At 62.0% G+C, this 56632-nt stretch carries 55 protein-coding genes (2 of these 55 running past the window's edge); 34 read left to right on the forward strand and 21 right to left on the reverse strand.

Features of this window, described 5'->3' with window-relative positions; all coding sequences use genetic code 11:
- The 3 genes from QRN48_RS05350 to QRN48_RS05360 all read left to right on the forward strand — a co-directional run.
- Nucleotides 1–260 carry the 3' portion of an alkene reductase gene (locus QRN48_RS05350; protein ID WP_285349279.1) on the forward strand. It extends 844 nt beyond the left edge of the window, so the window shows 260 of its 1104 coding nt (coding positions 845–1104); its start codon lies beyond the left edge, outside the window; it ends in the stop codon at nt 258–260.
- Between the two features lie 112 nt (nt 261–372).
- Nucleotides 373–1116, forward strand: coding sequence for an SDR family oxidoreductase (locus QRN48_RS05355; protein ID WP_285349281.1), 744 nt, complete (start codon nt 373–375; stop codon nt 1114–1116).
- Between the two features lie 61 nt (nt 1117–1177).
- Nucleotides 1178–1564: a nuclear transport factor 2 family protein gene (locus tag QRN48_RS05360; protein WP_285349283.1), complete on the forward strand. Its 387-nt coding sequence runs from the start codon at nt 1178–1180 to the stop codon at nt 1562–1564.
- An 878-nt stretch (nt 1565–2442) separates the two neighbouring features.
- Here QRN48_RS05360 and QRN48_RS05365 read toward each other — a convergent pair.
- The 6 genes from QRN48_RS05365 to QRN48_RS05390 all read right to left on the reverse strand — a co-directional run bounded on the left by QRN48_RS05365 (nt 2443) and on the right by QRN48_RS05390 (nt 8614).
- Nucleotides 2443–2823 (reverse strand): VOC family protein, encoded by a 381-nt coding sequence (locus tag QRN48_RS05365; protein WP_285349285.1) that lies wholly within the window; start codon nt 2821–2823, stop codon nt 2443–2445.
- Between the two features lie 350 nt (nt 2824–3173).
- Nucleotides 3174–4511: an MFS transporter gene (locus tag QRN48_RS05370; RefSeq protein ID WP_037009636.1), complete on the reverse strand. Its 1338-nt coding sequence runs from the start codon at nt 4509–4511 to the stop codon at nt 3174–3176.
- A gap of 159 nt (nt 4512–4670) precedes the next feature.
- Complete coding sequence (locus tag QRN48_RS05375; protein ID WP_285349287.1) at nt 4671–5609, reverse strand: hydroxymethylglutaryl-CoA lyase; 939 nt, start codon at nt 5607–5609, stop codon at nt 4671–4673.
- On the reverse strand, nt 5606–6799 hold the full coding sequence (locus QRN48_RS05380; protein WP_285349288.1) for a CaiB/BaiF CoA transferase family protein: 1194 nt from the start codon (nt 6797–6799) through the stop codon (nt 5606–5608). Before QRN48_RS05380 ends, QRN48_RS05375 begins: the two co-directional genes overlap by 4 nt.
- A 104-nt stretch (nt 6800–6903) precedes the next feature.
- Nucleotides 6904–7815: a LysR family transcriptional regulator gene (locus tag QRN48_RS05385; protein WP_285349290.1), complete on the reverse strand. Its 912-nt coding sequence runs from the start codon at nt 7813–7815 to the stop codon at nt 6904–6906.
- Nucleotides 7816–7864: 49 nt separating this feature from the next.
- Nucleotides 7865–8614, reverse strand: a complete 750-nt coding sequence (locus QRN48_RS05390) for an SDR family oxidoreductase (RefSeq protein WP_285349292.1) — start codon at nt 8612–8614, stop codon at nt 7865–7867.
- Between the two features lie 219 nt (nt 8615–8833).
- On the opposite strand from QRN48_RS05390, the gene QRN48_RS05395 reads away from it, so the two are divergent.
- On the forward strand, nt 8834–9853 hold the full coding sequence (locus tag QRN48_RS05395) for an alpha/beta hydrolase (protein WP_285349293.1): 1020 nt from the start codon (nt 8834–8836) through the stop codon (nt 9851–9853).
- A gap of 127 nt (nt 9854–9980) precedes the next feature.
- Here the strand turns inward: QRN48_RS05395 and QRN48_RS05400 are convergent, their stop codons facing one another.
- Nucleotides 9981–10907, reverse strand: coding sequence for a LysR family transcriptional regulator (locus QRN48_RS05400; RefSeq protein WP_285349295.1), 927 nt, complete (start codon nt 10905–10907; stop codon nt 9981–9983).
- A gap of 240 nt (nt 10908–11147) precedes the next feature.
- Here QRN48_RS05400 and QRN48_RS05405 point away from each other — a divergent pair, with 240 nt between their 5' ends.
- Nucleotides 11148–12110, forward strand: coding sequence for a LysR family transcriptional regulator (locus QRN48_RS05405; protein WP_285349297.1), 963 nt, complete (start codon nt 11148–11150; stop codon nt 12108–12110).
- Nucleotides 12111–12118: 8 nt separating this feature from the next.
- Here QRN48_RS05405 and QRN48_RS05410 read toward each other — a convergent pair whose 3' ends face one another.
- Entirely contained in the window at nt 12119–12469 is a 351-nt protein-coding gene (locus QRN48_RS05410) for a hypothetical protein (RefSeq protein WP_285349299.1), read from the reverse strand.
- Between the two features lie 237 nt (nt 12470–12706).
- Here QRN48_RS05410 and QRN48_RS05415 point away from each other — a divergent pair, with 237 nt between their 5' ends.
- Nucleotides 12707–13174 carry a DUF305 domain-containing protein gene (locus QRN48_RS05415; protein ID WP_285349300.1) on the forward strand — a complete coding sequence of 156 codons (468 nt, stop codon included), beginning with the start codon at nt 12707–12709 and terminating at the stop codon, nt 13172–13174.
- A gap of 81 nt (nt 13175–13255) precedes the next feature.
- Nucleotides 13256–14713: a YncE family protein gene (locus QRN48_RS05420; protein WP_285349302.1), complete on the forward strand. Its 1458-nt coding sequence runs from the start codon at nt 13256–13258 to the stop codon at nt 14711–14713.
- A 37-nt stretch (nt 14714–14750) separates the two neighbouring features.
- On the opposite strand, the gene QRN48_RS05425 is transcribed toward QRN48_RS05420, so the two are convergent.
- Nucleotides 14751–15752, reverse strand: a complete 1002-nt coding sequence (locus QRN48_RS05425) for an oxidoreductase (protein ID WP_285349303.1) — start codon at nt 15750–15752, stop codon at nt 14751–14753.
- 86 nt (nt 15753–15838) lie between these two features.
- Between QRN48_RS05425 and QRN48_RS05430 the strand changes: the two genes are divergently transcribed.
- The gene (locus tag QRN48_RS05430; protein ID WP_285349304.1) at nt 15839–16777 is read left to right on the forward strand and encodes an AraC family transcriptional regulator; all 939 of its coding nucleotides are present in this window, start codon (nt 15839–15841) and stop codon (nt 16775–16777) included.
- On the opposite strand, the gene QRN48_RS05435 is transcribed toward QRN48_RS05430, so the two are convergent.
- The gene (locus QRN48_RS05435) at nt 16744–17310 is read right to left on the reverse strand and encodes a TetR/AcrR family transcriptional regulator (RefSeq protein WP_037012800.1); all 567 of its coding nucleotides are present in this window, start codon (nt 17308–17310) and stop codon (nt 16744–16746) included. The genes QRN48_RS05430 and QRN48_RS05435 overlap by 34 nt on opposite strands.
- 141 nt (nt 17311–17451) lie before the next feature.
- Between QRN48_RS05435 and QRN48_RS05440 the strand changes: the two genes are divergently transcribed.
- The 3 genes from QRN48_RS05440 (at nt 17452) to QRN48_RS05450 (ending at nt 20459) form a co-directional block, all read left to right on the forward strand.
- Nucleotides 17452–18153, forward strand: a complete 702-nt coding sequence (locus QRN48_RS05440) for a glutathione S-transferase (protein WP_191943776.1) — start codon at nt 17452–17454, stop codon at nt 18151–18153.
- A 164-nt stretch (nt 18154–18317) separates the two neighbouring features.
- Nucleotides 18318–19949 carry a methyl-accepting chemotaxis protein gene (locus QRN48_RS05445; RefSeq protein ID WP_037009621.1) on the forward strand — a complete coding sequence of 544 codons (1632 nt, stop codon included), beginning with the start codon at nt 18318–18320 and terminating at the stop codon, nt 19947–19949.
- Between the two features lie 60 nt (nt 19950–20009).
- The gene (locus tag QRN48_RS05450) at nt 20010–20459 is read left to right on the forward strand and encodes a thiol-disulfide oxidoreductase DCC family protein (protein WP_037009620.1); all 450 of its coding nucleotides are present in this window, start codon (nt 20010–20012) and stop codon (nt 20457–20459) included.
- 33 nt (nt 20460–20492) lie between these two features.
- Here the strand turns inward: QRN48_RS05450 and QRN48_RS05455 are convergent, their stop codons facing one another.
- Complete coding sequence (locus tag QRN48_RS05455) at nt 20493–21251, reverse strand: methyltransferase domain-containing protein (protein WP_191943774.1); 759 nt, start codon at nt 21249–21251, stop codon at nt 20493–20495.
- A 454-nt stretch (nt 21252–21705) separates the two neighbouring features.
- Between QRN48_RS05455 and QRN48_RS05460 the strand changes: the two genes are divergently transcribed.
- The 8 genes from QRN48_RS05460 to QRN48_RS05495 all read left to right on the forward strand — a co-directional run bounded on the left by QRN48_RS05460 (nt 21706) and on the right by QRN48_RS05495 (nt 29707).
- Nucleotides 21706–22620: an SGNH/GDSL hydrolase family protein gene (locus QRN48_RS05460; protein WP_285349308.1), complete on the forward strand. Its 915-nt coding sequence runs from the start codon at nt 21706–21708 to the stop codon at nt 22618–22620.
- 382 nt (nt 22621–23002) lie between these two features.
- A complete protein-coding gene (locus QRN48_RS05465; protein ID WP_285349310.1) occupies nt 23003–24379 on the forward strand; it encodes an MFS transporter in 1377 nt (458 codons plus the stop codon).
- Nucleotides 24360–25289, forward strand: a complete 930-nt coding sequence (locus QRN48_RS05470) for a 2-hydroxyacid dehydrogenase (protein ID WP_191943771.1) — start codon at nt 24360–24362, stop codon at nt 25287–25289. The genes QRN48_RS05465 and QRN48_RS05470 overlap by 20 nt, the downstream gene beginning before the upstream one ends.
- A 109-nt stretch (nt 25290–25398) precedes the next feature.
- Complete coding sequence (locus tag QRN48_RS05475; RefSeq protein ID WP_285349313.1) at nt 25399–26190, forward strand: NYN domain-containing protein; 792 nt, start codon at nt 25399–25401, stop codon at nt 26188–26190.
- Between the two features lie 30 nt (nt 26191–26220).
- Complete coding sequence (locus tag QRN48_RS05480) at nt 26221–26469, forward strand: hypothetical protein (RefSeq protein WP_285349314.1); 249 nt, start codon at nt 26221–26223, stop codon at nt 26467–26469.
- 73 nt (nt 26470–26542) lie between these two features.
- Entirely contained in the window at nt 26543–27415 is an 873-nt protein-coding gene (locus QRN48_RS05485) for an EthD domain-containing protein (protein WP_285349316.1), read from the forward strand.
- A gap of 205 nt (nt 27416–27620) precedes the next feature.
- Nucleotides 27621–28919 (forward strand): MFS transporter, encoded by a 1299-nt coding sequence (locus QRN48_RS05490; protein WP_285349317.1) that lies wholly within the window; start codon nt 27621–27623, stop codon nt 28917–28919.
- Between the two features lie 11 nt (nt 28920–28930).
- Complete coding sequence (locus QRN48_RS05495; RefSeq protein ID WP_285349319.1) at nt 28931–29707, forward strand: substrate-binding domain-containing protein; 777 nt, start codon at nt 28931–28933, stop codon at nt 29705–29707.
- Here QRN48_RS05495 and QRN48_RS05500 read toward each other — a convergent pair.
- The gene (locus QRN48_RS05500; RefSeq protein WP_037009598.1) at nt 29693–30601 is read right to left on the reverse strand and encodes a LysR family transcriptional regulator; all 909 of its coding nucleotides are present in this window, start codon (nt 30599–30601) and stop codon (nt 29693–29695) included. The two genes, QRN48_RS05495 and QRN48_RS05500, sit on opposite strands and share 15 nt — an antisense overlap.
- Before the next feature lie 245 nt (nt 30602–30846).
- Nucleotides 30847–31473, reverse strand: coding sequence for a pyridoxamine 5'-phosphate oxidase family protein (locus QRN48_RS05505; RefSeq protein WP_285349321.1), 627 nt, complete (start codon nt 31471–31473; stop codon nt 30847–30849).
- Between the two features lie 163 nt (nt 31474–31636).
- Here QRN48_RS05505 and QRN48_RS05510 point away from each other — a divergent pair, with 163 nt between their 5' ends.
- Both QRN48_RS05510 and chrA read left to right on the forward strand, forming a co-directional pair.
- On the forward strand, nt 31637–31852 hold the full coding sequence (locus QRN48_RS05510) for a DUF2986 domain-containing protein (RefSeq protein WP_502944568.1): 216 nt from the start codon (nt 31637–31639) through the stop codon (nt 31850–31852).
- Between the two features lie 38 nt (nt 31853–31890).
- Complete coding sequence (gene chrA / locus QRN48_RS05515) at nt 31891–33249, forward strand: chromate efflux transporter (protein WP_285349323.1); 1359 nt, start codon at nt 31891–31893, stop codon at nt 33247–33249.
- 604 nt (nt 33250–33853) lie between these two features.
- Here chrA and QRN48_RS05520 read toward each other — a convergent pair.
- Nucleotides 33854–34720 (reverse strand): nickel/cobalt efflux transporter, encoded by an 867-nt coding sequence (locus QRN48_RS05520; protein ID WP_285349324.1) that lies wholly within the window; start codon nt 34718–34720, stop codon nt 33854–33856.
- Between the two features lie 7 nt (nt 34721–34727).
- Nucleotides 34728–35069 (reverse strand): metal-sensing transcriptional repressor, encoded by a 342-nt coding sequence (locus tag QRN48_RS05525; RefSeq protein WP_285349325.1) that lies wholly within the window; start codon nt 35067–35069, stop codon nt 34728–34730.
- 208 nt (nt 35070–35277) lie between these two features.
- Here QRN48_RS05525 and QRN48_RS05530 point away from each other — a divergent pair, with 208 nt between their 5' ends.
- A complete protein-coding gene (locus QRN48_RS05530) occupies nt 35278–36945 on the forward strand; it encodes a GGDEF domain-containing protein (protein ID WP_285349326.1) in 1668 nt (555 codons plus the stop codon).
- Nucleotides 36946–36969: 24 nt separating this feature from the next.
- Here QRN48_RS05530 and cydB read toward each other — a convergent pair whose 3' ends face one another.
- From cydB to QRN48_RS05545, 3 genes are all read right to left on the reverse strand, one after another.
- Nucleotides 36970–37968 carry a cytochrome d ubiquinol oxidase subunit II gene (gene cydB / locus QRN48_RS05535; RefSeq protein ID WP_285349328.1) on the reverse strand — a complete coding sequence of 333 codons (999 nt, stop codon included), beginning with the start codon at nt 37966–37968 and terminating at the stop codon, nt 36970–36972.
- Complete coding sequence (locus QRN48_RS05540; protein ID WP_285349329.1) at nt 37955–39340, reverse strand: cytochrome ubiquinol oxidase subunit I; 1386 nt, start codon at nt 39338–39340, stop codon at nt 37955–37957. Before QRN48_RS05540 ends, cydB begins: the two co-directional genes overlap by 14 nt.
- Nucleotides 39341–39424: 84 nt before the next feature.
- Complete coding sequence (locus QRN48_RS05545; protein WP_285349330.1) at nt 39425–41218, reverse strand: thiamine pyrophosphate-requiring protein; 1794 nt, start codon at nt 41216–41218, stop codon at nt 39425–39427.
- A gap of 350 nt (nt 41219–41568) precedes the next feature.
- Between QRN48_RS05545 and QRN48_RS05550 the strand changes: the two genes are divergently transcribed.
- From QRN48_RS05550 to QRN48_RS05570, 5 genes are all read left to right on the forward strand, one after another.
- Nucleotides 41569–42498, forward strand: a complete 930-nt coding sequence (locus tag QRN48_RS05550) for an NADP-dependent oxidoreductase (protein WP_191943759.1) — start codon at nt 41569–41571, stop codon at nt 42496–42498.
- Nucleotides 42499–42536: 38 nt separating this feature from the next.
- Nucleotides 42537–43163 (forward strand): DUF2238 domain-containing protein, encoded by a 627-nt coding sequence (locus QRN48_RS05555; RefSeq protein WP_285349332.1) that lies wholly within the window; start codon nt 42537–42539, stop codon nt 43161–43163.
- 155 nt (nt 43164–43318) lie between these two features.
- The gene (locus QRN48_RS05560; RefSeq protein ID WP_191943757.1) at nt 43319–43822 is read left to right on the forward strand and encodes an HIT family protein; all 504 of its coding nucleotides are present in this window, start codon (nt 43319–43321) and stop codon (nt 43820–43822) included.
- A 47-nt stretch (nt 43823–43869) separates the two neighbouring features.
- Complete coding sequence (locus QRN48_RS05565; RefSeq protein ID WP_285349334.1) at nt 43870–44757, forward strand: serine hydrolase domain-containing protein; 888 nt, start codon at nt 43870–43872, stop codon at nt 44755–44757.
- A 37-nt stretch (nt 44758–44794) separates the two neighbouring features.
- Nucleotides 44795–45331 carry a RipA family octameric membrane protein gene (locus tag QRN48_RS05570; protein WP_420850596.1) on the forward strand — a complete coding sequence of 179 codons (537 nt, stop codon included), beginning with the start codon at nt 44795–44797 and terminating at the stop codon, nt 45329–45331.
- A gap of 13 nt (nt 45332–45344) precedes the next feature.
- Here QRN48_RS05570 and QRN48_RS05575 read toward each other — a convergent pair whose 3' ends face one another.
- Complete coding sequence (locus QRN48_RS05575; RefSeq protein ID WP_285349336.1) at nt 45345–46940, reverse strand: sensor domain-containing diguanylate cyclase; 1596 nt, start codon at nt 46938–46940, stop codon at nt 45345–45347.
- A gap of 106 nt (nt 46941–47046) precedes the next feature.
- On the opposite strand from QRN48_RS05575, the gene QRN48_RS05580 reads away from it, so the two are divergent.
- Nucleotides 47047–47598, forward strand: coding sequence for a GNAT family N-acetyltransferase (locus QRN48_RS05580; RefSeq protein WP_285349337.1), 552 nt, complete (start codon nt 47047–47049; stop codon nt 47596–47598).
- Between the two features lie 101 nt (nt 47599–47699).
- On the forward strand, nt 47700–48143 hold the full coding sequence (locus tag QRN48_RS05585) for a GNAT family N-acetyltransferase (RefSeq protein WP_191943753.1): 444 nt from the start codon (nt 47700–47702) through the stop codon (nt 48141–48143).
- Nucleotides 48144–48166: 23 nt separating this feature from the next.
- On the opposite strand, the gene QRN48_RS05590 is transcribed toward QRN48_RS05585, so the two are convergent.
- Together QRN48_RS05590 and QRN48_RS05595 are read right to left on the reverse strand one after the other, a co-directional pair.
- A complete protein-coding gene (locus tag QRN48_RS05590; protein WP_191943752.1) occupies nt 48167–49381 on the reverse strand; it encodes a sensor histidine kinase in 1215 nt (404 codons plus the stop codon).
- 81 nt (nt 49382–49462) lie between these two features.
- Nucleotides 49463–51043 (reverse strand): histidine kinase famiy protein, encoded by a 1581-nt coding sequence (locus QRN48_RS05595; protein WP_285349339.1) that lies wholly within the window; start codon nt 51041–51043, stop codon nt 49463–49465.
- Nucleotides 51044–51336: 293 nt separating this feature from the next.
- Here QRN48_RS05595 and QRN48_RS05600 point away from each other — a divergent pair, with 293 nt between their 5' ends.
- The 5 genes from QRN48_RS05600 to QRN48_RS05620 all read left to right on the forward strand — a co-directional run.
- The gene (locus tag QRN48_RS05600) at nt 51337–51765 is read left to right on the forward strand and encodes a DUF2231 domain-containing protein (RefSeq protein WP_037009551.1); all 429 of its coding nucleotides are present in this window, start codon (nt 51337–51339) and stop codon (nt 51763–51765) included.
- Entirely contained in the window at nt 51762–53057 is a 1296-nt protein-coding gene (locus QRN48_RS05605; RefSeq protein ID WP_191943750.1) for a PQQ-dependent sugar dehydrogenase, read from the forward strand. Before QRN48_RS05600 ends, QRN48_RS05605 begins: the two co-directional genes overlap by 4 nt.
- Nucleotides 53058–53416: 359 nt before the next feature.
- Nucleotides 53417–54346, forward strand: a complete 930-nt coding sequence (locus QRN48_RS05610) for a LysR family transcriptional regulator (protein ID WP_285349341.1) — start codon at nt 53417–53419, stop codon at nt 54344–54346.
- A 291-nt stretch (nt 54347–54637) separates the two neighbouring features.
- Entirely contained in the window at nt 54638–55966 is a 1329-nt protein-coding gene (locus QRN48_RS05615) for an MFS transporter (RefSeq protein WP_285349342.1), read from the forward strand.
- Between the two features lie 75 nt (nt 55967–56041).
- Nucleotides 56042–56632 carry the 5' portion of a M14 family metallopeptidase gene (locus QRN48_RS05620; RefSeq protein WP_285349343.1) on the forward strand. The gene runs 396 nt beyond the window's last position, so only the first 591 of its 987 coding nucleotides appear in the window; the start codon lies at nt 56042–56044; its stop codon lies beyond the right edge, outside the window.

Here is a 56632-nt window from a genome sequence, read left to right on the forward strand (position 1 = left end):
CGGAAGGCGTCGACATGGATGCGCTGAGTGCGCAGTTCAACGGTCCGTTCATTGGCAACAATAACTACGACCTGGACATGGCCATCGAGCGCCGCGTCCAGGGCAAGATCGACGCCGTCGCGTTCGGTCGCCTGTTCATCTCCAACCCGGACCTGGTCGCACGTCTGCGCCATGGCGCCGAGCTCACCATCGCCCCGCGCGAAAGCTATTACGGCGGCGGCGCCAAGGGCTACACCGACTGGCCGCTGGGCACTTACTAACCCGCTGGCGAACCGCACCGCCTTCAGACGCTGCAGTAACCAACGGCGTAACGGCAAGGCTTTCCCGGGAAAGCCGACGCTGCCCGCACGCCCTGAATTTAGGAACATGAAGATGAATTATCTGGACAAGAAAACCGCCATCGTCACCGGCGCGTCGTCAGGGATCGGCGCTGCAACGGCCAGAGCGTTGGCCGCTCAAGGGGCCAACGTCGTAGCGGCTGCACTGGATGAGAACGGCCTCGCAGCCCTCGTCAGTGAACTCCGCGCGGCGGGCTTAGAGGCGTCCAGCTTTGTCACCGACGTCACCGACGCTGAACAGACCCGCGCTCTGGCGCAGTTCGCCAAGAACACCTACGGCTCGGTCGACATCCTCGTCAACAACGCCGGGTTGATGCTGTTCTCCAACTGGGTCGATCTTGTGACCCGGGACTGGAATGCCATGATCGACGTCAACATCAAGGGCTACCTGAACGCCATCGCTGCCGCCCTGCCCTTCATGCTGGAACAGAAGTCCGGGCAAATCCTCAACATGGATTCGGTGGCCGGCCACCAGGTCGGCCCCGGCGCCGGCGTCTACAGCGCGACCAAGTTCTTCGTGCAGGCCATCACCGAATCGATGCGCAAGGAACTGGGCGTGTACCACGGGATTCGCGTCAACACCGTCAGCCCCGGTGTGATCAACACCGGCTGGGCGGACAAAGTCACCGACCCGGCCGGCCGCAAAGCAGCACAAGCGCTCAACGAAATCGCGATTGCACCGGAAGACATCAGCCGCGCCGTGATCTACGCGCTGAATCAGCCGGCCAACGTCACCGTCAACGACCTGATCATTTCACCCACCCGACAGGACTGGTGATTGCGCGGCTGTTGGCCATTGAAGCTATCGCCTCTCTAATTCAAACCCTGGAGTCATAAACATGAGCAAGAACATCAAAGCCGTTGCCACCCACGACTACAACGCCGTCATCGAAACGGCCAGCCGCTACGTAGAGGGCCTGCGCGAAGGCAGCGTCGAGACCATCAAACAGGCCTTTCATGAAGAGGCGGTGATGTACGGTTTCACCAACGGGCAGCTTCTGGGCGGGCCGATTGGCAACCTGTACAGCTTCGTCGAGAGCAACGGCAAGGCGCCGGACATAACGACGCATCTGGATGTCCTGGCGATTACCCCAACCACGGCGGTGGTACGGGTGGACATGGAGAAGGACGCCATTGGCGCGGATTACAACGACTACCTGACGTTGATCAAGATCAATGGGGACTGGAAGGTGATTGCGAAGGTTTATCACCAGTTTGAGGGGTAGGCCCCGGCGCCGAGTAGGGACGCATACCCGGGGTTTCGACCTTGGGCATCCGCGCCTGGTTGTAGCGGCCGGTGTGGTGCGGTTGAGTCCACGTCGCACATTTTGTAGCAGCCGGCTTGCTGGCGAACGCATTTTCGCCAGTCACTATCTTCATATTTGACAGACCGCGTTCGCCAGCAAGCCGGCTCCTACAGAGAATGCGGTAGCCCGGACGCCCTGTGCATGGCGCCTGACGCATTGTGGGACCGGCTTCAGCCGGGAAAGCGTCAGATGTCACGCCGCAGAATTGATGCCGTGCGCGCATTCGTAATGTCACGCCACTGCATCGATGTCGCGCACACACTTCGTGATGTCACGCCGCCGAACTGATGCGCTACCCAAATTTCGCAATGTCACGTCGCCGAATTGATGTCGTTCGCAAAATTTGTAGGAGCCGGCTTGCTGGCGAATGCATTGTGCCAGTCACCATTCCCTTATTTGACGGACCGCGTTCGCCAGCAAGCCGGCTCCTACAGAGGGTGCCGTGGCCCGGTTTGTCATGTGCCCGGCGCCTTGTGAGACCGGCTTCAGCCGGGAAAGCGTCAGATGTCACGCCGCAGGGCTGATGCCGTGCCCGCATTCCGTAATCTCACGCCGCCGAGTTGATGCCGTTCACAAAATTCGTAGGAGCCGGTTTGCTAGCGAATGCATTGTGCCAGTCACCATCTCCCTATTTGACGGACCGCGTTCGCCAGCAAGCCGGCTCCTACAGAGAATGCGGTAGCCCGAACGCCGTGTGCATGGCGCCTAAGGCATTGTGGGACCGGCTTCAGCCGGGAAGGCGTCAGATGTCACGATGCCAAATTGATGTCGTTCGCAAAATTCAGCCCGTCAGTCCGTCAGCCCATCAGCTCGGAAATCTCGATCAGGTTCAAATCCGGATCGCGCACGTAAACCGAACGGATCGGCCCGGTCGCGCCCGTGCGGTCGACCGGGCCCTCGATGATTGGCCACTGTTCTTGCTGCAGATGCGCGATGACTGCGTCCAGGCCTTGGCTGGCGATGAAGCACAGGTCCAGCGCGCCCGGCACTGGCAGGTGCGCCTTGGGCTCAAACTCATGACCGCGCTGGTGAACGTTGATTTTCTGATGGCCGAAGCGGAACGCCAGACGGCCGCTGCCGAAGGTTTCCAGACGCATGCCCATCACCCGCACGTAAAAGTCCTTACAGGCTTCGACGTCGATGGTGGTCAGGACCAGATGGTCGAGGTGATCAATCATTGCGTGCGCTCCATGGAATCGTCAGCCGGGCGCGGCCATCATCGGCTGCCTGCCGGCGCGTTCCGGACGGGTTGAGGAGTGAGTCCCGATCATCCCCGAAAAACAGCACCCTGCACATCCAGGCAAGCGTTTTGTCGGGGATGGCGCCGACGCGTACAACAGCGCCGGCATCGGTCGGCATCGCTCGGCATCGTCGGCATCGTCGGCAGCGGCAGCCATCGCCATTGGCATTGGCTTTGGCTTTGGCTTTGGCTTTGGCTTTTGGCAATTGGCATTGGCAGCCGTTGGCATTGCCACCGGCATTAACACCGACCGGGCACGGCACCGATGTCAGCGCCCGCCTGCTGCGTTCAGCCCTCGTTCTTGTCCAGCGTCCGCAATTTCTGCGGCAGTGCCCACATCAACAGCGCCGCAGCGATCAGGCTGCTCACCCCGATCACGTACAGCGCCGGGGTCGTGCTGCCGGTGAGGTCTTTGATAGCGCCGACCATCACGGGGCTGACGATGCCGCCAAACTGTCCCAGTGTGTTGATCAGCGCAATGCCACCGGCAGCGCCGGCACCTGCGCCGGCGAGGAGCTTGGGCGGCAGCGTCCAGAACGCGGGGATCGACGCGACGATGCCGCCGCCCAGCATCGCCAGGGAGACGATGAGCAAGCTGGTGTGCTGAGCGAAGATGCCGGCGCTGAAGAAGCCGATGGCCCCCAGCACCACCAGCCCGCAGACAAATTTGCGGCGCTCGCCGCTGGCGTCCGACAAGCGTCCCACGACGATCATGCTGATGGCCCCGAAGATATAGGGAATCGCCGTGAGCAGGCCGATGACCACCGGGCTCTCGACGCCCGCGCTGCGGATCAGCTGCGGAGCCCAGAAATTCAAGCCATAGGACGCCACCTGGATGAGGAAGTAGATGAGCCCGAGCATGAGGAAGCCGGGCATTTTCAGCGCCGTCAGCAGCGAGCCGCCGTGCTTGTTCGGTTCATGCTGGGCAATGCGGCTGGACAGGTGGGCTTTCTCGGCATCGGTGAGCCAATGCGCATCCGCAACCCGATCCTTGAGCAGCTTGAGCACGGCGAAACCCAGCGCGATGCATGGCAGGCCGCCGAGGAGAAACAGCCAGTGCCAGCCGCGCATGTGCATCACGCCATCCATGTGCCCGAGCACCAGGCCTGAGATCGGTGCCCCGAGCAACCCGGCAAACGCCGAGGCCAGGAACAGAATTGACGTGATGCGGCCCCGATAGGTCTGCGGAAACCACAGCGTCAGGTAATAGAGCACGCCCGGCGCGAAACCGGCTTCCATGGCACCGATGATGAAACGCAGCACGTAGAACTGCCATTCGGCGTTGACGAACACCATGAGCGCGGTCGCGATGCCCCAGGAGATCATGATCCGGGCGATCCAGCGCCGTGCCCCGACCCGGTAGAGCATGATGTTGCTCGGCACTTCAAACAGCACATAGCCGATGACGAACAGGCTGGCGCCCAGGCCATACGCCGTGTCGCTCAGGCTCAAGTCGGTCTGCAGCTGAAACTTGGCGAAACTGATGTTGATGCGATCGAAGAACGCAAACAGGTAGCAGACCATGATCAACGGCATGAGGCGCCACGCGACCTTGCGGATCAGTGCTTTTTCGGCGTTTACAACCTCGGCGAGGCTGCTGTCCGGGGTCAGAACAGAAACGGTCATTGCGGTTACTCCAGAGGGACTTCCCGTAGGCGTCCTATTGTTTTTGTTGTCTGGCCGAGCACGCAGGCGGCGTGCTCGCGAGTGCGTGAATCCTTGATGTGGCTAAAGCCGGCCGCGCCTCGTCTGCCATCCAGGGGGCGCGGTCGCGGCGGCACAGGTCTAGCGCGGCAGGTTTTCCGGCGCCGGGTGCAGGTCACAATTGCGCCCGGCCTTGGCCACCTGGCCCGGCATCTCGTGACCCAACAGCGCAGGCAGGCCGCGCGACAGATTGAGCAACAGCGGCAGATCGATGCCGGTCTCGATGCCCATCTCGTCGCACAGGTTCACCAGATCCTCGGTGCAGATATTGCCCGATGCTCCCGGCGCGAACGGGCATCCTCCCAGCCCGCCAAGGGACGCATCGAAGCGTCGCGCGCCGGCCTCATACGCCGCCAGCACGTTGCTCAGCCCCAACCCGCGCGTGTTGTGAAAATGCAGCGTCAGCGCCGACGCCGGTACCCGACTCAGCACGCGCTGCACCAAGGCAAAGACCTGACGCGGGTTGGCCATGCCGGTGGTGTCGGCCAGCGTCACGCCATGCATGCCCAGCGCCAGATAAGCGTCGACGATCTGCAACACGCGGTCTTCATCAATGCGGCCCTCGAAGGGGCAACCGAACGTAGTCGCAATGGAACCGTTCAGGCTTAGCGACGTGCCAGAAGCCAGCGCCGCCACATCGGCGAACGCGGCCAGCGATTGCTCGCAGCGCATGCGCATGTTCGCCAGGTTGTGCGTCTGGCTGGCAGACATCACCAGGTTCAGCTCATCGGCGCCCGCCTCTATCGCCCGCTGCGCGCCCCGCAGATTGGGGATCAGCGCGACGTAAGTCACGCCAGGCTGGCGTGCAATGCCGCGGAACACCTCATCGCCGTCACGCAGTGCCGGGATGGCCTTGGGCGAAACAAAAGAACCGGCTTCGATACGGCTGAAGCCGGCCAGAGAAAGCCGATTGATCAGGGCAATCTTGTCGGCGGTTTCCACCCAGGTCGGCTCGATCTGCAAGCCGTCGCGCGGCGAGACTTCCTGCACGATCAGGCGCTGGGAAAAGTCGGTGATCATTGCACCACCCCGCTGGCTTTGAGCTGGGCAATGTCGGCTGCCGTCATGCCCAGTTCGCCGAGCACGCTGTCCGTGTGTTGGCCCAGTGCCGGGCCCTGCCAGTTGACCGAACCGGGCGTGTCGGAGAGTTTCGGGACGATGCCCGGCATCTTCACCGAGGCCCCGCCCGGCAGCTCCGCGTCGAGAATCATCCCGCGCGCCTGATAGTGCGGATCGGCCACGATGTCCACGACGTTATAGATGCGCCCCGCCGGCACCTCTGCCTGCTCCAGTGCCTTGAGCACCTCATCGATGGGCCGCGCCGAGGACCAGGCGCTGATCGCCGCATCGAGCAGGTCGCTCTGCGCAGCGCGGCCATCGTTGTGGGCGAACGCCGGGTTCTCGCCCAGATCGTCGCGGCCGATGGCCTGCATCAGGCGCTTGAAGATCGGATCGCTGTTGCCGGCAATCACCACGTACGCGCCGTCGGCCGTCGGGTAGGTGTTGGAAGGCGCAATCCCCGGCAACGCGCCGCCGCTGCGCTCGCGCACATGGCCGAGCATGTCGTACTCCGGCACCAGGCTTTCCATGACATTGAACACGCTCTCGGCCAGCGAGACATCGACGACCTGGCCGTCGCCCTGGCCGGTCTTGACCCGCAGCAGCGACATCAACGCGCCCATCACCGCGTGCATCGAGGCCAGCGAATCGCCGAGGCTGACGCCCACCCGCGCAGGCGGCGAGCCCGGCGTGCCGGTGGTGTAGCGAATCCCGCCCATGGCCTCGCCAATGGCACCGAAGCCGGGACGGTCGCGATAAGGGCCGGACTGGCCGTAGCCGGAGATGCGCACCAGCGTCAGTTTGGGGTTGAGCGCATGCAGCACATCCCAGCCCAGGCCGAGCTTTTCCAGCGCGCCGGGCCGCAGGTTTTCGATCAGCACGTCCGCGCTTTCAGCGAGGCGCTTGACGATGTCGATGCCTTCGGCGGATTTGAGGTTCAGCGACAGGGATTTCTTGTTGCGTGACTGCAGGTACCACCACAGCGAAGTGCCTTCGTGCAGCTTTCGCCATTTGCGAAGCGGGTCGCCCTGCCCCAGCGATTCGATCTTGATCACTTCGGCGCCGAACTCGCCCATCAGGCGGGCCGCAAAGGGTGCAGCAATCAGCGTGCCGATTTCGATGACGCGGACGCCTTGAAGGGGGCCAGTCATGGGGTTACCTCGAGTCTTTCTTGGAATTTGTAACCCAGACTAGAGGCGCATTTCGAGCAAATCCAACCGTCAGTTGGCAACAGCCGTTCGCGAAACGCGAAGGCTCAGTCGTCGTGGCGCTGCAGGTGCTCGAACAGTAACTGGCTCACCGGCGACAGCGCGCCCGTGTCGCGCACCACCAGAATCAGCGTGCGTCGCGCCCACGCATCGCTCAAGCCCACGGCCTTGAGGCCCAGAGACGGGCCGAGCAGATCGAACGCCTTGCGCGGCAGCACGCCGATGCCCATGTCCGCCTGGACCATCCGACACATCGCATCGAAGCCCGGGACATGGATGCGCACCCGCAGCGGCCGACCATGGGAACGCGCAGCGTTCTGGGTGCGCATGTTGATCGAGCTGGCGGCGTGCAGGCCGATGTAATCGCTGCCGAGGGTGTCTTCGAACGCGACCTGCGTCCTGCCGGCCAGCGGATGATCGGGGCGCATCACCACCACCAGTTCGTCGCGGCGGTAAGGAGCGCTGAGCAGGCCCTGCACGTCGGTGTCTTCGGAACAGATGCCGATGTCGGCAACGCCGTCGACCAATCCCTGCACCACGCCGTTGCTTGGCCGCTCTTCGAGGTCCACCTTGACCAGCGCATGGCTGGCGACAAAATCGTGAAGGTCCTCGGGCAAAAACTGAATGATCGCCGACAGGTTCGCCAGCATGCGCACGTAGCCGCGCATGCCCTGCAGGTGCTCGTCGAGTTCCAGGCCCATTTTTTCCAGATCGGAAAGCATGCGCCGGGCATGGTGCAACAACGTCTCCCCCGCCGCGGTCAGCCGCATGCCTTTGGCATTGCGCACGAACAAGCCGATGCCGAGCACTTCCTCCAGCTCCATCAGGCGCTTGCTCGCCGCCGACACCGCAATGGCTTCCCGGCTGGCCGCGCGGGTCAGCGTGCCTTCCTCGTACACTGCAACGAACAGCTTCAGGGTGATCAGATCAAGACGACGGAGGAGATTTTTCTGCAGCATGGAGAATGCCCGGCCATGGGGAGGGCCGAAGCATACACCGGGCAGGCGATCACACCAGCCGCGCGCCACCATCGATGTTCAGCACGGCGCCGTTCATGAACGTATTGGCCATCAGGAACACCACCGCATCGCCTGCCTGCTCGGCCGAGCCCAGACGGTGCAGCGGCAGAGTCTGTTCAAGGGAGGCGATAAAGGCGTCACGCCTCTCTCCCATGGCCTTGGCCAGAATCGGCGTGTTGATCGGGCCGGGCGACAGCGTATTGACCCTCACCGGGGCCAGCTCCAACGCCAGACCGCGCGCCAGGGCTTCCATCGCTGCCGAGGCCGATGCCAAAACGGCCGTGCCATAGGCGTTGGGCCGATCGGCCAGGCTGCCGGAAATCAGCGTCACCGAACCGTTTTTCGACAGCTTGTCGCCCAGCGCGCGGAGGGCATGCACGGCGGCCCAGACACGTTCTTCAAAGGCGCGACGCAGGTGGTCGACGTCGGTGTCCATGATGCGCCCTGCCACAAAGCTCCCGGCCAGCAACACCAGATGGTCCACGCGCTCAATGTCAGCGAGCGCTGCATCGATCTGTTCGCGCCGGGTGACGTCCGCTGCCCGCCATCCTGCCAGCCCATTCGCGTGCGCCGCCTGCCGGGCGCGTTCGGCATCGGAGCCGATGACGATGACTGACGCGCCCGCTGCCGTGGCCTGAACCGCAGCGGCCAGGCCGATCCCGGAGGTGCCGCCGAAGATGACGACGTTCTGGCCCTGAAGACCGGAGGCTGGCGAGGGTGCAACGGCATTGGGGTTCATAAGGGAGTCCTGAGGTGGCCAAACGGGGGTCGATGCAGCAAGGCTAACGCTGCGAGCCCATCGTGATAATCAGGTTCGGGCTCACTTCACTTATGCCGCAGTGGCAAGAATACCCAGGCACTTGCGCTCGTTTAGCGCAGGTGCTGCGCAGCGCGGTGGGTGTCGCCGTTCCAGCCAGTAGACGACCATCCGTTCAACACTCCCCCTGAGCAGACCTCCATGAAGTCTTTACATAAAGCGATCGGCGCTGGCGCACTCGCGTTGACGCTCAATACAGCAACCGCAGGAGAAATCGACGTGCCAGAACATCAGACCCAGGCGTTTCTCAAGGCGTTGGCCGCAGGCGGCGGCCCACCGTTGGAGCAACTGAGCCCCAAGGATGCCCGCGCGGTCCTGACCGGTGCGCAGAACTCGGTGGAGGTGGACATGAGTGGCGTCGAAGTCAGCCACAAGACCATCACGGCCGGGGACCAACCCATCAAGCTGGTGATCGTCCGCCCCGCCCACGTCAAGGGCGTGTTGCCTGCGTTCATGTTTTTCCACGGCGGCGGCTGGGTGCTTGGGGACTACCCGACCCATGCCCGAATGATCCGTGACCTGGTCGTGGCGTCCGGCGCAGTGGCGGTCTACGTGGATTACACCCCCTCCCCCGAAGCGCGTTATCCGGTGGCGATCAATCAGGCTTATGCCGCGACGAAATGGGTGGCCGACCACGGCAAAGACATCAACGTGGATGGCTCGCGACTCGCCGTGGCGGGCAACAGCGTCGGCGGCAACATGGCGGCCGTGGTGTCGCTGATGGCCAAGCAGCACAAAACACCCGCGCTGCGCTTGCAGGTGCTGTTCTGGCCCGTCACCGATGCGACGTTCGAGACGCCGTCGTACCAGACTTTCGCGGAAGGGCATTTCCTGACCAAAAACATGATGATGTGGTTCTGGGACAACTACACACAGGACCCCGGACAGCGGGCTGAAATTCTCGCCTCACCGCTGCGGGCTTCGCTCGAAGAGTTGAAAGGTCTGCCGCCTGCGCTGATTCAAACTGCCGGTCTTGACGTGCTGCGCGATGAAGGCGAGGCGTACGCACGCAAGCTGGATGCTGCCGGCGTGGCCGTCACGGCGGTGCGATACAACGGCATGATCCATGACTACGGGCTGCTCAATCCGCTCAGTAAAGTGCCGGAGGTTCAGGCCGCGATGCGTCAGGCCGGCAACGAACTGGCGGCTCATCTGCGTTGACCGTTCGCGCCTCTGCGCTCAGTCGCAGGGGCAACCCGGCCCACGTCCAGATCCAATCGTGCCGAGCCATGAGTGCCGGGACGTGCAGGCTGCGCGGGTAATCGGCGTAATGCTGCGGGTCGGTACCTCATCGACGCACTGCGCCACCCGCCTCTTTCAAACGTGCCGCACAGCGTGACTTCAAGTAGACGTAGAGGCTTCGGATCGCGGGCGAAAACTGTTTGCGGTGAGGGCAGATAAAATGCAGCGGAAACGGCTCACCCTGCTGGTGGGGGAGCAATAATTCCAGATGGCCCGCCTGAATGTCGTGACAGATATCCAGCCAGGATTTGTACATCACCCCTTCCCCGGCAATGGCACAGCGCCTGATCACATCGGCATCGTCACTGATGACGGGCCCCGAGACGCTGATGTGCTCAAGGCTGCCGTCGGCAGCCGGGAACACCCAGCGGTCATATAACTTGCCATTGAGGTGATAACGCAGGCACTGGTGCTCTTTGAGGGCTTCCAGGTTGGCGGGCCGGCCCTGACTGTCCAGGTAGGAAGGCGCCGCAGCGACCACCCGGCAATTTTGCGGGGCCAGGGGCAGAGAAACAAAGTCAGCGTCGGGGATGGCGCCATAGCGGATCGCCACATCCACGGGTTCACGGTAGATGTCGGCGATGTGGTCTGAAAGCGACAGCCGAATGTGTACGCCAGGATTGTGCTGGCGGAACTCAATCAGCCAGGGCAGCAGAACATTGCGTCCGAAGTCGGACGAGCTGGCGATTTGCAGGGTGCCGCGCAAGTCGGTTTCGCTGTGCTGCAGGCATGCTTTGCCGGCATGCAGCGATTCAAGAACGGCGCGGGCGTGAGGCAGATAATTCTGCCCTTCCAAAGTTAAACGCAGGCTCCGTGTGGAGCGGGCAAACAGGCGAATATCCAGTTCGCGTTCAAGACGTTTTATGGCCGCACTGATCTGCGACGGCAGCAGATTCATTTCCCGGCCCACGGCTGAAAAGCTGTCCAGGGATGCCACCCTTACGAAGATCGCGAGATCATCAATCCGAATCATCCTTGCCCTCCATTTGCCGTGACAAACCCTAATGCTTCGTCCGGCCGGATATAACGGCAGCCGGTGGCATTTTAGTTTTTCCGGCAGGGCATCAATGGGGGTGATCGATCAGTTATGGCGTTTAAAATCAACGGGTTGGCACACGACCAGTGATGCTCAAAATGCACAGCGTGAAGGCCCGGCGCCGTCAAGGCCGGGCCGGCAGTTGTATAACCCGTTGGCTTTGACTCTAATGCCGGCATGAGAGAACAAATAGGTTTGGAGCGGCTGACGGGCCTTATCGCGTTTGCGCGCACGGCGTCGTTGGGCAGTTACACCGCGGCTGCACGGGCCCTTTCGGTGTCGCCATCGGCCGTGAGTAAAAGCGTGCAAAGGCTGGAAGAATACTTCGGATTGAAGTTGTTCAGCCGCACGACCCGTTCCCTCACGCTGACGCCTGAAGGCAGGGATCTTTACGAGCGCGCGCTGAGAGTCATCCGTGAGGTCGAGGACATCGAACAGGCGGCGGTCGCACGCCGGGCCGAACCGTCAGGCATCTTGAAGGTGACCGCTCCCTTGCCCATCGGCACCAACATCCTGGCCCCGGCCCTGCCCCGGTTCGCCGAACGCTATCCCAAACTGTCGATTGATCTGCGGCTGGGCGATCAGTTTGCCGACATCATCGAACAGGGCATCGACGTCGCCGTGCGCGTGGGCAATCTCGCTGACTCCCGCTTGATTTCCCGCGCCCTCGGACCACACCGAATAGGCGCTTTCGCCTCACCTGGCTATCTGGCCAAACACGGCATCCCCCGTCGAGTGGAAGACCTGAACGACCATCAATGCGTGAACTTCCGTTATCAGAGTTCAGGCCAGGCGCTGCGCTGGCCGTTCGCGGTGGGCGACCAATTGGTGGAGTTGATGCCCGATGCCTGCATGACCATCGACGCCAGCGATGCGGTGGCAGCGGTGCTCGCGGCGGGCGGCGGCATCGGGATTTCGCCCACGTACGTAGCAGCGCCTTTCGTCAAACGTGGCGAGCTGGTGCCGGTATTTCCTGACTTCATGGTTGATCGCTTCGCCATTACCGCCCTCTGGCCCGAAAGCCGCCGCGGCAGTCCCAACGTGAAAGCTTTCCTGGAGTTTCTGGTCGAGCTATTCCCGACACCTACCGTGTGGGACGCCATTGTCCAGGACCGCGGCAGCCACGACCCGGAATCCTGAACCGCCCGCTAACCCGCCAGTTGCGTGGCCCGGAAATCCAGCGCATTGACCAGACAATCCGTCGCTGCCTCGAGGAACCTGATCTCGGCCAATGCGGGTGTCAGTAGCAGGCTGAGCAAGGTTTGCAGCTCAGCTGACGGGTAATGGGCGGTTTTCGCTTCAGCGCTTTCCCATATCCCGGTGATCCGCCAGGGGTAACGGTGGTGCGGGCGAATTTCGAGCCGATAGGCCACGCACCCCGGCAAGGCGTTGAGCGACCTTAACGCGCTGTTCAAGGGCGCATCGAGCATGGGGGCACGATGGAAACGAATTTCCAGGCTGTTGAAAGCCGTTGAATCACAGTCGGACGGTCGCTGCATGGTCTCCTCCTTTTGCCTCGGCAGGGTTCGCCGCGACAGGCGAGCCGTTTGCCAGGGTGTGTGTGTGTGTGTTGAGCGGTATTGCACCTGCATCATCCACCCTGGCGGCGCCCACCATAACGGCGTGCCCGTGCGTAGCGCTTGCGCTGCAGAAGAGAGAATCGAAAACGCTCGGGGAATAAATCCGCATCGAGCGTCGTCCCCCTTGTGAACGCTTGCAACCAGGAGGAAACGCACATGTTGAAATTCCATCGCCGCCTGATCATCGGCGGGCTGGTCCTGCACCTTGCAGGGCTGTCTGTCGCCCAGGCGCACGAAGGCCATATGCACGGCGATGCCGGCGATCCGGTAGCCACCGAGGCGCCGTTCATCAGCGAGAACAACGCTGCGATGGACAAGATGATGGCCGGGATGGACGTCAAGCCTAGCGGCGACGTCGATCGCGACTTCGTCGCCATGATGACCGCGCATCACCAAGGCGCCATCGACATGGCGTTGAGCATCCTCAAGTACGGCCACAACGAACAGCTCAAGCGCATCGCGCAGGAAATCATCGTTGACCAGCAGCAGGAAATCGCTGCCATGGCCCTGGCCGTCGGACAACCGCTGCCCCCTTCTGTCGCCGCGCCCACCCAGGGGCCTGCCCAATCGCCTGCGCAACCGCCCGCACAATCGACGACCCGGCCATCTGTCACCCAGCCTTGATTGCCTACCCCTTGATTGCCAACCCCTTAATTGCCAACCCCTGATCGCTGACCCGACGCCACCCCCGGAAGGAACGAACCGATGAATGTCCCTCGCTTGCCATTCGCACTGCTGACCAGCGCCCTGTTGACCGCCTCGATGTCGACTTTCGCCGGGCAAATCCCCGGCAAGGCCTCGGCCAGGGACATTCCGGTGTCCCATACCGACCGGGTGTACGCCGCCGAGCAGTTTTCCAACACGGTCTCGGTGACCGACCCGGTCGACAACAAGCTGCTTGGCGTCATCAGCCTTGGTGACCCGCAGCCCGGCAACCTGAGCCCGCTGTACAAGGGTGAGGTGCTGGTCCACGGGCTGGGCTTTTCGCCGGACCACAAAACCCTGGCGGCGGTGTCGATCGGCACCAACTCGGTGTCGTTCATCGACACCGAAACCAACACCGTTAAGCACAAGACGTACGTGGGGCGTGCGCCTCACGAGGCGTTTTTCACGCCCAACGGCAAAGAGGTCTGGGTGACCGTGCGCGGTGAGGATTACGTGTCGGTAATCGACGCGAAAACCTACGTGGAAAAAACCCGCATCAAGACACCGGCCGGTCCCGGCATGCAGATCTTCTCGCCGGACGGTAAATACGGTTACGTGTGTTCGTCGTTCAACCCGGAAACCGTGGTGGTGTCCGTCGCCGATCACAAAATCGTCGGCCATGTGCAACAGGCCAGCCCGTTCTGCCCCAACATCGCGGCGTCGGCGGACGGCAAGCAGGTCTGGTTCACCCTCAAGGACGTGGGCAAAGCTCAGGTCTTTGAAGCGACGCCGCCGTTCAAGCTGCTCAAGACCCTGGACATCGGCCCGATTGCCAACCACGTCAACCTGGTCAACAACGCCAACGGCTCGTTCGCTTACATCACCGTGGGCGGGCTCAATGAGGTGCAGGTCTACCGCACCGACACCTTTGAGAAGGTGGCTACGATCGCCGTCGGCAACCTCCCCCATGGCGTATGGCCTTCGGGCGACGGCACCCGGATTTACGTCGGCCTGGAAAACGCCGATGCGTTCGCGGTGATCGACACGCTGAGCAACAAGGTCATTGCCACCATCCCGATCGGCCAGGCACCGCAGGCGATTGCCTACGTGCCTAACGCGGTCGAAAAAGGCCCCGGCACCGATAACCTCAAACCGCTGGGTGTGGCCGGTCAGGCGGTGCACTTGACGCTAAACGCGGTAGGCAAGACCGCCGACCAGGCGCCGACCAGTGTCAGCCTGTTCAATCAGGGCCTGACCCAAGTGCTGCAAGCCGCCGTCACCGGTCTCGACCCCAAGCAGCCCTACACCCTGGCGCTGGCCGACAAAGCCGATGGCAGCGGCACGTTGCAACCGTTGGCCGGCTTCATGACCAACCCGGCCGGTTCGGCGATTGTCAACGCCATCGGGCCGATCCGTCAGATCGTGCAAAGCGAAGCGGCCGAGCAGCGCCGCTACCTGGTGATCGTGTCCGGCAAGCCGGAACAAACGGGCGGTCTGGTGCAGGTTCAGGCGCAGTAATCGGCCCGGTGGACTTGCATGAGCCGGCGGCAGGCCGTTAAGCCGTAACGGTCAGGCCGGTCCACTGCTCGGACAGCGTCCACAGGCGTTCGGCAAGTTGTGGGTCAACAGCCCGGCTTGCCACGCCGGCCCGACCTGTACGCGGGTCGTTGGGGCCGGCGATGTTGCAGTCCTCGCAATACACGCCGCCTTTGCCATCCAGTGCTCGGCTGGTTGCACACCACAGAACCGTGGCCGCGCCCTGCTCTGGGGTTTTCAGGCCGGCCGCCGGGTCCAGCCGTTGATTGCCCTGCTCGTCCAGCACGCCGAACGCAGCGATCTCATCGGGGCTGAGGTGTCGGCTGAGGTCCGTCAGAATCTGTCCCGGATGCAACGAAAACCCGCGCACGCCATGCTTGCGGCCGCGGCCGTCGAGGGCGAGGGCAAATAACGCATTGGCGGTTTTCGATTGCCCATAGGCCACCCACTTGTCATAGGGGCGACGCTGAAAATCGATGTCCTCGAAGTCGATTCCGGCGATCTGATGGCCTCGCGACGACACCGAGATCACCCGCGCGTTGCCTGCGGCCACCAGCGCCGGCCAGATTCCGCAGGTGAGGCGATAGTGACCCAGGTGATTGGTCGCAAACTGGCCTTCGTGCCCGTCGATGTCGCGCATCAACGGCGAAGCCATGACCCCGGCGCAGTTGATCAACAGCGCGACCGCCTGCCCGTCCTCGACGACGCTGCGGCTGAACGCCTCCACCGAAGCGGGGTCGATCAAATCCATTTCACGCACCTCAACGTGTCCCGGACCGGGAATCCCTGCCAGAGCGGTACGGGCGCGACCCGCGTCTCTGGCGGCCACAATGACGCGAGCGCCTGCAGCGGCCATGTGTCGAGTGGTGATCAGGCCAAGGCCGGAATGGCCACCCGTGACAATGACCAAGTGGCCAGTCAGGTCAATGCCCGCCATCACCTCGGCGGCGCTGCTGGCGGCGTTGAAGGACGTAGCGATGGGGTATTGAGCGGTGGTCGTGCAGGTCGTGGTACTGGTCATGGTGAAGTTCTCGGCTGAGTTTCGCGAGAGCGGATTGTTGGCTAAGCTCACCAGACGAACCAGCCAGATAAGTCCGAATTTCTGTCGTGATTATCCAGAACCCTCCTTCCGACCCGCTTTCAGACGTTCTCGCCCTCGCCGGACTGCGCGCGGCCTGCTCCGTGCGCCTGCGCGCCGGTGGGGAATGGGCGCTGCGATTCCGCCCTATCGAACTGAAGTTCAACGTCGTGCGTCGGGGTGAATGCTGGCTGCGAACCGAGAACACGCCCGCCCGCCTGATGCGCACCGGTGACTGCTTCGTGGTCTCCCGCACGCCCTTCATCCTGGCGAGCGGCCCGGACATCGCGGCGATGGACGCTGCGGCGGTGTTCTCGACGGCCAATGAGTCGGCGCGCTTCGGCGTCGGCGATGAGGTGGAGTTGCTGGGCGGCAGCGTCTCACTGGTCAGCCCCGGCGCCGTGGAGTTGCTCGACCTGCTGCCACCGGCATTGATCATCCGGGCCGAAAGTGGCGCCGCCAGCTCGTTCGGCTGGCTGCTGGACGAGCTGGACCGGGAATGGCAATCGGGCCTGATGGCCGGTCAGGCGATGTGCAACGACCTGCTGCGGCTGATATTCATACATGCCCTCAGGCACCACATCACGACGGCCGATGCGGCTGATCTGAAATGGCTCGGCGGGTTGCGTCATCCATCCATCGCACCAGTGCTGCGCGCCATTCACGGCGCGCCGGAGAAGAGCTGGAGCCTGGCTGAGCTGGCAAGCCTGGCGTGCCTGTCCCGATCCGGTTTTGCAGCGTTATTCAAAAGCGTGGTCGGTCAGGCGCCGGTGGAATACGCGACGCGCTGGCGGATGCAGGTCGCCGCGGCGCGTCTGCTCAACGGCGTGGACAGCGTGGCGACGGTTGCCGCAGCGTTGGGTTACTTATCCGACGCCGCGTTTGGCGCCGCCTTCCGCCGCGTTCATGGGCAATCGCCCGGACGCTATCGCCGTCAAACCGCCGGTATCAGCCCCGATTCACGATAGTCCTGAATCAGCGCGTCAAACAGGCTGATGTCGGACCGCGTACGGGCGATCAACTGCGCACCTGCGATGGCGGTGTAGATCGACAGCGCCCGACGCTCGCAGCGTTCGGCATCGCCGAGTCCGGCGGCCATCAGCACATCAGCGAGCCAGCGCACATTGACGTCAGCGAAGGCTTTGACCTCGCGGCGAATCTCGTCCGGCAGGTCTTCATGCTCGGCGGCCATGAAGCTGGACAGGCACAACCGGTTACCGTTTTCCAGCGAACTGCGAAATATCGACGGGTAGCGTTCAAGGCAGCGAAGCGGGTCGGGGTCGGCCTCGCGCATGTCCTCCAGCACCCGGGCGGTGTCCTGCCAGTAACGCGCGGCAACGGCAGCGCCCAGATCGGCCTTGCTCGGGAAGTGGTAGTAAATACTGGCATTCTTGATGCCCACCGTTTCACCGATACTTCGGAAATTGATGCCGCTGTATCCGTGCAACTGCGCTGCGGTCTTGGCGGCGGCAAGGATGGCTTCGCGCGCGTTCACGCTCACGGTGTATTCCTCTTTTGATGGCTGAATGCCGGGCATCGTACACCAAGCATCTATTACCTGCCAATTGACAGGTAGGGCTTGACAACGCCCATTGAGAAGATGATTATCAGCTCACCTACCAACTGACAGGCAGACAAGCTAATGACCACTTCCACTTCCCAATCCGACGTCGCGCAGATCCCGATGATGACCATTTACGACTGGTTCAACGGTCCCTACCCCGCTCGTGTCCGCATCGCCCTGGCGGAGAAAAATTTGCTGGAGCGCATCGAGTTCGTGCCGGTGAATCTCTGGAAGGGAGAGCACAAGAAGCCGGAGTTCCTTGCGATCAATTATTCCGGGACGCTGCCCGTGCTGGCGCTGGCCGACGGCACGTTGATTGCCGAATGCACGGCGATCACCCAGTACCTCGACTCCCTGGTCGGCAGCCCGGACCTGACCGGCGCGACGCCGTTGGAAAAAGGCCGTATTCACATGATGACCAAACGCGCGGAAATCGAATTTCTCGATGCGGTCAGCGTGTACTTCCACCACGACACGCCGGGCCTGGGCCCTGAGGTCGAGCTGTACCAGAACGCGGAATGGGGCAGCCGTATGCGCGACAAGGCGGTGCGCGGCATGCACTACTTCGACAGCGTCCTCAAGACCCAACCGTTCGTGGCCGGGGATGCGTTTTCCATGGCCGACATCGCGGTGTTCGGCGGCATGATCTTCGCCTCGCTGGTCGAGCTCGCCGTGCCAGCGGAGTGCACCGCACTGCTGGAGTGGCATGCGCGGATGAATGAACGCGCCAGCGTCCAGACCTGGCGTGCCATGGTGGCAGCCGGCGCGCCACAGCTTTAAAAAGCGCCGCGGTTGCCGCCCTTGTCTGGACGGCAACCGCAGCTGACGCACGCTGGCGGTGCCCCAAACACTGCAATAGCGCCAAAAAGAGGACGGAGTGTCATCAAGCTGAACCGTTTCATGTCGATATCCCGGTGATTTCCTCACTTATGGACAGCCCCGACATGACCCTCAGACGCCTCAATATCGCCCCCCGCTCTTTGATCTGCTTTGGCTTTTTCGCCCTGCTGATCGCCGCCGTCGGACTGTTTTCGCTGCTGCAATCTTCGAAACTCAAGGACGCCCGGGACGCACTGCAGGACAACGTGCTGCCCACCCTTCTCACCATCGCTGACATCAAAGCCGATCTGCTGAACATCCGCCTGGGCAACTCCAGCCTGCGGGCGGCACAAAGCGCAGCCAGCACCGATGCCGCCCGCGCGCGCGTTACCCAAGGGCGCGCGCAGCTCGAAAAGGACGTTCAACAACTGCGGCCATTATTGATTTCCGAACGCGGCCTGAATGCCTACCAGCAGATGGAACGGGACATGCAGACCTATCTGGGCGTGCATGCGCGCTTCCTGGATGCCGTGGCGCAAAAGCGCGACGACGTTGTCGCTGCGCTGACCGAACCTGCCGGCGAGCAAACCCGCGCCGCCGACACCCTGGCCAAAGACATCGCTACCATTGCGCAGATGGCCAACGAAAAAATGCAGGCGTCGGATGTGGCCGCCGATGACAGCTACGTCCAGGCGCGCACCGTGATTATTGGCGCAATCGTACTGGCACTGGTTGCCACCTTTGCCCTGGCGGCGCTGTTCACCCGCAGCCTGGTCGCGCCGATTGCCAAAGCCCTCGCAGTGGCCCAGGACATCGCCGGCAACGACCTGAGCAAAACCATTGTGGTCGACGGCTCCGATGAGCCGGGGCGTCTGTTGCAAGCGCTGTCGGTCATGCAGCAGAACCTGCGCCGCACGCTCTCGGAGCTGGGCCACTCGTCCAATCAACTGGCCTCGACTTCGGAAGAAATGACGGCAGTGACCGAAGAATCACTGCGCGGGGTTCAGCGCCAGAACGACGAGATCAATCAGGCCGCCACTGCTATCAATCAGATGAGCGCGGCGGTGGAGGAAGTTGCGCACAATGCTTCTCTGGCTTCAACGGCTGCCCGCGACTCCAGCGACTCGGCCGAGCACGGCCGCCTGCGCGTCAACGAAACCATTTCGGCCATCAACGAGCTGCACCAATCGGTGGGCAGCACGGCAGTCGAGATCAACGGCCTGGCCGGCCAGGTGCAGAACATCAGTGGCGTGCTCGACGTCATTCGCGGCATCGCCGACCAGACCAACTTGCTGGCGCTCAACGCCGCCATCGAGGCCGCCCGCGCAGGTGAGGCAGGACGCGGGTTTGCCGTGGTCGCCGATGAAGTGCGCGCGCTGGCGCATCGCACGCAACAGTCCACCGCTGAAATCGAAAAAATGATTGCTTCGATCCAGGGCGGCACGCAAAAGGCGGTGAACGCCATGGGCCAGAGCAGCGAACGCGCACGGGTCAGCCTGGACGTGGCCGGCGCTGCCGGGCGCGCATTGGCAGACATTCAGGCGGCCATCGTGTTGATCAACGAACGCAACGTCAGCATCGCCACCGCCACCGAGGAGCAAGCCCAGGTCGCGCGCGAAGTTGACCGCAACCTGACCAGTATCCGTGACCTGTCCCTGCAGACGTCCGCGGGCGCCCATCAGACCTCGGCAGCCAGCAGTGAGTTGTCACAACTGGCAGTGGGCCTGAACGGCCTGGTGATGCAATTCAGAACTTAAACGGATGGCGGGCATCGCACCCTCAAGCGATCATTACGCGTACTCAAAGGGGGTGGTCATATGGAGACTGTGAAATCGCAGCCCGGCAGGTTGGCAGCAGGCCGCGCCGTCGTGTTGTTCGACGGCACCTGCAAGCTGTGCAACGGCTGGGCGACGTTCATCATCCAGCAGGACAAAGAACGTCGCCTGACGCTGTCGGCCGTGCAATCGCCCGAAGGTCAGGCGTTGCTGAAATGGGCGGGCCTGCCGCAGGACGCGTTCAATACCATCGTGCTGGTGGAGGACGACCGCTTCTACGTTCGCTCGGATGCCATGTTCAGGATCATCGCCCACCTGCCGGCACGCTGGCACTGGCTGCTGCTGGGGCGGGTCTTTCCAAAAGTGATCCGCGACTGGCTGTACGACAGGATCGCGCTGAACCGCTACAGGATTTTCGGTCGCTACGATGCGTGTCGATTGCCCCCGGCAGATCATGCCGAGCGCTTTCTGACCAGGGACGCGTTGAAATAGCGTACTCAAGTATCGGGGGCTGTGGAGCCCGCCTTACTCAGCGGGCTTGCGCGCCCAGGCACCGAACATGACGTCACCGATGTAGATCCCGGCCGACTGAGTGCGCTCTTCATCAAGCCGCTGCTGCAGGGTGTCGATGTCGACCTCTTCAGCCGTCGCCACGCCCAGCGTGATGATTCTCGGCAAACAGGCGCGCACGATGTAAGCCAGGGCATAGGGGTTGTCGGGGGTCTGCACGATGCATTCGGCGCGCACGTTTTCCACGGCGAGACCGGCCTTGCTCAGGATGCCGTGAAGGTGGAAGCCGATGTGCAGGTCGGCGCCTTCGCGGGCGATCATGTCGCGCAACCAGCCCTGGGCCTGGCGATGCAGAGCAAAACCGTCGAGGCTGGCCGGGACCATCGTGGTGTCATGCTCCTGGAACACCATGATGCCGCCGGGGCGTAGCAATCGGGCCAACGCCGTCGCAGCGGCCACGGTGTCGGGCTGATACATGAGCACGCGGCGGCCGACTATCGCGTCAAACGTCCCCAGCGACGCCGGCACATCGAGCAGCCCGCTCTGCACGAACATGGGCGCCGCCAGCTGCCCGTCGCCTACCCTACCGCGCGCCGTCGCAAGCGCCGCGCCATCGTGATCGATCCCGACGACCTCGCCCTGCGCACCGACCAGGCCGCTCAACAGAAACGCCACGTCCCCCACTCCGCAGCCCACGTCCAGCACTCGCATCCCTGGGCCAATGCCGGCATCAATCAGCAGGCGGGTGGTGAAATCGGGTTGGGCAGTCGTCATGGGCAGCGCTCCTTGAAAGTGCGCAGGAGTCTGCGCCAGAGGCGGGTTTGGGCGCAATGACGCCGCCTGCACTCGTTCCCTGCCCGCACTTCAGGCGGACCTGCCGGCAACTGATCGGTCATTGCGGCAGGGTTGGTTATGTACCTTTAGTCGAGAAAGCCTCTGTATGGCCAATCTATGTTCAGCGGCTGAAGTGTTGGCTCCGCGAGCAAGGTGGAGCGCCACCCCGGTCACCCCCACAGAGACGGTGTTCACTGCGTGGCAAGGAAGCCTGGACGCCGGCGTGGTTCACCGTGGTCTCTGGAACTGTCCCTGTCGGAAGTCGACTTTAATCCGCCACCTACCTGTCGCGAACAGGACAGATTGCGCGCACTCGAATAAACGCAGGTCGCTGCCGTCGCATGACCAAAGCATCGGCGGATGTAATCTGGAATGACACACTGGGAGACTTTCAATGACTCGACGCACTTGCCTGGCTGCTCTATTGGTACTGACTGCATCAACGGCGTTCGGCGGCCCGGTTTACGATCATCTTTATGCTTTCGGTGACAGCTACTCTGACAATGGTGCAGGTGAAAACTTCACCCGAACATTGGCCTCCCGGAAGGTCAAGGATGCGCTAGAGTTACTCGGCTCCTTATATTGGAGGGGACGCTGGAGCAACGGTCCCACTGCGGTAGAACATTTGGCCGAAGCCTTGGAAACACCCTTGACCGACTACGCAATTGGCGGCGCAAAAAGCGGTAACGGCAACTACTACTCCTGGATGGAACCTTCCCGCAACACTGGAGTTTTCGGTCAGATCGCTGATCATCTGAAAGCCGCCGAGGCACACAAAGCGGACCCGAATGCGCTCTATTTCATTTTCACCTCGGCCAATGACTTTTTTGAATGGGCGGACTTCTCGCGGACAGAGTCGATTGACGCGCTTGCCCAGACAAGCGTGGCGAACATACAGAAGGCCACCGCGTCGCTGATTGAAGCAGGCGCGAAGCACGTGATGGTGGTGGGAACTACGGATTTAAGTCATGTGCCGGCTGTAGTCCAGGGCAATCAAGCGACGAGTGCGAAGGCATACCAGGAAATACTCGAACAGAAACTGCCAGCGGCGCTGAAAACACTGGCTAACACCCGTCACGTCGCCATCAGCTACTTCGACCATCTGGCCTTTAGCAACACGCTCCGAGCCGCACCTGATGTTGCGGGGTTCAAGGAGCTCGATGCCCCGTGTCAAGTCACCTATCCGGACGCCGGGTCCGTGTGTGAAACCCCTGACACTCATTACTACTGGGATGAATGGCACCCGACTCGAAAAGTTCACAGCCTGGCCGCGGTGGCCATGCTCAAAACACTGGACGCCAGCCGTTGAATTTCGCTGTGAGATCAGCTCAGGTATGCGTGTTATTGATCCCCTGCCTGCCAACAGAGCCAGCACCCAAGGTCGCTCCCGAGCCCGTCGGGGCGAGCCTGCTCGCGAATGTTTCTTCTCAGTCTGCATAGGCAGTGGCCGAATTCCTCGAGCCGTTCATGAGCGCGCCCTCTTCCATTTGGGTGGTTGCAGGAGCCTGACACAGGCGGCTCTGAATAGATCGACGCGGCCACCGGTCAGGTCCGCTGCGCTGGCCAAAATCCCGAAGTATAGGGCCACCAACCATCCCTATATATGGGACGACGAATCACATATTGAGGTATCCGAGTATGTCGTCTAAGGTGGGGCTTCTTCGCATTCCATAAAAACAACAGGAAGTCCCATGCCCCAGCCATTTCTGGATTCGGGCCTGCACGCCAGCACGATGAAGCGGCTCAACCTCAAGTTGATTCCGTTTCTGATGCTGCTGTACATGGTCGCGTACATCGACAAGTCGAACATTTCCGTCGCTGCATTGCAGATGAATGCCGAGCTGGGCCTGACCGCTCGCATGTATGGCATCGGCGTGGGCCTGTTCTTTCTCACCTACATCCTGCTCGAAGTGCCCAGCAGCGTCATTCTCACGCGGGTCGGTGCGCGGCGCTGGATCGCGCGGATCATGATCACCTGGGGCATCGTTGCGGCAGGCATGGCGTTCGTGCAAAGCGCGAATCAGCTCTACGGCATGCGTCTATTGCTGGGCGCCGCCGAGGCGGGGTTCACGCCGGGAATCATCTATTACCTGTCGCAGTGGTACCCCAAGACCGACCGGGCCAAGGCCATGTCGTTCTTCTACATCGGGGCTGCGCTGGCGTCGGTGATCGGCCTGCCGCTGTCCGGGGCCTTTTTGCACCTGGACGGTTATTTCGGCGTGAGCGGCTGGCGCTGGCTGTTTTTGCTGGAGGGGCTGCCGGCCGTCATCCTCGGGATCGTCGTGCTGCGCTACTTGCCGGATTCGCCGCAAAGCACCCACTGGCTGCAGGCCGATCAGAAAGAGTGGCTGAGCCGCACTATCGCCGCCGAGCAGGCGAACTCGCCGATTTCCCATCATGCCGCGTGGCAGACCGCGTTTCGCAGCCGGCAGGTGTGGCTGCTGAGCCTGTTCTGGCTGCTGCAGGCATTCGGCACGATTGGCATCACACTGTTCCTGCCACTGATCGTCAAGTCGGTGTCCGGTCAGGAATCGTTTACCGTCAGCGTGCTGTCGGCGCTGCCCTTCCTGTTTGCCTGCGTGTTCATGTACGTCAACGGCACCCATTCGGACCGCAAGGGTGAGCGCGGCTGGCACCTGGCGTTGCCGTTGATGGCAGCCGGTATCTTGCTGGCGCTGGCGGTGATGACCAGCAACCCATGGCTGGCGTACGCCTTGCTGGTGGTGGCAGTGGGTCTGAACTGGGCGGCCACGCCGGTGTTCTGGGCCACCACCACCGAATACCTGTCAGGCGCCGCCGCTGCCGCCTCGATCGCGCTCATCAACTCCATCGCCAACATTGCAGGTCTCGGCCTGCCGCCAGTGATGGGCTGGATCAAGGACGCCACGCAAAGTTACGACTACGCCCTGCTGCTGGTGTCCGCTGCGCTGCTGGCCGGGGGTGTGCTGGGGCTGTTTCTTGCCCGCGCGCCGCGTCCGGCACCGCGAGGTACGGCCGCCACTGCCGCCATGGCAGATGCCACTACCACTCACACAACCCGAGGTCTGGATGAAGCCAAGGCTCCTTAAAATCGCCCGTTTACCGGCCATGCTCGACGAAGCGCTGCACGCGGCCTACGAGGTCGTGGAGGCCGATCAGGATGGCACCGGCGTCGGCCCCGCCACCGCCGATCTCCGCGCGATGGTCGCCAACGGCGAATCGACGGTCAGCCGTGAGCTGATCGAAAGCCTGCCGGCACTGGAAGTCATCGTGGTGTTTGGCGTGGGCTATGACGGGGTCGACGTGGACGCAGCGCGCCAGCGTGGCATCCGCATCACCCACACGCCGGATGTCTTGACCGAAGACGTGGCGGATTTCGCCATGGCGTTGATGCTGGGCATCGCGCGAAACCTGCGGGTGGCCGACCGCTTTACCCGCTCCGGCGCCTGGGCAGACGGCCCCATTGCGTTTAGCCGCAAAGTCAGCCGAGCGCGTCTGGGGATCATCGGGCTGGGCCGCATTGGCGCAGCCATTGCTCGCCGGGCGGAGGGCTTCGACATGGCGATTGCCTACACCGGCCGCCGCCCTCAGGACGTCGCGTTCACCTATTACGCCTCGGTCGTCGAACTTGCAGCGGCGGTGGACTTTCTGGTCGTGGCAGTCGGTGGCAGCGCCAGCACCCATCACCTGGTGGACGCTCGCGTACTCGAGGCGCTGGGCCCGCAGGGCTACCTGATCAACGTCGGGCGTGGCAGCGTGGTGGACGAACAGGCCCTCGCGCAGGCGCTGGCCGAGGGGCGTCTGGCGGGCGCTGCACTGGACGTCTACGAAAACGAGCCGCACCCCGCGCCGCCGTTGCTGGCGATGGACAATGTGCTGCTGACCCCGCACATGGCCAGCGCCACCTGGGACACCCGCCGCGCCATGTCGGACCTGGTCATGGCCAATCTCGATGCCTGGCGTACCGGCACCGACTTGCCTACGCCCGTGCCGCACTAGCGCAGCGTTGCGCGGGTGCGAGTGCGGGTGGGAATGATCCGCGCGCCGCGCAAGACGGGATTCATCGAGTGTTTGGCGGTATGGTGTGGCTTTTGCGCAAGGAAGATTCATGGCCACGCCTATCTCCACTCACGCTCAAAAGCACCTCGCGGTATTGATCGACGCCGATAACGCCCCCGCCGCTATCGTCGAGGGGTTGTTTGAAGAGATCGCCAAGTACGGCGTCGCCAGCGTCAAGCGTATTTACGGCGACTGGACGGGCCCGCAACTGGGCGGCTGGAAGAAGGTGCTGCTCGATCATTCGATTCAGCCCATCCAGCAATTTGCCTACACCAAGGGCAAGAACGCCACCGACAGCTCGCTCATCATCGACGCGATGGACCTTTTGTACACGCGCCGCTTCGACGGGTTTTGCCTGGTCTCCAGCGACAGCGATTTCACGCGGCTGGCGTCACGTCTGCGCGAGGAAGGCCTGACCGTGATCGGCTTCGGCGAGGAGAAAACGCCACGCCCCTTTGTTGCCGCCTGCGACAAATTCATTTACATCGAACTGCTGCGCGAGGACGCCATCGCCGTCAGCACCGAACAGAGTGTTGACCCCCAGGCCCAGGCCGACGTGCTCAAGCCTGCAGCGACTGAAACGGCGAAACGGCCGAAAGCGCCCATCAGCTTTATCGCCAAGATCCTCGACGACATCGCTGACGAGGACGGCTGGGTCCAGCTCGGTGCGTTGGGCACCAACATCACCAAGCTGCGGCCGGAGTTCGACCCGCGCACCCACGGCTACAAAAAACTCAGTGACCTCATCAAGGGTTGTCCGCAAGCCTTCGAGTTGCAGGCCAGACCCGCTTCGGGCGGCTCGGCGGTGATGTACGCCAGGCACAGGCAACCCGGCAAATAACGCCCTTACCTTCTCATTCCGGAGTTCGTCATGCCTGATTACCTCGTTGACTATCGCTACAACGGCGAGCCACGCAGCCATCCATTCGACCTGAACGCGCCGCAGCTGTCGGTGGCCGACGCGGCGATGCACCTGCTCCAGCTGCATTTCGGCGACAGCGAAAACAGCCTGATCATGCCCAACGCCGATGCGTCGCCGGATGAAGTCGTCGAACAGGCCGGCCAACTCGGTCTGACCGACATCAAAGTGACGCATGCGGTCACCGGGGAGCCCCGCTAAATTGCGTTGAACCCTGCCGCGGCACCTGCATCGGATCACTACGACTGATTATTTCCCGAATGACAGGTGCCCCATGATTGAAATCAACAGCTACACGACCGTCAAAAGACGCGAACGCGTGCCCCACGAGGTGTTTGCGCACTACTGGCGTGACGTGCATGGCCCACTGTGCTCGCGACTGCCCGGCCTGGGCTTGTACATCCAGCACCACTTCTCGCGGGAACAGGACGCTCATCTCTGGCCTCTGGCCGAGGGCATCGAGACCCTTCAGGACTACGAGCTGGACGGCGGCGTGGAGATCGGATTCGAGTCCGCCGCCGACCAGAAGGTGTTTCAGGAGGCCAGCCCGATTCTGTTCTCGGACGAGCAGAACATGTTTGATGAAACCCTGGCCTACGCCCTGCCCCAAGGCTCGATGACGCTGACCAATGCGCTGGCTGACGAGCGTTTCAACGGCACCGACGCCTTCGACCGGATTCACGTGCATTTCAGCCCGCGCGAGGCGCTGACACAGTTGCACGGCTATTTGAAATCCGATCTGGGACCGCTGCTGGCAGGCTCGGACGACGTGGTCAAAGTGTGCCTGCACCTGTGCGAACCGTTCGAGAACGACGGCCAGCACCCACCCGCGCCCAATGTCGCGCATTTCGCCAACGAGGCGCGCGCAGAGCTGGCAATCATGGAAATCGCGTTCCGCACGCCGTTGGCCCGTCGGCGTTTTTTCCAGAGCGATGTATTTCAGAACACCTTGCCCAAGCAGGCGCAACATATCGCCCAGCTCAAGGCGTTTGCAGTCTCCGGGCTCTACACCTACGTGCGCGACAAGTCGCTGACCACGGCCGGCCTGCGCGGTAGCCGCGCGGCAGAGCTGATCGAATACCTGGGCGCGGTTAACCAGGTCGCGCCGGATGTCGAAGCACTGATGCTCAACGGGACGCTGGCGTAACAGCGCCTCAAGACGGCAGCCGCTCACTGCGGCTGCCGACTTCCATTCCTCCGTAACGGTGCTGGCGACGCGAGTCACCCACGCCAGGATTGATCTGATCCATGCATCAATGGATGAAAAAATAACGATTATCGCCATCTGAAAATTGCCACAGAATCTCCAGTTACAAGCGCTTACAAACTCAAAAAAAACGCTGGAGAACACTATGCATCAGCCGCCACGCCAGGCCTCCTCCGGGAAGTCCAGGGCCGGGATGGTCTTTCGGGTCACGTCCGGAAACTTCCTTGAACAGTTCGACTTCTTCCTCTTCGGCTTCTACGCCACCCAGATCGCCGCCGCCTTCTTCCCCGCCACCAATGAGTTCGCCTCGTTGATGATGACCTTCGCCGTGTTCGGTGCGGGCTTCCTCATGCGGCCGCTGGGCGCCGTGTTGTTGGGTGCCTATATCGATGACGTCGGGCGCCGTCGTGGCCTGATCGTGACGCTGGCAATCATGGCCAGCGGCACCTTGCTGATTGTCCTCGTCCCTGGCTACTCATCAATAGGCTTGTGGGCGCCCGCGCTGGTGTTGCTGGGCCGGCTGCTGCAGGGCTTTTCCGCAGGTGCGGAAATGGGCGGCGTGTCGGTTTATCTGGCCGAGATGGCGACGCCGGGCCGCAAAGGGTTCTACGCCAGTTGGCAGTCCGCCAGCCAGCAAGTGGCTATCGTGGTGGCCGCCGCGCTGGGCTACACCCTCAACCAATGGCTGGCGCCTGCCGAGCTGTCGGCGTGGGGCTGGCGCATTCCGTTCGCCGTTGGTTGCTTGATCATCCCGTTCATCTTCCTGCTGCGCCGCAGCCTTGAGGAAACCGAGGAATTCACCACGCGCAAGCACCGGCCGACCATGAAAATGGTATTCGCCACCCTGTTCAGCAACGCCAGCGTGGTCATCCTTGGCATGCTGATGGTGGCGATGACGACCACAGCGTTTTACATGATCACCGTGTACGCTCCGACCTTCGGCCGCTCCGTGTTGCAGCTGAGCACCAGCGACGCGCTCATCGTCACGCTGCTGGTGGGCATATCCAATTTCATCTGGCTGCCCATCGGCGGCGCGCTCAGTGACCGGCTGGGGCGGAAACCTCTCTTACTGTCGATGTCCTTGCTGACCCTTCTGACAGCTTACCCGGCGCTATCGTTTCTCGCCCAGGCGCCAACCTTCGCGCACATGCTCGAAGTGCTGCTGTGGTTCTCGTTCCTCTACGGTATTTACAATGGCGCGATGATTCCGGCGCTGACCGAGATGATGCCGGTGGAAGTGCGAGTGGCCGGTTTCTCCCTGGCCTACAGCCTGGCCACGGCCATCTTCGGCGGCTTCACCCCGGCCATCTCGACCTGGCTCATCCACCTGACGGGCGATAAGGCTGCCCCGGCGTACTGGATGATCTTCGCTGCCTTCTGCGCTTTTACCGCGACGATGATGCTGTACCGCCGTCTCGCCGCCCAATCACTGGCTACTGCTTGAAGGACGTCATTATGAATGCCCTGATCAAACCCCTTTCTGTCCTGGCCCTCGCCTGCTGCGTGTATGGCAACGTTGCACAAGCGCAGGAGCTGACCGTCATGACCTCGGGCGGCTTCACCGCGGCGTATCAACGCCTCGGCCCGCAATACGCCGAGCACAGCGGTAACACGCTGAAAACCGTCCTCGGCCCGTCCATGGGCAAAGCCGCCGAGGCGATACCCAACCGCCTCGACCGGGGCGAGCACGCCGACGTGGTGATCATGGTCGGCTACGCGCTGGATGACCTGATCAAGCAGGGCAAGGTCGACGCCGGCAGCCGTGTAGAACTGGCCGATTCACGCATCGGCATGGTCGTCAAAGCGGGCGCGGACGAGCCCGCCATCGGCACCGATACGGAGCTGAAAAACACCTTGCTGGCGGCCAAGTCAGTGGCGTATTCAGACAGCGCGAGCGGCGTGTACATCGAGAAGGAGCTGTTCAAAAAGCTCGGCATCCAGCAGCAGCTCGCGCCTAAAGGCAAAATGATCGAGCGCATTGCCGTCGCGTCTGTCGTCGCCAAGGGCGACTACCAGATAGGCTTCCAGCAGGTGGCAGAGCTGCTGCCCGTCCCGGGCGTGACCTTCGTCGGCAAAATCCCGGAGAATGTGCAATCGGTCACGCGCTACGCCGCTGGTATCCCGAAGAATGCCGATCACCCGGCTGAAGCGAAGCAATTGCTGGACTTCCTGTCGTCCCCCGATGCCCAGGCCAGCGTTCGCGAAACCGGGCTGGACTCAGTCCCTCGGTAAGGTACCGGGCAGCGCACGAATGCGCTGCTCCAGTTCCAGAGCCGCAGGCGTCAACGTGCGCCCGCGGCGCTTCAACAGGCCCATGTGCCTGACCACCTCCGGTTCGATCAACGCCACGCTCGCCAGGATCGGATGAGGCGAGAGCGGCATGGCAATCGACGGCACCGCAGCAATCCCCAATCCCGCCTCGATCAGCCCGAGCACCGTGGTCACGTGCCGCGCTTCACACACGCTTTCCTTGCCCATTTTCAGGCCCGCCAGCGCACGGTCCAGCACCAGACGGTTGCCCGAGGATTTGTCGAGGGTGATGTGCTCGTATTCGTAGGCTTGCGCCCAGGTGACGACGTCGCGTGTGGCCAGGGGATGGTCGCGACGACAGGCAATCACGTAGCGTTCTTCCAGCAACGCACTGAACTCGATTTCCGGTGCCAGGTTGCCGGTGAAGCCCACACCGAAATCCGCTTCGCCGGAGGCCACGGCGGCGCTGACCTCATTGGCTGACGCGTCGATCAGCCTGATTTTAATCAGCGGAAACTGCCCATGGAAACTGCGGATGGCATGGGGCATGAAGTAATACGCCGCCGAAGGCACACAAGCGATGGTCAACGTGCCCCTGCGAGTGGCCCCGCCGTCGCCGATGCTGAGCAGTGCCAGGTCGAGGTCATCGAGCAGCCGTTCCACTTGCGGCAGGAACGCGCGACCGACATTGGTCAGCGACACCTTGCGCGTGGTCCGCTCGAACAGCTTCACGCCCAACGCCGATTCGAGTTTTTCGATACGCCGGCTCAGGGCCGACTGGGTGATACGGATGGAATCCGCCGCGCGGCGAAAGCCTTCCTTCTCCACCACGGCACGAAAAGCCTGAAGGTCGTTGAGGTCAAAGTTGATATTCACGGCGGCCCGTCGCGTTGATCGAAGATGAGCATCAATGGTAGGGCGGAAGCTGTCATCGGGCCACCCCCAGGATCAACGTCACAACTGCGAACACCGTTCAACCTGTGGGAGTGAGCTTGCTCGCAAAGTCGCCGTTCAACCGACGCATCTCTGCGATCAGGACATCGCTTCGTCAGCACGCTCAGCCCCACTGTTGCACCGCGCAAGAGCGGGTCTTCCCGTTTTGGGTGCTCCGATTCCGCCGGTCAGTACAGCGTGTCGGCGATCCTTCCCGGTAGCGCCTTGTCGTACGCCTCGCCATCAATCGCTGCCTGGGAGACCGCTTTGAGAATTTGCCCGGCGGTTGGCAGCGCACTTCGCGGCACGTGCCGGGATGAATCCCAGAGTCCGGCGCGGATGACCGCCCTGCTGCACTGAAAGTAAACACTGCTCACCGTGACCCGAATCACCGACTTCGGCAGCTTGCCATCCACCGCGAATCGGGCCAGCAGGTCAGGCGCGATACAGATGTGCGCCGTGCCATTGACTCGCAGCGTCTCGCCCACGCCCGGCACCAGAAACAGCAGCGCAACCCGAGGGTCCTCAATGATGTTGCGCAGCGTATCAATGCGGTTGTTGCCGCGACGGTCCGGCAAATACAGGGTGTGGCTGTCGTGGATATGCACGAAACCCGCCTGATCGCCCCGGGGTGAGGCGTCCAGCCCGCCCGCGCCGGAGGACGCAAGCACAACGAAGGTCGAGGCCTCGATAAAGGGCCGATACACGGGGTGAATGTGGTCGACCTCTTTGACCAGCGACGGCGCGGCGATGGGGCCATACAAGGCTTCGAGCGCCTGCAGGGTTGTGACGGGCGAGCTGTCTTCAAGGTCCATCGTGGGTCTCCAGGCGAATGGTCGAGCAAGCGCGGTCGGCTCTGCGTGATGTTTCATAACCGCTGGGCGCCCCCTTGCCAAGGACTGTGTGGAAGATTTGTCGCTGATCTGATTCACTGCCCGCACTAAAACCGTCACGCATCTGCACACCGGGTAACCAGGCATGAACCGTCGCAAGAAACTCAACCAGATTTTGAAGGCCAACGCGAAAAAGGCGAGCGCCAAGCTGGCGCCGAAGAACAAGTCCACCTACGTCAGCAAAGCCGACCGTCTTAAGCTCGCCACCGAAGCGGCGGCTGAACCTGAGGCTATCGCCGCCCCAGCTAATTCGCCTAGCAACACCGAAGCTGAGGCTGGCTTGGCGGATAAAAAGGCCTGACACTCGCCCTCGCCCTCGCCATGAAAGAGCATTCGCCCATGAGCGGCACATTGAAGCCGGAGCCTGAAGAGGAGCGGTCCACCCCTGCCCCCGTCAGTTTGCGCACGGCATTCTGGTTCTGGCTGAAGCTTGGCTTTATCAGCTTCGGCGGCCCGGCCGGGCAAATCTCGATCATGCACCAGGAGCTGGTGGAGCGCCGACGCTGGATTTCCGAGCGCCGGTTTCTGCATGCACTCAACTACTGCATGGTCTTGCCGGGGCCTGAAGCCCAGCAACTGGCGACGTACATTGGCTGGCTGATGCACCGGACAAAGGGCGGCGTGATCGCCGGCGCGCTGTTTGTGCTGCCCTCGCTGTTCATTTTGATCGCGCTGTCGTGGCTCTACATCGCGTTTGGCGAACTCCCCGTCGTGGCCGGGTTGTTTTACGGGATCAAGCCCGCCGTCACGGCCATTGTGCTGCAAGCGGCTCATCGGATCGGCTCGCGCGTGCTGAAAAACAACGGGCTATGGGCCATTGCTGCAGCCTCGTTCACCGCTGTCTTTGCCTTCAATGTTCCCTTCCCGCTGATCGTGCTGGCGGCTGCGCTGGTGGGCTATCTGGGCGGTCGCTGGGCGCCGGAGATGTTCAGGCACGGCGGGCACGGCGCGGCGAACAGATCCTTTGGCCCGGCCCTGATCGATGACCATACGCCGCCACCGGACCATGCGCGCTTTACGTGGCTCAGGCTCACATACCTCGGTGCCGCAGGCGTCGTGTTATGGGTATTGCCCATGGCGGTCCTGACCGCACTCTTCGGTTGGGAGGGCACACTCACGCAGATGGGCTGGTTCTTCACCAAAGCTGCGCTGTTGACGTTCGGCGGTGCGTACGCGGTGCTCCCCTACGTTTACCAGGGCGCGGTCAGTCACTATGGCTGGTTGACGCCGACGCAAATGATCGATGGCCTGGCGCTCGGCGAGACCACGCCAGGCCCACTGATCATGGTGGTGGCCTATGTCGGATTCGTCGGGGCCTATGTCCTGCACGTCTTCGGGCCGGAGCAGGCGTTTGTTGCAGGGGCCGTCGCTGCCGCGCTGGTGACCTGGTTCACCTTCCTGCCGTCTTTTCTGTTCATCCTCGCCGGTGGGCCGCTGGTGGAATCGACCCACAATGAGCTCTCCTTCACCGCCCCGCTGACCGCCATCACTGCCGCCGTGGTGGGTGTGATTCTCAATCTTGCCTGCTTTTTCGGCTACCACGTGCTTTGGCCCAACGGCTTCAGTGCAGGACTTGAGTGGCCGTCCTTGCTGATCGCCATTGGCGCAGCGATCGCCCTGTTTCGCTTCAAGCGCGGCGTGATCACGGTGTTGCTGGGATGCGCCGCGGCAGGGCTGTGTGTCCACCTGCTGCGCTGACGCCTTCCCGGCTAAAGCCGGTCCTACAACAGCGGCGCGTTTACTTAGTAGGACCGGCTTTAGCCGGGAATGCCGGCGGCGGCACACTGCACCGAGGCGTGGCAACCGACGCCTTCCCGGCTGAAGCCGGTCCTACCCGGTATGCGCGGTGCCAGTGGGACCGGCTTCAGCCGGGAAGAGGCCTGTTTGAACGCCATCTATTCCGAGGCATGGCGACTGACGCCTTCCCGGCTAAAGCCGGTCCCACTGAAGGCACGCGGTGTGCCAGTGGGACTGGCTTCAGCCGGGAAGAGGCCTGTTTGAACGCCATCTGTTCCGAGGCATGGCGACTGACGCCTTCCCGGCTAAAGCCGGTCCCAGTGAAGGCACGCGGTGTGCCAGTGGGACCGGCTTCAGCCGGGAAAAGGCCTGTTTGACCGCCGTCTATTCCGAGGCATGGCGACTGACGCCTTCCCGGCTGAAGCCAGTCCCACAGAAGGCACTCGGTGTGCCCACCCCACTGAAGGCATCCGGTCTGCCTGGGTCCACTGGAAGGACGCGGTGTCAGTGACACCGCGCACGCTGCAGTAAGGATATTCAGCCCCTGTACCGCGGCGACAGGTGCCTAAACGTTCAGCCCGATCCAGCCGTGCACGCCCACGTACACACCGACTGCAATGATCAAGACACTGGACAAGTAAGGCGCCCGACGTGCCAAGGCACTCAACCAGGGCCAGCGGCTGGAGGCTTTACGGGCCCCGACGGCTGCGGCAACGCCGACGGTGACCAGCGTGAGCGCCAGGCCGATGCTGAAACTCAAGACCAGCATCCCGCCCAGCGCGACCTCCTTCACCTGAAGACACAGCAACAGCACGGTGATGGCGGCCGGGCATGGAATGAGCCCGCCCGTCAGACCGAAGACGATGATCTGACCGGTGCTGACCTCACGCTGGGTGAAGCGCTTGCGGATGTCGTCGGCGTGGGCGCGCTCGTGGGCGTCCTGATAGCCATCCGCAGACAGGGCCGCGTCCATCGGATGGGTGCCGTCATGATGGTCATGATGAGGGTCATGGTCATGGTCATGGTGATGGTGATGGTGATGGTGATGATGATGATGACCGCCCGCGTGCTCCACAGTGAACATCCGTTCCCCACGCCACGTTCGCCATAGCATCCATAGCGCAATGGCGATGATCAGGGCAGCGGACGCAAGCTGGAAGTATGGCTCGGTGGTCTGCGCGTCCAGCCCTGCACCCAGATACATGCCGCCGATGGCGACCAGCCAGACCACCGCGGTGTGCGACAACGTCGCGGCCAGGCCCAGCAGGATGGCCTGTTTTACCGTGCCCCGGACCGCCACGATAAAGGCTGCCATCATGGTTTTGGAATGGCCGGGCTCCAGCCCATGCAGGGCACCCAGCAGGATAGCGCTCGGGAAATACAGCCAGGCATGAGCCCCGCCCTGTCGCAGCAGTTCAGCGAAATTGGGCATGACGGACCTAGAGGTATTTGGTGATTTGTTTGAAGGCTTCCAGTGGCGCGCGCTCGCCATTGCCCAAGGACGCAACGGTGTCTTCCAGGCAATGGTCGATGTGATCCTGGATCAGCGTGCGTTTGGCCTGGCACACTGCTTTTTCCACCGCGTGCAGCTGTTGCGCGATGTCCACGCACTCACGGCCTTCTTCGATCATGGTGATGATGCTGCGCAAGTGGCCGTCTGCCCGTTTGAGGCGCTTGATGATCGCCGCGTGGCTCTGGTGGACATGGGGGTGGATATCAGGGTGAACATGGCCATGAGCGTGGGATTCGGGATGGGAATGTTCGTGGTCTTGATCGCTCATTAACAAGCCTCGGGTTCGACAGCAGTGGCCGGCATCCTATCCCCCCAGGGGGGATAGTTCAAGCCAGCAATCTGCGCTTTTCGAGAGGCGGCGCACCGTCTGTCAGTGCGGCTGACGTCAACAGGCTCAAGTAAAACCTCATCCTCGCCGATAGCCTGTTCAAGAATGCCAGGGATCGAAGGCGTTTGATCCTGCCGGGCGATCTATCATGCAGCTGCTCCCCTTCCAAAGCCTGCGAGCGAAATTCGCAGTGTTCGTCGCGCTTTCGGTGTTGGTGATTACCTGCATCTTCGGCACGGTCATCGGCGCGTCAGCAATCTCAAGGCACAAAGAGCAGACCGGGCATCAACTGGCGGAATACGCCGCCTCGATGATCGACCGTCTGGATCGCGACATGCACAGCCGCGCCAAGGAGCTCAGCGTTCTCAGCGCGTTGGAAGCGCTGCGCAACCCCGACAACGTTGCCCAGGCCCGCAGCCTGCTCAACCACCTCAACGCGCAGTTCCCCAGCTATTCGTGGATCGGCCTCACGGATGCCCAAGGCACGGTGGTTGCGTCAACCGGCCGCCTGCTGGAAGGTGCCAGCATCGCGCACCGTCCTGTGTTCATGGAGGGGCAGGACAAGACGTTCATTGGCGACGTGCACGAAGCCGTCATGCTCGCAAAACTCTTGCCCAACCCATCGGGCGAAGCCATGAAGTTTGTCGATATCAGCATGCCCGTGCGGGACACCTCCGGTCATTTCATCGGTGTACTGGGCACACACCTGTCTTGGCAGTGGGCCGCCGAAATAGGCCGGACCATGTTTGAACCGTTGAAGAAAAGCCTCCCGGAGCTTGAATTTCTGGTCGTCAGCAGAGACGGCATTGTTTTGCTCGGCCCCAAGCAACTGATCGGTAAACCGAGCGAAGCCAGCATCCACCACAACAGCGAAAACCACTGGACGGTCAGCCAGTGGCAAGACGGCAAAACCTACGTGTCAGGGTTTGCCGGAAGCGCCGGCATTGACGGCTATGCAGGCCTTGGCTGGACGGTCGTGACGCGGCAACCCGCCTCTGTCGCGTTTGCCGAGGCCAACGGACTGCGCGCGGAAATCCTGCTGTGGGGCAGCCTGTTGTCCATCGCGTTTGCCGTGATGGGCTGGTTTGTCGCCGGCGTCATCACGCGCCCCCTTAACCAGATCGCCGACGCAGCGACGCGCCTGAGCGAGGGTGCGGACGTCGATATACCGCTGGTCAAAGGCAGCCTGGAAGTTGAAAAGCTGAGCATGGTGATTCGCCATCTGGTGGAAAACCTGACTCAGAAAAAAGGCCAACTGGCGCTGATCAAAGGCGTGGCGTACCGCGACACCGTGACCGGTCTTCCCAACCGGGCAGCACTGGAAAACTACGTCGAGGGCCTGCAGAACGAAGCCGGTCAACAGCCTGCCTTCGGCGTGCTGTGCCTGGACCTGGACGGCTTCAAACCGGTCAATGACAACTTCGGTCATGCGGTCGGAGACGCCCTGCTCCACTCGGTCGGCCTGCGACTCTCCGCCACCGTGCGCGATGGCGACATTGCGGTGCGCCACGGCGGGGATGAGTTCGTCCTGCTGCTGCGCTTGAAGACCGGCGAATCACTGGAGAGTATCCAGAGCGCGGCGCAACGCATCCTGAAGAAGATTGCCGAACCGGTCACCCTGGCAGGCCAGGTGATCAGAGTGGGGTGCAGCGTCGGTGGCGCCTTGTGGACTGAAGGTGATTTTGACAATGCGCTGGGCCAGGCGGATGAAGCGCTGTATCGGGCCAAGCGAGCCGGTAAATCCCAGGCGCAGTTTCACCAGCCGACCGGCCCTTCGCAGCCCGCGCTGACCGAGGCTGGCACCCAGACGGCTTAAGCCGAGCCTCGCTATGCGAAGTCGCTATCCGTCTTTTTTGACCTTGCCTCTAAACACCCAGAACCCCCAGGTGCTGTATGCCAGCGTCACCGGCACCAGCACGGCAAAACCGGAGAGCATGAAAGCCTGGCTGGACGGCGGCGCCGAGGCTTCGCGGATGGTCAACGAGGCCGGCAGAATCAGCGGGTACAGGGCAATAATGGCCAGAGCGAACGCCACGCCGAACCCACCCAGCACCGCGAACAATGGCAAAAATGCGAAGCGATGAGAGAACGCCCGGTGGAAGCCGGCCACCAACGCGCACTGCAGCAGGACCAGTGGCACGGTCAGGCTGGAGGCAAACAGGTGCTCCCGGTACGCAGGGTTCACAAGACTGCTCCAGACAAAAACCACCGCGGTGCCCAGCAGCGTCAGCCAGCCGAGTCGGCGCGCGCGTCGTTTTGCGACTGACTGCAACGGCCCCTCCGTGCGCCAGAACAGCCAGCAATTGCCCAGCAGCGCGTAGCCGATCACCAGCACCACGGCGCAGGTCAGAGGGAACACCCCGAACCATTCCCAGCCGGTACCGCTGAACCTGCCATCGTGTTGCTCAATCCCTTGCACCACGCAGCCCATGATCAGGCCTTGGCACAGGGTGGCGATCAACGAACCGCCCACCAGACTGATATCCAGCAGGCGCTTCATTCGGCCGGATGCGTCCTGGCGGTATTCCAGCGCGACCGCCCGGACGATCAGCGCCAGCAGCATCGTCATGACGGGGATGTACAGCGCCGAGAACAACACGCTGTAGGCCACCGGAAACAGCGCCAGCAGACCACCGCCACCGAGTACGAGCCAGGTCTCGTTGCCGTCCCAGATCGGCAGGATGGACTTGACCATGATCCGTTTTTCATCGGGATCGCGGTGCGTTGCAAATAGGATCCCGACGCCCAGGTCGGTGCCGTCCAGAATCACGTAGGTGATGATAGTGAACGCAATCGCAGCCGCCGCCAGGTCGGGCAGTAACGCCTCAGGCATCCACATCACGCACCTCCCGCCGCTCAGCTGTTGTTTCGTCAGCGCCTGGCGTTTGTGCGGGCAGCCTGCCGATGGCGCGCATGAGATAGAAAAAACCAAGGCCGAACACCAGCAGATACAGGACCACGATGGCCAACGTGCTGCCGGCGACAAATGAAAACGGCTGCTGGCCATTGCTGTGGGCCGTGCGCATCAGCCCGTACACGGTGAAAGGTTGCCGCCCCACCTCCGTGACGATCCAGCCGCAAATCATCGCGACGAACCCGGCGGGCGCCATCACAACGGCGGTGCGCAGCAACCAGCGCGACCGAAACAGCGTGCCTCGCCAGCGCAGAAACAGGCTCGCGAGCCCCAGCGCAACGATCAGCAAACCCAAGCCCACCATCACGCGAAACGCGAAGAACACCACGGCCACCGGCGGGATATCGTCCGGCGAAAACGCCTCAAGGCTTTGAATGGTGCCGGTCCAGTCATGGCGCAGGTACAGCGAACCAAGATGGGGAATCGCTACTTCAAAATCATTTGTGCGATTGGCCTGATCCGGGATCGCGAACAGCCGGAGCGGTTCGCCCTGTCCTGCTTCGGGCCGCTGCCAGGACCCCTCCATGGCGGCCAGTTTCTGCGGCTGGTGGTCACGGGTATTTTCGCCGTGCAGATCACCCGCGACGATTTGCAACGGTCCGACGATGGCGGCCATCCACAGCGCCATGGAGAACATCACCCGTGCAGCCTGATGCCGCGGGTTGCTCAACAGGTGCCATGCCCCGGCCCCGCCCACCAGCAGGGCCGTGCCGAGAAACGCGGCGATGCTCATGTGGACCATTCGATAGGGAAACGAGGGATTGAAGATGATCTGCAGCCAGTCCACCGGCACGAATCGCCCGTCAGCCGCCACGCTGAACCCGGCCGGCGTGTGCATCCATGAATTGGCGGACAGAATCCAGAACGCGCTGAACAGCGAACCGACGGCCACGGCGCAGGTGGAAAAGAAGTGCAGCCGCGGGCCGACTTTGTTCATGCCCAGTAACATGACGCCGATGAAGCCGGCTTCCAGGAAGAAAGCGACCATCACTTCGTAGAACATCAGGGGCCCGAGCACGCCCCCTGCCCGGCTGGCCAGCGCGCTCCAGTTGGTGCCGAACTCGAACTCCATGACCAGTCCCGATGCGGTGCCCACCGCCACCGTCAGCGCAAACACTTTCAGCCAGAACTTATAAAGGTCCATGTAGACCTGACGCTTGCGCCACAGCCACAGGGCTTCAAGCACCATCAGGTAATTGGCCAGGCCGATGGACAACGCCGCGAGCACGATGTGAAAGCTGATGGTGAACGCAAACTGAAAACGCGCCAGCATCAACGCCGGATCCGATGACTCCATGAAGCAGACTCCACTCAAGTGATCAGGCTTAGCCTGAAAGCTCGCTCAATGATTTATCGACCGGCGTTTTCTTCGGCGTGTCCGTCATGCTCCCTTGCCGCGTCCGGGCAGCACGCTACTGACGATTTGCTTGGCGGTCTGCTTGATAATGCCCACCTCGTCGGGATCGCCTGTCAGCAACGCTCCGGCGAACTTTTTCGCTTGGGTCAGCTTGATGTGCGGCGGCAGCGGCGCAACGTTCGGATCGGTCTTGAATTCGATCAGCACCGGGACGTCACTGCTCAACGCCTGCTCCCAGGCACCGGCAACGTCTTCCTCGCGCTCGACATAGATCCCCTTCAGGCCAATCGAGATGGCGAACAGGTGGTAGGGCACGTCCGGGATGTCCTGAGACGCCGCAAACTTGGGGTCCCCTTCCATTACCCGCTGTTCCCACGTCACCTGGTTCAGGTCCTGATTATTGAAGACCGCACACACCCATTTGCCGTTGCCCCACTGCTTCCAGTATTTGGCGACCGTGATCAGCTCGGCCATGTTGTTCATCTGCATGGCGCCGTCGCCGACCAGAGCAATGACCGGGCGCTGCGGGTGGGCGAACTTTGCCGCAATGGCGTAAGGCACCGCGGCACCCATGGACGCCAGCCCGCCGGACAGCGAGCACATCATGCCGGCGCGAATTTGCAGGTCGCGCGCGTACCAGTTGGCGCATGAGCCTGAATCGGAGGTGATGATCGCGGCGTCAGGCAACTGCGACGACAGTTCGTAAACCACCCGCTGCGGGTTGATCGCGTCGGCGCTGACCAGCGCCCGCTTGCGCAGCTGTTTGTCCGAGTCGCCGCGCCAGCGCTCGACCTTGCTCTGCCATTTGCGGTCTGTCCTGGGGGTGAGCAGCGGCAGCAGCGCTGTGAGGGTTTCGGCGGCGTCGCCCACCAGATTGACCTCCATCGGGTAGCGCAGGCTGAGCATGTCCGGGCTCAAGTCGATCTGCACGCCGCGCGCCTGGCCTTCTTTGGGCAGGAACTCGGAGTACGGGAAGCCCGAGCCGATCATCAGCAGCGTGTCGCATTCGGTCATCAGCTTGTAGCTGGCTTCAGTGCCCAGCAGGCCGATGCTGCCGGTCACCCACGGCAGCGCGTCCGGAAGCACAGCTTTGCCCAGCAACGCTTTGGCAACGCCAGCGCCCAGCTTTTCAGCCACCGCCTGAACCTGATCGCTGGCGGCCAACGCGCCGGCGCCCACCAGCATGGCGACCTTTTTTCCGGCGTTCAGCACGTCGGCGGCGCGTTGCAGGTCAGTCTCGTAGGGCAGCACCCTGGGTCTGGAAAACCCCACGCCGGAATGCACCGTGCCATGGGCACGTGCCGGTTCTTCGTAGGGCATTTCCTGAAGGTCGTTGGGCAGAATCAGCGCGGTGACCCGGCGCTCGCCCAGCGCCGTGCGCACTGCCCGATCCACCAGATGCCGCACCTGCGAAGGGGCCGTCGCCTGATGCACGAACGCGCCAGCGACGTCCTTGAACATCGAGACCAGGTCCAACTCCTGCTGGTAGTGCCCGCCGAGCGCGGTACGGGCCTGCTGACCGGTGATGGCCAGGACGGGCATGTGGTCCATGCGCGCGTCATACAGCCCTGTGATCAAGTGCGATGCGCCGGGGCCGGAGGTGGCAATGCACACGCCCAGCTCGCCGGTGAACTTGGCGTGGGCACTGGCCATGAACGCGGCCATTTCTTCGTGCCGACACTGCACGAATTCAATCTTGTCAGGCGCTCTGCGCATGGCGCCGAACACGCCGTTGATGCCATCGCCCGGGTAGCCAAAGATGCGGGTCACACCCCACTGGCTGAGTCGTTCGATCAGGAAATCACCTACCGTCGTCATGGGCCTTCTCCTTAGCGCCGAGCGCTTGCCGTTTCAGGAACGCGAATCCACGTACGACAAAACGTGAATCGGCGGGGTTCATAAAATCTGCCCCTGTCCCGCCACACGTCCCTCGCCAGAAGCGTGTCAGCGCCTCGTCCAGCACGCGCAAGACCGCAGCGGATGTCGATGCACGCACTGGCCGTCGCAACGCAGGCACCTGACCGCAGGCGCCACCCGGATGGCAAAAAGCTGAACGTTCGAAACCACCACCAGTCGACATTTCAAACCGTACCGAAGGCTTTCAACGGCGATGCTCGAGCCCCACTGACAGCCTTTGCTCAGTCAAAAACCACCCGTGGAGGTGAACCATGAAAGCCATTCGCATCGATCATTTCGGCGGCCCGCAGGTCATGGAACTCAGCGAAGTCGATATCCCGCAGCCGCAAGCCGGTGAGGTCCTCGTGAAAAATTTCGCCGTGGGCGTCAACCCCGTGGATTACAAAATCCGCGAGGGCGAGTATCCGGAAGTGCGCCAGGACAAGCTGCCGTTGACCATGGGCCGCGAGATCGCAGGAACGGTCGAAGCGCTCGGCGAGGGTGTGTCGGGTTTTGAAGTCGGTGACCGGGTGTTTGCCATGATTGGTGCCGACGGTGGGTACGCCCAGTACTCACGCGTGCCGGTCGCCCACCTGGCCCACGTCCCCTCCTCCCTGGACTGGCGCCACGCGGCTGGCATTCCTCTGGCCGGCCACACCGCGTGGCAGGCTTTGGTGGAGCATGGCCATCTTGAGCAGGGCCATAAGGTGCTGATCCATGGCGGCAGTGGCGGGGTCGGGCATTTCGCAGTGCAGTTCGCGCGGGTCAAAGGCGCCACGGTGTTCGCCACGGCATCCAGCGAAAGCCTTGGCTTCCTTCAGGAGCTGGGGGTGGATCGCGCCATCGATTACAAAAAAGAAGCCTTTGAAGACATCTGTCAGGACTTTGATCTGGTCATCGACTTGATTGGCGGTGAAACACAAGCGCGTTCCTGGCAGGTATTGGGCGAAGGCGGACGGTTGGTTTCAACGCTTGAAATGCCGGATGCCCATCACCCCCAAGCGCAAGGCAAAACCGGGACCCGCTTCACCGCGCGGCCTGACGGACAGGAGCTTGCAGCCATCGCCGGGCTGGTGGAAGCCGGTGAAGTCAGGGTGTTCATCGAACAGACCTTCGAGCTAAGGGACGCGGCCAAGGCGCTGGACGCTGTCGCCAACGGGCATGTGCACGGCAAGGTCGTGTTGCGCATCCAGCAGCGCTGACCCGCCGAGGTGACGAATCTGATCAGTAAGGATGCCCGATGACTCAAGCAGTAAGCGCCGGCTTCGCCCATCGCGCGCTTTTGGGTTTCAGCCTAACGTTTGTGGCACTGGGGATCGCACCGGTCGATCGACAGTCCTGGTTCGTTGAAAACATCATGGTGCTGCTGGTCGTCGCCGCACTGTGGTGCAAGCGGACCCGGCCGGCGCTGTCCCGCAGCGCATGGTGCGCGACCTTGCTGTTCCTGTTTATTCATCAGGTCGGCGCGCACTACAGCTACCCGGAGGTCCCGTATAACACCTGGCTGTTGAATGTATTCAGTCTCGACCTCAACGGGCTGATGGGATGGGAGCGCAATCAATACGACCGCTTCGTACACCTGACTTATGGGCTGCTGCTGAGCGTGCCGATACGGGAGCTATCGCAGCAGATGGGTATGAATCCGCGCTACGTTTCCCTTATCGCCTGGAACCTGATCATGAGCACTTCGGCGGTCTATGAGCTGATGGAATGGTTTGGCGGCGCGTACCTGGGTGACCACGGCGCCGATGTGGTCGGTGCGCAGGACGATTTTTGGGATGCACAGAAGGACATGGCGCTTGCAGGCGTGGGCGCGATGCTGACGTTGGGGTTTATGAAAAAACCGGAGCCAGGGCCTGTAAGCTGAAAAAGCGCCGTCTGTGGCGCTTCAGAAAGCTTTTCCAGCTTGCAGCCGTTATTTTGAAGCTGACGCGCGCTGCGACCGCTGCTCACCGGCCGCGCACCCGTGGCAAGCGGTCCTATGGGTGTTACCTTCCGCTATCGCTCAATCAAGGCAGTGAAATGGACATACCGCCTCGCTTTGTCATACACGAAACACGCCACTGGTTGATCAATCATCGAGTGGACAGCGCGTTGCCCGGGTACCTCATGCTCGGCGCTAAGTCCATGAGCCCTTCCCTGGCGGCGTTACCCACCGAAGCGCTGGCCGAGCTGGGCGGTTTGCAAGCCACGCTACAGGCCACACTCGATGAACATCTGCAGCCCAGACACCTTTATATTGGCCGTTTCGGCCATCAGGCGGGGCATTCCATCCACTTTCATTTCATTCCGGTTTATCCGTGGTTAGAGGCATTGTTCTGGAGCGACGACAGGTACAGGCTGCTGCAGACGTTTGGCTCATTGCCCGACAACGCCCTCCAGGCCGATGGCGCAGAACTGATGCTTTACGTCTGGAGAGAGTTTTGCGAACGCCCTGACCCTCCGCCCGTCCAAGGTCCGGGAGTGGATGAGGTGATTGCCACTCTGCGGAGCGCGTTACGTGGGCAGATGGGCGCAGCGCAATGATTGCCCCTGCTGTCGAGCCGCCCCAATCACGCATCACAAGGAAGCCAATGCTCAGTTCATTGATAGTCAATGGTCAGCTACTACCCGCCCCGACAAATGAACCCTTAACCCCCTGGTGGAGTTTTACCAAGACGGTCCTGGCAACCACGGCGCTCTCGCTGGTTCGTGACAACCTGATCGGTCTGGACGATCCAGTCGATGCTCAGCCCTTCACCTTGCGCCAGCTGCTGCGCCATGAAGCGGGATTGGCGGATTATGGAGAGCTGGCGGACTATCACGCCGCTGTTGCGCGGGCCGAACCCGCCTGGTCGCCGGATGAAATGATGCGGCGCCTTGACGGTGAGCGACTTCGGTACCCGCCCGGCACAGGCTGGGGGTATTCAAATGTTGGCTACATGCTGATCAGCAGGCTCATTGAGCGGCTGACTGATCGGCCGCTGGAGGAAGCGGTCACCCAGCGGGCACTTTTTCCCTTGGGGCTGGCCAACGTTCACTTCGCTAAAACGCCGGCAGACCTGCACATGACTCACTTGGGCAACGCCTCGAATTACGACCCCGCCTGGGTTTACCACGGCCTGTTGATCGGGCCGCTTTCGCAGGCTGCGCTGTTTCTGGATGGCCTCCTCGGTGCCGATCTGCTTCCCGGGCCCTTGCTGCAGGAAATGCAGACAGCCCGAGCACTGGGCGGCCCGATTCCCGGACGCCCCTGGGCTACCGCCGGCTATGGTTTGGGTGTGATGCAAGGGTCTATAGAGGCCGGGCATTCTGTTTGCGGGCATACGGGCTGCGGGCCAGGCAGCGTGATCGCCGTGTACCGTGTTCGCGACGGCGACGCTTCGGCGTGTTGCGCTGCCTTTGGCGCAGGCGACAGCCGGGGCGCGGTCGAATCCGAGGTGATCGCAACAATGCTGCGGGCGTTGCGACAGCAAACCTGAGGCGCAGCAACCCATTGATTTCGCAAAGGACCCCAGCGTGAAGCAGATCATCACTCACACCGCTATGGCCGATGCCAGCGCAGAGGGTCCGCCCGAAATGTTCGGCACGGTGCGCGACCGACTCGATTTCTACCGAGATCAGATCCACAGCGAAACGACCCTTCTGTGCAGGCGCAGCAACACGTACCTGGGCGTGCAGTCATTTCTGATCGTGGTTTACGCGTCCACAATGGCCAATCTGAACGAACAATGGGGGAAGTTCTTTACCTTGATCGTGCCGCTCTTTCTCGCACTGCTGGGCGTCACGTTATCCGCGCACGCCTGGCCCGGGATCAAAGCCTCCTACAGGCTCATCGATCACTGGTACGCCAAGCAGACATTTCTGCTGCGCAATGAGCGGTCGGCCAGCGATGACCGCGAAGGCGTGCCCTTGTTCAGCCATCGAGAAACGATGCAGAACGGCAACGACAAGGCGCTGGGCTTTTCAACACGCACCCCCTGGTTGTTCGCAAGCGTCTGGGTCCTGCTGGGCGGATTCTCGCTGTACGTGCATCTGGCGGGCCTGGCGGGATAGCACGACCCTCGGTTCAATGGGTGTTCACAGGAGCGATGACGTCCAGCGTCAGCGGAGCAACGCCTCGCGATGACGACGGCGCGGCTGAAGCCTGAATGGAACGGCCTTCGACCCGATTGCGACCCTTGGTTTTCGCGCTGTAGAGCAGCCGGTCTACCTCTTCCAGCGCAGCTCTATAGGGGCTATTGCGTGTGGCACTGATGGCCACCACTCCGGAACTGATCGTCAAATTGCCGATGGGGCTGGCCGAGTGTTCGATCAGCGCGTCAACGATGGATAAGCGGATCTTTTCAGCGATGCTCATCGCCCCGGCCAGATCGGTTTCCGGAAGCAGCACGACGAATTCCTCACCGCCATACCTGGCCGCAAGATCCGAGGCTCGGTTCACGCTGCTGCCAATGACCCTCGCCACCTGTTTCAGGCATTCGTCACCCTGCAGATGGCCGTAGTGATCGTTGAATTGTTTGAACCAGTCGATGTCCAGCAGGATGATGGCAAGGCTGGAATTATTCCGGCCGGCTCGCGCCCACTCCTTTTGCAACGCTGTGTCGAAGCACCGCCGATTGGCCATGAGCGTCAGGCTGTCCGTCTGGGCGATGACTTCCAGATCGCCTCTGGCAACGTTCAGCTCACGCTCTGCCGTCATCAATTGCTGTATCTGTCGATACAGCAACATGCCCAGCACCCCCAACGCGGCGATGATCAGGCCGATCATCGCCATCGACCGCCAGGCGTAGGCCCACCAGGGCGCAAATACGTGCTCGCATGAGACACCCGCCGCAACGACGATGGGCAGCCCGGCCACTCGGCGGTAGGCGTAGATTCTTTCGACCCCGTCCACCACCGACTGGATGACAGCCGTACCGCTGTCGGCCTTCGACAGGTAGAGCGAAAAAATATCGCCCTTGGCGAGGTTGGTCGTCATCAAGGCGGCCAGGGTGGGTCGTCTGGCCAGCAGGTCGCCGTTGTTCAACGCCAGGAAAATTACACCCTTGTCGTCGACATCCATGCGCTCGAAAAACGTCTGAAAATAGTCAACCGGTACCGTCGCCAACGCCACCCCCGCAAATGTGCCGTCGGGCGCATTGATACGCCGACTGATGGGGATGACCTTATCGCCCGTCGTGCGGCTTTCCACGATCGAACCAATGTGAATGGACTCGTCAGTGTGCTCGCGGTGATAAGCGAAATAGGCGCGATCACTGTTGTTTTTCGCGGGCGTATTCTGGGGGAAAGAGCTCACGATCCAGTTGCCCTGGGCATCGTAAATGAACAACGCCTGGATGCCCTCCACGTTCTCGACGCTGCGCGCCATCAGCTTCTTGAGCCGGGCTCGCTGGTCCAGCGCCAAACCGTCATGCTCCACCCGCTCGATGAGGTCGCGTAAGGTGTTGTCCGCCTGGCGAAAGGTGTCCTGCGCCTGTTGCTCGGCGGCTCGGACGATGTTGGACACTTCGGTTTTGGTAGAGTCGACGCGCTCTCTTCTCGATTGCGTCATCTGCCACACCGTGGCAAGAATCAACGACAGGCCGACCAGGGTAATGAAACCAATCAGGGCCTTGGTCAGCGCGGAAGATGAAAGCCTTGTTGATTTCGAGTACAGCAGCATCTGAAGGCGCCATCATATTGTCGGTTTCAGGGGCTATGCAGTTTCCATACCTCGTTGGAAGAAAGTTAATCAAACACTGCGATGAGCGTTGTGAGGAATGGGGTTTATGACCTACGCCATTGAGCATTACTGCCTGCGAACGCTTGGCCTCGATGACGCCGAGGCCCTTCATCATTATGAAAGGGTGAACCGCGACTTTCTTCGCCGCTGGGAACCCGAGCGGGATGAGCACTATTTCACCTTGAGTAACGCCAGGGCGAGAGTCGAACAGCAACTGGAGTCCATGGCCGCCGGGCGCTCGGTCTGCTTTGTTCTGGTCGATCCCAAGCGTGGAGAGATGTTGGGGCGGTGCAATTACACCCACATCATCGGGGGTGCTTTTCAGGCCTGCTATCTGGGCTTTTCATTGGCGCAGGCGCTGCAAGGACAGGGCTTGATGAAAAGATCACTGGAAGCAGGCAACCGTCATTGTTTTGAGCAAATCGGGCTCCACCGGATCATGGCAAATCATCTGCCGCGCAACATCCGCAGCGAGCGTTTGCTGGCCTCTCTGGGGTTTGAAAAGGAAGGGTACGCCCGTGCCTATCTGAAGATTGCCGGCGTGTGGGAAGACCACGTGTTGCGAGCGCTGACGAACCCGCTCGACAGCAGCGGCTGATCGCAGGCAGAAACCGAACCACAACCGAACCACAACCGAAATGGAAAGCGGTGCTCGCAGTCGACCCAGACCGCGTTCGCAGGCAAGCACAGGACAATGAAATGACGTTGCATCTGAGGCAGGCAGTCATCAGCGACCTCCCGGCGATCTACCGGGGTGAAGAGGCCTACATTCGCCAGTGGGAGCCGCAGCACGAAGCCGCGTGGCGCTCTCAAACCGAGCGACACCTGACGCAATGGGTGGAGAATTTTGAACGGATGACCGTCGCTGTTTTGAACAACCAGTTTGCGGGCTATTCGTTATGGGCCCGCGCGGGCGATTGTGCGGAGCTCTATACCCTTCACGTAGCGGACACGCTGAGGCGCAACGGCATCGGTACGGCACTGCTTGAGGGGTTCGTGAAAGCGGCCTCCGGGCAGGGCTTCACTCGGTTATGCCTGGGTGTGCGCCCTGACAACCCGGCGAAAGGGATCTACGAGCGCGCCGGTTTTCAATGCACGGGAACTGCGGCGAACGGCTATCTGACTTACGAGCGCCACAGCTGATCAGCGACTGCGCGAGCACTGCCTCAGGCCGGCATGGGTTCGACGCTCTCAACAAGCAGCGGCAAACGCACAGTAAACACCGTGTGGCGGTCATCGGAGTGCACGTGCAACTCGCCCCCATGGGACTCGGCGATTTGCGAGCAGATGTACAGCCCAAGCCCCAGGCCCGCGCTCTTGTTTTCGCCTTCGGCACGGGTGAACGGCTTGAACAGCAAATCGATCTGGTCGGCGTGAATGGCGGCGCCTTCGTTGGAAAACGACAGCACCATGCTGTCATCTTCAACGTGCCCGTTGATCAGGATCGGCCCGCCTGGGGCTCCATGATGAACGGCATTGGAGAGCAGATTGGAAACCAACTGACTGATCCGGCCAAAATCGCACCGCACCGGCCTGGCGGCGCCGAACCGGTAGACCACATCGGCCTTGGGATGGGCATGCCTGATCTCGGCAATCACTGGAGTCAGGGCTTCAAAAAGGTTGTCGACACGGCTCAGGTTTATCACGAACTTTGCGCCTAAACGACAGCGCGTGAAGTCGAGCACGTCCTCGATCAAGGCAGACATGCGCAGCGTGCTGCTGTGGATGGCGTCGACCAGTTTTCTGGAATGCTGCTCCTCAACGCGCGCCTGAAGCAGCTCTGCACTCAGGCGCACGGCGCTGATGGGCGTCCTCAGGTCATGGCCCAGGACGGCGACAAACTCTTCGCGCAACCGCCCGGTTTCTTCGGCAACGCCCAGTTCGGACTGACTGTCATTCAGTTGTGTGTGCAATTCCAGATGACTGGCCAGCAGTTGGGCGAACAACTCCAGGGTCTCGATCACGCTGGTGTCATTGAACACCTGCGGCTCGGGGTCGAGGCCGCACAACGTGCCGACGAATAACCCGGTAGAAGTGATGATCGGCACCGAAATATGGCTCTGCAGACGGTCCTGGGGTATGTGGTTCTCCGGTTCGTATGGGCCGTTCGCCAGCTCGCGCATGCCGGCACCGGAGGCCAGGGACCGCCGGCGCAGCCGCACTTCATTACACAGCGTCTCGTGCACCACGCGTTCGTCGCCCGGCTTGATGTCCAGGCGCACCGAGTCGTCCACCGCATAGGCCACCCACTGATCCGCCGTGACCCGTGCCACCGCTGAAAACCTCAGCCCCGTGGTCTGCTTCACCAGACGCAGAATCACCGGAATCATGGCCATCGTATCAACGGGAGGAAACGGGCCTGTGTAATCGGTTTCGGACATGCGCTGGCTCACTGTCATTAAAAAAAGGCGATGATAGCGTTTCACTGTATGCACATACAGCCTGATGATCAGCTGCGGGCTTTAGCCCGACTCGTCAGGTGCTTCGAGCGCCTGTCGAATCCTGGCAGCCAGGACGTCGGGCGAGCACGGTTTGGCCAGCACGGGAAACTCGTCTCCCACCCGGTCAGCCGGGCTCACAAATGCCTCGGCATAGCCGGTGGTCAACAGTATCTTCATGGTGGGGTAGGATTTCCTGACTGCCCGGGCCAGTGCCATGCCATTCATCCCGCCGGGCATGACAACGTCGCTGAACAGCAGATCGAACGCTCGTCCGCTGGCCAGAAGCGCCAGCGCATCGGCGCCGTTACCCGCCGTTTCGGTTTGGTAACCCTGCTCTTCCAGCACCATGCGCGCCAGTTCGGCCACGTCCGTGCGGTCTTCAACGATGAGTATCGACTCGTTTCCGGAGAGCACCCGAGCTTTAGTCTGTTCTTCCGCCAGGCAGAGCCCTGCGGCGTCTGCCGGAAAATACAGGCGCAAGGTGGTGCCCGCCCCCGCTTCAGAATGGATGCGCACGGTCCCGCCCGACTGTCTGGCAAACCCGTACACCATCGACAGGCCAAGGCCCGTGCCCTTGCCCTCCTCCTTGGTGGTGAAAAACGGTTCCATCACACGGGTCCTGACGTCCTCGGGCATGCCGCAGCCATTGTCGGTGATCGCAAGACAGACGTAGCGCCCGGCAGGCATTCCGTCGTAATGGCTGGCATCAGCTTCGGCGATCTCCACGTTGCGGGTCTCGAAGGTGATCGTTGCGTTGCTGCGGCCCGCCAGCGCATCGCGGGCGTTGATAATGATGTTCAGCAAGGCCAGCTCGGCCTGGGCCGGATCGACCCGTGAGTTCCACAGGCCGTCATGCAGCCTGCTTTCGAGGATGACTCCGTCGCCCATCACACGCTCGACCGTGCTATGGGCGAAGTCCATCAGGTTGTTGAGGTTGATGACCCGCCCCTCCAGCTTTTGCTTTCTGGAGAACGCCAGCAGTTGCTGAGTCAAGGTGGTTGCCCGATCAATGGCATGTCGGGTCATCGCCAGGTTGCGCTGGACGCGTCCGGTATCGAGCTCCGGCTTGGCCACGGCGCGGTCGGCCAGGTCGATGTAACCGCCCATCACCTGCAGCAGATTATTGAAATCATGGGCGATGCCACCCGTGAGTTGACCCAGCGCTTCCATTTTCTGTGATTGGTGCAACGCCTCTTCGGCATCCCGCCGGCGGCTGACATCCAACTGGGACGCGAAGTAATAGATGAGCTCGCCGGCCTCGTTGTAGACCGGGGACACGAACAAGGCATTCCAGAACGAGGAGCCATCCTTGCGGTAATTCAGCAGTTCGATGGATATCTCCGACTTGGCTTTCACCGCATCTCGAATCAGCGCAATAGCTTGTGGGTCAGTGTCGGCGCCTTGCATCAGACGGCAGTTGCGGCCGTACAGCTCGTCAGTGCTATAGCCGGTCAGCTCCAGAAACGCCCCGTTGGCGAAGATGATCGGGTTGTCAGGCTGATTGGGATCGGTGACGGACATCGGCATGCGGGTGGTTGCCACGGCCGCGAAGAAAATATGCCTGCCCGACCCCGACAGGTCTGCATAGGTTGGATTATCCACTGGGTGTAGATCTTTATGAGTGATCAGGCACTGGGCTGGTCTGTCCCGGTAACGCGCATGGCGTCGGCTTGAAGGGATAGACGTGTGCACGTGGCCAAGAGTTTAATCAAAATGCGCGGCAAGCAGTTTGGGAGGGCTCGGCGCTCGATAAACCGCGACGCAGACAATCGCGCAGGCAATCCCTTTGAACTTACGCTCCGCCGTCACGCTCTTTCTTATCGCTTGGTCAATGCATTGCCCGCCTTCACTCGCCTCTGTGACTGGCTCAAGCTGACGAACGATAAGGAGCTACCGTGACTGACACAGCCTACCCTCACTACCGGGTTCTGCCCGGTCCGCTGCATGCGATCCTGCTGGCAGGAACGGTGCCGCTGTTTCTCGGCGGATTACTCAGCGATATCGCCTACTACAACACTTACCTGATTCAGTGGAGCAACTTTGCTTCGTGGCTGATCGCCGGAGGCGAGTTGTTTTGCGGGCTGGCGTTGCTATTTGCCCTGGTGAACCTGATCCGGGCCAACCCGAAAAAAGGCCGCCCGACGGTGTATTTTCTGCTGCTGCTGGTGACCTGGTGCCTGGGCCTGGTGAATGCTTTTGAACACGCCAAGGACGCTTGGGCAATGATGCCCTCGGGCCTGATCCTGTCGGTCATCGTGACCGCGCTGAGCTGCATTTCGGCGGTGATCGGCCTGACCAACCTTCGTTCGGGAGGCGCACGATGAAACATTCCTACGCACTGACCGCCTTGTCCATGGCCCTTCTGTTGAGTGCCTGCGGCGGCGAAAAAAACACTGACGAAGCCCATGGCCCGGACCCGAAAATGCCTGAAGCGCAGCGCGGTTTGCTGCCCAGCATGAAGATCGCCGAGCCGGCTGCCTGGGGTGACCAGAAGCCGACGGTGCCGGAGGGTTACAGCATATCGGCGATCGCCGATGACTTGCGCGTGCCACGCCAGACGCTGGTATTGCCCAACGGCGACATTCTGGTGGCAGAAGGCAAAGGCGGCGCCGATGCCCCCAAGCTCAAGCCCAAGGACGTGATTGCCAGCTACATCAAGGCGCAGGGCAATACCAAGGTCAAAGGTGGCAACCGCCTGACCTTGCTGCGCGATGCAGACGGTGACGGCAAATACGAGCTGAAAACCGTCTTCGCCGAGGGCCTCAATGCCCCCTACGGCCTGGCGTATGCCAACGGCAAATTGTACGTCGCCAATCAGGATGCGCTGGTGCGCTTTGATTACGTCGAAGGTCAGACCAAAGCCAGCGGTGCGCCGGTCACCGTCACCGAGTTGCCGTCACAGATCAACCACCATTGGACCAAGTCACTGGCGATCACGCCGGATGGGAACACCTTGTATGTCGGTATCGGTTCGAACAGCAACGTCACCGAGCGCGGCATGGAAGTTGAGCTGGAGCGCGCCAGAATCTGGCAAATCGATGCGCAGACCGGCGCGCACAAACCCTACGCCACCGGCACGCGCAACCCGACCGCGCTGAAAATCCAGCCGGGTACCGGCAAGCTCTGGGCGGTCGCCAACGAGCGCGACGAGCTGGGGCCGGACCTGGTGCCGGACTACCTGACGTCGATCCGTGAGGGCGGTTTTTACGGATGGCCTTACAGCTATTGGGGGCAGAACGTTGACCCGCGCGCCCAACCGCAGGATCCCGCAAAAGTCGCTGCGGCCATCAAACCGGATTACAGCCTTGGGTCCCACGTGGCCGCCCTCGGCCTGGACTTCTCGATCCCTGAAATGGGTGGCAAATTTGCCGATGGCGTGTTCGTCGGTGAGCACGGCAGCTGGAACCGGGATAACCCGGTGGGCTACAAGGTCGTGTTCGTGCCCTTCAGCAATGGCCAGCCCTCGGGCGACCCAGTGGATTTCGCGACGGGCTTTCAGGGCAAGGACGGCAAGACCCACGGCCGACCTGTGGGCGTGACGGTGGACCCTCGCGGCGCGCTGATCATTGCTGACGACCTGTCCAATACGGTGTGGCGAGTGACCCGCAACCGCTAACCCCAGACGACACAGGGCGTCGCTGCCCTGTTGCCACTGCCGGATACGCGCAGTCAGTGCTGCCAGTGGGGGGCAGTGGGACCAGTAGTGCCAGTGGTGCCAGTGGACCAGTAGACCAGTAGACCAGTAGACCAGTAGACCAGTAGACCAGTAGACCAGTGGGACCGGCTTCAGCCGGGAAGCTTTTGACGTTGTGATCGCTCCTAGGCTCCGCGTGGGAGCGACCATCGGAAATCAAAGCACTCTTACGCTCCTCCTCCCGGCGAAAGCCGGTCCCACTGAAGCACTGCATGCTAGCCATGTACGAAGCACACCCGCGGCACGTAGTCTTCTTTCTGAACTGATATCAGGGAGGCCCCATGCAGTTGGAATGGCTTGAAGATTTCATTGAACTGGCGCAGGTGCGCAGCCTGTCGCGGGCGGCCGAGAACCGCTGCGTCACCCATCCGGCGTTCGGCCGCAGAATCCGTGCATTGGAGGACTGGGCCGGAGTAGCGCTGATCGAGCGCAAGCAGCCGCTGTCATTGACGCCCGCCGGCCTGCTGTTCCTGGACGCTGCCACTCAGGCGCTCGAGCGACTGAATACGGTCAGGGCGCAGTTTCAGGATTCCGGCCGCTATCAGGACACGCCCCTGCGAATCGCCACGGGCCGTACGCTGGCCAGCGATTTTTTCCCGGACTGGTATGAAACCCTGACCGGACGGTTTGGCGTATTCCCGGTTTCCATCGTGACCAGCGGCGCCCAGGAGGCGATCAGACGGCTCGCCGCCCGCGAGGTCGACCTGTTGTTGATTTTCTCCAGCCCTCAGACCCATCTGCTGATCGACCCTGACCGTTTCGAGTCCATGACGCTGACCACCGAGGCATTGCTGCCGGTGAGTGCGCCGCTGGCCGACGGCACGCCCCGATTCGCCATCAGCGCGGACGGCCAGGGCCCCGTGGTACCGTGGCTGGCGTTGTCGCCCTCGCTGACCCTGCGCGGCGCCCTCGCCCGGCACCTTGCCGGTCTGCCGCAGCGGCTGAGCTTGCGCATGATCTACGAAGCCGATTCGTACGAGGCGATCCTTGAGATGGCCCGGCGCGGCAACGGCCTGGCCTGGCTGCCGCGCATGGCGGTCAGGAAGGCGCTCGACGCCGGCGACCTGGTCATCGCCGCCGGCCCCCACTATCAATTCAGCTTTGATATCTCGCTGCATCGGCTGCGCGCCAACCGCGGCGAGCGGCTGATGACCATCTGGAACGGGCTGCTGGAGGATGCACCAATGACGGGCGCCGAAGAAAAAATCTAAGTGCCGGTCGGGCCGAAGCAGCAGATGCCCCGGCCGCGTGCCGAGAAAGCCCGTCCGTGTGCCGAAACAGCAATTGCCCCTCTTCTTCTGCTGATCGACAGTTAGCCCCGAACCTGACGCAGCCCCAGGGCCCTCACTGCGGGTCGTCAATGCGGCGTTGCGCAGTGCTCATGGTCGCTGCTCCATGAGCGGATTCCATTACCGTTCCATAAAAAACAACACGCGATCAACCCGGCACGGTTGCCGAGGTGAGATCGCGGATCCTAATCGTGAATTTGCCGGGGCCTCGCCATGACCGCATCATCCGCAATGAACGCTCCGCTCGCCGCCCGCAAGCGTGGCCCCTGGAAAGAGATCGTCGCCGCCAGCATTGGCAACGCGCTGGAGTTCTACGACCTGCTGATCTATGGCTACTTCGCTGTGGTGATTGGCAAGCTGTTTTTCCCCTCCGACAACGAAACCACCTCGCTGCTGCTGAGCGTCGCCTCGTTCGGCATTTCTTTTCTGATGCGCCCGCTCGGTGCCATCGTGCTGGGCTCTTACGCTGATCGCGCCGGCCGCAAGGCATCGCTGACGATGTCGATTCTGATCATGATGATCGGCACCGCCATGATCACGTTCACACCGTCCTACGAACAGATCGGGCTGGCCGCGCCGCTGCTGATCGTCGTGGCACGGATGCTACAGGGGTTCTCGACCGGGGGCGAATTCGGCGCGGCCACGGCGTTCATGGTCGAGCACGCCGAGCCGCGGCGGCGCGGTTTTTTTGCCAGCTGGCAGCTGTCGACCCAGGGCCTGGCGACCGTATTGGCGGCAGGCGTCAGCGCATTGTTGAGCTATGTGCTGACGGATGTGCAGCTCAGCGATTGGGGATGGCGCGTCGCTTTCGGGGTCGGCCTGCTGATCGGCCCGGTGGGTTTCTACATCCGCAGTCAGATCGACGAGACGCCGGACTTCAAAAAGGTCGCCGCCGACACGCCGAAGAAAACACCGCTGCGCGATGTGCTGGTCAAAGGGCACCTCAGCCTGCTGCTGGCCATTGGCGTGGTGGCCGGCGCCACCGCCTTCAACTACGTTCACAAGCTCTACATGCCGACCTACGCACTGAAGCAACTGCACATTGCAGCGACCTCCTCGTACCTCGGCGCGCTGGTGACAGGCCTGACGCTGATGGTGATGGCGCCGGTGTTCGGCACCCTCTCCGATCGCTTCGGGCGCTTTAGGGTGCTGACCGTTGCGCTGCTGATCACCGGCTTGTCGTCCTACCCGATGTTTGTGCTGCTCAACCACTTCCCCAGTGTCACCAACTTGTTGCTCGTGCAAGCGGTGGTGGGCGTACTGATCGCCGCCAGCCTCGGCCCGATTCCGGCGATGCTCGCCGACATCTTTCCCACCAGCATTCGCGGCACCGGCCTGGCCCTCAGCTACAACTTCTCGGTCACGCTGTTCGGCGGCTTCGCCCCGCTGATCGTGACGTGGATGATCGATGCCACCGGCAGCAAGCTCGCGCCGAGCTTCTATGTGATCGGCACCGCGCTGATCAGCGTGCTCGCCGTCATCTGCCTGGGCCGTCGCATGCGCAATGCCGGTCACTCCTCAGGCGACCGTGCCTTTCATTAATTGATTAGAACAACGACCTCGCCGCCATCTGCCAGGGCGGCGGGGAATGCAGCCTTTTTCCTGCCGGAGACCACCATGAAGACCATTGAAGACGTGCGAGCGGGCCTCAAGCCCTACCCCATTGAAGTCGAGTTTCCTGACATCACGCCATGGAAAGACAGCGCCACCGGCGTTGACTACGTGCACAGTTTCGACAGCGGCGTGGCCGGGCCGCACGTACTGATCATGGCGCTGACCCATGGCAATGAGGTCAGTGGCGCGATCACCCTCGACCGTTTCTTGAAGAAGGGCCTTCGCCCCCGTCAGGGCCGCCTGACGCTGGCGTTTGGCAACGTCGAGGCGTACCACCATTTCAACCCGCAAGACATCGACGCCACGCGTTATCTGGATGAGGACATGAACCGGGTCTGGCTGGAGAGCCGCCTCGACGGCCTCGAGCAGAGCCGCGAATTGCGCCGCGCCCGGGAATTAAGGCCGATCATCGAGACGGTGGATCTGCTGCTGGATATCCACTCCATGCACGAAGAAGCAGCGCCCATCATGATGAGCGGCGCCTGCAAAAAGGGTCTGCGGATGGCGGCCGAGTTGGGCGTGCCAGAGCATGTGATTGCCGACGCAGGGCACAAAAATGGTTGTCGTCTGCGCGACTTTCAGGGGTTTGGTGAC

Origin of the sequence: Pseudomonas sp. ME-P-057, from assembly GCF_030208975.1 — a bacterium.
GTDB lineage: Bacteria > Pseudomonadota > Gammaproteobacteria > Pseudomonadales > Pseudomonadaceae > Aquipseudomonas > Aquipseudomonas lutea.

Excerpts from the sequence above, each read along its gene's own strand:
- QRN48_RS05375 (WP_285349287.1), bottom strand. The coding sequence starts at position 5,609 with ATGATCACCGACTTTTCCCAGCGCCTGATCGTGCAGGAAGTCTCGCCG.
- QRN48_RS05445 (WP_037009621.1), top strand. The coding sequence starts at position 18,318 with ATGACCCTCAGACGCCTCAATATCGCCCCCCGCTCTTTGATCTGCTTT.
- QRN48_RS05605 (WP_191943750.1), top strand. The coding sequence starts at position 51,762 with ATGAAACATTCCTACGCACTGACCGCCTTGTCCATGGCCCTTCTGTTG.
- chrA (WP_285349323.1), top strand. The coding sequence starts at position 31,891 with ATGAGCGGCACATTGAAGCCGGAGCCTGAAGAGGAGCGGTCCACCCCT.
- QRN48_RS05520 (WP_285349324.1), bottom strand. The coding sequence starts at position 34,720 with ATGCCCAATTTCGCTGAACTGCTGCGACAGGGCGGGGCTCATGCCTGG.
- QRN48_RS05495 (WP_285349319.1), top strand. The coding sequence starts at position 28,931 with ATGAATGCCCTGATCAAACCCCTTTCTGTCCTGGCCCTCGCCTGCTGC.
- QRN48_RS05510 (WP_502944568.1), top strand. The coding sequence starts at position 31,637 with ATGAACCGTCGCAAGAAACTCAACCAGATTTTGAAGGCCAACGCGAAA.
- QRN48_RS05385 (WP_285349290.1), bottom strand. The coding sequence starts at position 7,815 with ATGCTGCAGAAAAATCTCCTCCGTCGTCTTGATCTGATCACCCTGAAG.
- QRN48_RS05450 (WP_037009620.1), top strand. The coding sequence starts at position 20,010 with ATGGAGACTGTGAAATCGCAGCCCGGCAGGTTGGCAGCAGGCCGCGCC.
- QRN48_RS05505 (WP_285349321.1), bottom strand. The coding sequence starts at position 31,473 with ATGGACCTTGAAGACAGCTCGCCCGTCACAACCCTGCAGGCGCTCGAA.
- QRN48_RS05365 (WP_285349285.1), bottom strand. The coding sequence starts at position 2,823 with ATGATTGATCACCTCGACCATCTGGTCCTGACCACCATCGACGTCGAA.
- QRN48_RS05530 (WP_285349326.1), top strand. The coding sequence starts at position 35,278 with ATGCAGCTGCTCCCCTTCCAAAGCCTGCGAGCGAAATTCGCAGTGTTC.
- QRN48_RS05575 (WP_285349336.1), bottom strand. The coding sequence starts at position 46,940 with ATGCTGCTGTACTCGAAATCAACAAGGCTTTCATCTTCCGCGCTGACC.
- QRN48_RS05465 (WP_285349310.1), top strand. The coding sequence starts at position 23,003 with ATGCCCCAGCCATTTCTGGATTCGGGCCTGCACGCCAGCACGATGAAG.
- QRN48_RS05560 (WP_191943757.1), top strand. The coding sequence starts at position 43,319 with ATGGACATACCGCCTCGCTTTGTCATACACGAAACACGCCACTGGTTG.
- QRN48_RS05475 (WP_285349313.1), top strand. The coding sequence starts at position 25,399 with ATGGCCACGCCTATCTCCACTCACGCTCAAAAGCACCTCGCGGTATTG.
- QRN48_RS05610 (WP_285349341.1), top strand. The coding sequence starts at position 53,417 with ATGCAGTTGGAATGGCTTGAAGATTTCATTGAACTGGCGCAGGTGCGC.
- QRN48_RS05405 (WP_285349297.1), top strand. The coding sequence starts at position 11,148 with ATGAGAGAACAAATAGGTTTGGAGCGGCTGACGGGCCTTATCGCGTTT.
- QRN48_RS05460 (WP_285349308.1), top strand. The coding sequence starts at position 21,706 with ATGACTCGACGCACTTGCCTGGCTGCTCTATTGGTACTGACTGCATCA.
- QRN48_RS05615 (WP_285349342.1), top strand. The coding sequence starts at position 54,638 with ATGACCGCATCATCCGCAATGAACGCTCCGCTCGCCGCCCGCAAGCGT.
- QRN48_RS05545 (WP_285349330.1), bottom strand. The coding sequence starts at position 41,218 with ATGACGACGGTAGGTGATTTCCTGATCGAACGACTCAGCCAGTGGGGT.
- QRN48_RS05455 (WP_191943774.1), bottom strand. The coding sequence starts at position 21,251 with ATGACGACTGCCCAACCCGATTTCACCACCCGCCTGCTGATTGATGCC.
- cydB (WP_285349328.1), bottom strand. The coding sequence starts at position 37,968 with ATGTGGATGCCTGAGGCGTTACTGCCCGACCTGGCGGCGGCTGCGATT.
- QRN48_RS05360 (WP_285349283.1), top strand. The coding sequence starts at position 1,178 with ATGAGCAAGAACATCAAAGCCGTTGCCACCCACGACTACAACGCCGTC.
- QRN48_RS05525 (WP_285349325.1), bottom strand. The coding sequence starts at position 35,069 with ATGAGCGATCAAGACCACGAACATTCCCATCCCGAATCCCACGCTCAT.
- QRN48_RS05420 (WP_285349302.1), top strand. The coding sequence starts at position 13,256 with ATGAATGTCCCTCGCTTGCCATTCGCACTGCTGACCAGCGCCCTGTTG.
- QRN48_RS05390 (WP_285349292.1), bottom strand. The coding sequence starts at position 8,614 with ATGAACCCCAATGCCGTTGCACCCTCGCCAGCCTCCGGTCTTCAGGGC.
- QRN48_RS05470 (WP_191943771.1), top strand. The coding sequence starts at position 24,360 with ATGAAGCCAAGGCTCCTTAAAATCGCCCGTTTACCGGCCATGCTCGAC.
- QRN48_RS05490 (WP_285349317.1), top strand. The coding sequence starts at position 27,621 with ATGCATCAGCCGCCACGCCAGGCCTCCTCCGGGAAGTCCAGGGCCGGG.
- QRN48_RS05370 (WP_037009636.1), bottom strand. The coding sequence starts at position 4,511 with ATGACCGTTTCTGTTCTGACCCCGGACAGCAGCCTCGCCGAGGTTGTA.
- QRN48_RS05590 (WP_191943752.1), bottom strand. The coding sequence starts at position 49,381 with ATGTCCGAAACCGATTACACAGGCCCGTTTCCTCCCGTTGATACGATG.
- QRN48_RS05480 (WP_285349314.1), top strand. The coding sequence starts at position 26,221 with ATGCCTGATTACCTCGTTGACTATCGCTACAACGGCGAGCCACGCAGC.
- QRN48_RS05355 (WP_285349281.1), top strand. The coding sequence starts at position 373 with ATGAATTATCTGGACAAGAAAACCGCCATCGTCACCGGCGCGTCGTCA.
- QRN48_RS05565 (WP_285349334.1), top strand. The coding sequence starts at position 43,870 with ATGCTCAGTTCATTGATAGTCAATGGTCAGCTACTACCCGCCCCGACA.
- QRN48_RS05440 (WP_191943776.1), top strand. The coding sequence starts at position 17,452 with ATGACCACTTCCACTTCCCAATCCGACGTCGCGCAGATCCCGATGATG.
- QRN48_RS05555 (WP_285349332.1), top strand. The coding sequence starts at position 42,537 with ATGACTCAAGCAGTAAGCGCCGGCTTCGCCCATCGCGCGCTTTTGGGT.
- QRN48_RS05585 (WP_191943753.1), top strand. The coding sequence starts at position 47,700 with ATGACGTTGCATCTGAGGCAGGCAGTCATCAGCGACCTCCCGGCGATC.
- QRN48_RS05580 (WP_285349337.1), top strand. The coding sequence starts at position 47,047 with ATGACCTACGCCATTGAGCATTACTGCCTGCGAACGCTTGGCCTCGAT.
- QRN48_RS05485 (WP_285349316.1), top strand. The coding sequence starts at position 26,543 with ATGATTGAAATCAACAGCTACACGACCGTCAAAAGACGCGAACGCGTG.
- QRN48_RS05425 (WP_285349303.1), bottom strand. The coding sequence starts at position 15,752 with ATGACCAGTACCACGACCTGCACGACCACCGCTCAATACCCCATCGCT.
- QRN48_RS05415 (WP_285349300.1), top strand. The coding sequence starts at position 12,707 with ATGTTGAAATTCCATCGCCGCCTGATCATCGGCGGGCTGGTCCTGCAC.
- QRN48_RS05380 (WP_285349288.1), bottom strand. The coding sequence starts at position 6,799 with ATGACTGGCCCCCTTCAAGGCGTCCGCGTCATCGAAATCGGCACGCTG.
- QRN48_RS05410 (WP_285349299.1), bottom strand. The coding sequence starts at position 12,469 with ATGCAGCGACCGTCCGACTGTGATTCAACGGCTTTCAACAGCCTGGAA.
- QRN48_RS05540 (WP_285349329.1), bottom strand. The coding sequence starts at position 39,340 with ATGGAGTCATCGGATCCGGCGTTGATGCTGGCGCGTTTTCAGTTTGCG.
- QRN48_RS05550 (WP_191943759.1), top strand. The coding sequence starts at position 41,569 with ATGAAAGCCATTCGCATCGATCATTTCGGCGGCCCGCAGGTCATGGAA.
- QRN48_RS05400 (WP_285349295.1), bottom strand. The coding sequence starts at position 10,907 with ATGATTCGGATTGATGATCTCGCGATCTTCGTAAGGGTGGCATCCCTG.
- QRN48_RS05395 (WP_285349293.1), top strand. The coding sequence starts at position 8,834 with ATGAAGTCTTTACATAAAGCGATCGGCGCTGGCGCACTCGCGTTGACG.